Below are 57,145 nucleotides of genomic sequence, written 5' to 3'. Positions count from 1 at the left end.
ACGACCAGCCGTCGTCGGCGTCGACCAGCAGCGACGCCCGCGGATCGCGGCGCAGGTTGCGGGTCTTGGCCCGCGGCTCGGTGATCGACACCCGCAACACCACTTCCCGCGGATCGAAGTGATACTGCACGTTGGACAGCTGGGGGCGTCCGTCCCGTTTGATCGTGGCCAGCACCCCGATGGAGTTCCCACCGATCACGGCCAGCAATTTGTCGTCGAAGACCTGACGTCCCATGACGAAAGACTACGTCGCGGGCACGCGGTGCTGGTTGTATGGGGCCGTGCCCCGCTACGCGGCCTTCCTGCGCGGCGTCAACGTCGGCGGCGTCAACCTCACGATGGCCGAGGTGGCCGCCGCGTTGACCGACGCCGGATTCACCGGCGTACGCACCCTCCTGGCCAGCGGCAACGTGCTGCTGGACGCGCCGGACGACGCGGCCGTCGTGCGGCGCAAGGCCGAGGCCGCCCTGCGCGCGAGGTTCGGCTACGACGCCTGGGTGCTGGCCTACGACGTCGCCGCGGTGCGCGCCGTCGTCGACGCCTACCCCTTCGAGCGCGAGGCCGACGGGTGTCAGTCCTACGTCACGTTCGTCGCCGACGAGGCGGTGCTCGACGAGCTGGCGGCGCTGGGCGAACGCGCCGGCCCGGGCGAGAAGATCGCCCGAGGTATCGGTGTCATCTACTGGCAGGTCCCCAAGGGCTCCACCCTGGACAGCGCCATCGGCAAGACGATGGGCAAGACGCGGTACAAGTCGTCGACCACCACCCGCAACCTGCGCACGCTGACGAAAGTGGTGCGGTAGCTAGCGTGCTTCGCGGTCCTCGGGCACGGCCTCGATGTAGCGCAGCGCCTCGGCCTTGCCCAGACCCAGCCCCCGGGCGACTTGGACGTACTCCCGCGCCGCGGCCGCCATCGCCGCGTCCGTCGGGTCGTAGCGGGCGATGAAAGTGCCGAGGCGGCCGCGGGTTTCGACGACCGCCGCGCTCTCCAGCTCGCGGTAGGCGCGGGCCACCGTGTTGACCGCCACGCCGAGTTGGCCGGCCAGCTCGCGGACGGTCGGCAGGCGGGTACCCGGCGGCAGCGCACCTTCCCGGACGCCGTCGATCACCTGCGTCCTGAGCTGGTCGAACAGGGGCTTGCGCCCCTTGGCGGCGTCGACCCGCAACCAGTCAGCCAGCTCCACGCGCCCAGTATCCACCCCCGCCGACTATCTTGGTGGCATGCGCGTAACGGTGCTCAGCGGCGCGGGGATCTCCGCGGAGAGCGGCGTGCCCACCTTCCGCGACGACAAGAACGGCCTGTGGGCCCGCTTCGACCCCTACGAGCTGTCCAGCACCCAGGGTTGGCGCGACCACCCCGAGCGGGTCTGGGGCTGGTATTTGTGGCGCCACCATCTGGTGGCCAACGTCGCGCCCAACGCCGGACACCGCGCCATCGCCGCGTGGCAGGACTGCGCCGAGGTCAGTGTCGTCACCCAGAACGTCGACGACCTGCACGAGCGGGCCGGCAGCACCGCGGTGCACCATCTGCACGGAAGCCTCTTCGAATTCCGCTGTGCCCATTGCGGAATCGCCTATACCGGCGCAGTGCCGGAAATGACCGAACCGGCGCTGGAGGTCGAACCTCCGGTGTGCCACTGCGGCGGTCTGATCAGACCGGACATCGTGTGGTTCGGTGAGCAGCTGCCCGACGCGCCCTGGCGGCGCGCCGTCGAGGCCACCGAGACCGCCGACGTGCTGGTGGTGGTGGGGACCTCCGCCGTCGTCTACCCGGCGGCCGGGCTGGCCGACTTGGCGCTGGCGCGCGGCGCCGCCGTCGTCGAGGTCAATCCCGAGGTCACCCCGCTGTCCGGCAGCGCGACGATCAGCATCCGCGAAACCGCGAGCCAGGCGCTGCCCGAACTGCTGCAGCGACTGCCCGCCCTGCTGGGTTAGCCACCCCGCCCGCTTCTTCTCGGGCGCCGGCGCGGCGGCCCAGTGTAGCCGTCATGGACGAGCCGTTCATCGGCAGCGAAGCGGTCAACGCCGTAATCCTGCGACCGCACCAGCTGCGGTCGCGTTTCCGCGCGGTGTTTCCCGACGTCTACGTGCCCCGCGATCGTCAGCAGTTCACGCTGCGGCAACGGGCGGTGGCGGCCTGGCTGTGGTCGCACCGACGGGGCGTGCTCGCCGGCACCACCGCGGCGGCGTGGCACGGATCGAAGTGGGCGGACGACCGCCTGCCCATCGCGTTGATCTGGCCGAACGCCCGGGCGCCACGCGGCATCAAGACCCACGACATACGCCTTGCCGCAGGGGAATTCGACGTCGTCGCGGGCCTTCCGGTAACCACGCCGCAACGGACCGCGTTCGACATCGGGCGCGCCAGACCGATGGGGACGGCGATCGCACGTCTGGATGCGCTCCTGCGGGCCACCGACGTCACGGTTCCCAAGGTCTCCGAGCAGCATCGACTCGACCGGCGGCAATACGCCTGGGACATCCGCCGCGCTGGAATTCCGGGCAGCGAGCCTGCGCTGACCGCACCGAGCCTGCGCACCGAACGCAATTCGGCCACCAAAGCCGCGCTGAGCGCAGGCTCGGCGACAAGAAATAGGGTGTCAGGGCCGGCGTGCCCTGCCCAACGCCAGCTCCGACACCGGCAACGGCGCCCAGGCCGGCAACGTGTCCTCCCGCCGGGAGGTGTCCACCTCGAATCCGGCCGCGACGATCTCGCGCTCGGTATCGCGATGGGTGTGGCAGTTGCCGAACAGCCGCGGCCACACCGTCGCGTCGGCGAGGCGCTGCAGCCGCCCCCGCATGCCGCCGCTGGCCACGTGCTCGAGGTAGCGCAGCTCGCCACCCGGCCGCAGCAGCGAGTACAGGCGTCCCAGCACGTCGGCGGGGTCTGCCACCGAGCACAACACGAGCGAGCACACGACCGCGTCGAACGCCTCACCGTCGCCGAAGGCCTCCACGGTGTCGCCGTGCACCACGACCCGAACCGGTACCACGTCGGCCGCGGCGCGGGCCTGGACGGTCAGCCGCTGCTCGGGCTCCACGGCGACCACCTCGTCGACCGACGCCGGGTAGTGCGGAAAGTTCGTCCCGATGCCCGCGCCGACTTCCAACACCCGGCCTCTCAGGCCCGCCAGGTTCTCCCGGCGGAGCGCCTTTATCGCCTCGACCTCGTGGGCGGCGATGTAGGGCCAGATCCGCGCGAAGAACGGGTTGTCGACCGCTGACCCCGCTGCTGCCCCCATGCGCGTCATCCTTTCGCACCACGAATACCGACGATCGCCACGCTAACCGATACGGGTCACCGGCTGCGTGATCGGGCCGCGTCGCACGGCTTCGTCGGTTGGCCCCGCGCCGGCCCCTTCGCTGATCCCGAAGCGCTCGTGCAGGCGGGCCAGCGGCCCGGGCGCCCACCAGTTCCACCGCCCCATCACATGCATGAACGCCGGCACGAGGACCATCCGCACCAGCGTGGCGTCCGCGAACACGGCCAGGGTCAGGCCGAGCCCGAACATCCGCATGAACGACACGTGGGCCGCGATCAGGGCCGCGAACGACATCGACATCACCAGCGCGGCGGCGGTGATCACCCGCCCGGTGCGGGCCACCCCGAGCGCCACGCTTTCGTCGTTGGCCTCGTGGGCCTCGGCCGGGCTCATCGCCTCGGCCGGCCGGGCGGCCCCGGACGCCACCCAGTACTCGCGGATCCGGGCCATCAGGAACACCTCGTAATCCATGGACAGGCCGAACGCGATGCAGAAGAGCAACACCGGCATGTTCGCCACCAGCGTCCCGCTCGGCGTGGTTCCCAGGGCACCCAGATGGCCGTCCTGGAAGATCCAGACCAGCGCGCCGAAGGCCGCGCTCAACGACAGCACGTTGCACATCAGCGCCTTGACGGGCAGCACCACGCTGCCGGTGAGCAGGAACAGCAGCACGAAGGTGACGGCGGCCATCAACCCCAGCACCAGCGGAAGCCGGTTCGTCACCGCGTCGACGCTATCGCGGTTGATCTGGGCGGCCCCGGCCATCTCGACGGGTCGGCCGGCGGGACCGCTGACCTGATGCAAACGCCGGAGTTGGGTGTCGGAGGCCTGGGTGAACAGCGGGACGCTGCTGTTCACGGTCAAAAGGGCGCTGCCGTCGGCCACCCCGGTCGCCGGGCCGGGCGGGCCCACCCGGTTGCCCGCCACGAACGTCCCGCCCGGCGCCGACACCCCCGAGACGTCGGGAACCCGCGACAGGGCGGCGGCGTACTCGTCGAGAGCCACGGGGCTCAGCCCACGGGTGTCCGGGACGACCACGGGCACCGAAGTCGCCGAGTCGTGGGCGAAATCGTGGCGCAACCGGTCCCCGACCTGATGCGCCGACGCCGAGCGCGGCAGCACCCGGTCGTCCGGGAAGCCCCATTTCACGCCGACGAACGGCAGGCCGAGCAGCACCAGCACCGCGATGACGGCCAGTCCGATCGGCGCCCAGTACCGCATCACGAACTTGCTGGACCGGTACCAGAACAGCTGCTCGACCGGCTTGTGCGCCGGGGCGGCGCCCCCCTTTCCCGTGGGCGGGATCCGCCGTAGCAGCGCGCGCACGTCCAGCGCGTCCAGGCGCGGACCCAGCAGCGCGATCGCGGCCGGGGTGATCAGGATCGACGACGTGGCCACGAACGCCACGGTCGCCACCCCGGCGTAGGCGAACGACTTCAGGAAGTACATCGGAAATGCCACCGTCGCCGACATCGACAACGCGACGGTGACCGCGGAGAACAGCACCGTGCGGCCGGACGTGGCCATGGTCCGGATCAGCGCCTCGTCCCGGTCGCTGCCCTCGGCCAGCTCGTCGCGGTACCGGCTGACGATCAGCAGCGTGTAGTCGATGGCCAGCGCCAGGCCCAGCGCCGTGCTCAGGTTGAGCGCGAAGATGGACACCTCCGTGGTGAAGGTGACGAGCCGCAACACCGACATGGAGCCGACGACGGCCAGCGCGCCCAGGGCCATCGGCAACGCCGCGGCCAGCAACCCGCCGAACACCCAGACCAGCACCAGGAAACTCAGCGGGAGTGCGATCATCTCCATCACCAGGAGGTCGTCCTGGTTCTGCTTGTTGATCTCGGCGTACTCCATCGCCGACCCGCCGGCTCGGACCGTGACGCCGTCGCGGTCATGGACGAACTCGTCGGCCAGCTTCTGGGCGTTCGTCTGAACGTAGTTTTCGCCGCCTTTGAGGTTCACCACGATCAACCCGGACCTGCCGTCGGTGCTGATCATGTCGGCGGCGGACTGCGGGGGCGCGGTCCAGGCCGAGGACACGTTGTACACCAGAGGTGAGCGTTGCAGATCCCCGACGAGGCCCGTGGCGACCCGGCGCGCCTGCTCGCTGCGTGCGCCCGCGGGGGCCGTCACCAGGATCAGCATCTTCTGACCGCTCTGCCCGAACTTGGCGGTCAGGACCTTGATCGCGCGTGCCGACTCCGCGCCCGGGTCCTGGAAGCCCCCGGGCGACAGGCTCTTGGCGACGGGGATGCCGAAGACGGCCGCGGCCACGAAAACCAATAGCGCCGCCCCGAGGATCCGGCGCGGCGCGGCAATGGACAGTCGTGCGATTCGTTGCAGCATTCGGCGTTCTCCCCCAGCCGGTCGCGTGCGCCCACCCCGATGAGCGTTAGTTGCTTCCGCCCAAGTTACAGGTGTCGAACAACGCTGTTCGCAAAATGAACGGATCGGGGGAACGGATGAGGGGAACGGATGAGGGGGGAACGGATGAGGGCCGGGCAGGGTTCAACGCCGTTTCACACCGGGGCGGCGCTAAGAGTCCGGCCAGAAAACCGGGCGGCGACCAAGCCGCTCAGCGGCACCATCGCGTGTGCGACGCGGGGCTAACCTACCCGCCGGTAAATTGCCACCAATTTCCGAATCGCAACTCAAAGAATCCTTAAGGGTGGGCCATACGCTCAGTGTCATGTGGATCGACGACTCGAGGGCCGACGTCATCAAAGCTGACTTCGAAGCTCTCTACCATGGCGACATGCTGGTGGAAGGCGAGACCTCGGAGCAGTTCGAGGACTGGCAACCCCTCCCTACGGCAAGCTGACCGCGATGAGTGTGCTCGCACGGCTCCTGATGGCCGAACCTGCAATCACCCGGTGGTTCCGTAGATAGACCTGGAGTCCGTTTCCGGGTCGGCCCCCCGCGCTGCGGGGGGCTTTCGTTTTCCCGGCGACCCGAGGTTTCGCGGCGCGCGTCAGCGCGGCGCCATGCGGATGGCGCCGTCCAACCGGATGACCTCGCCGTTCAGCATCGGGTTCTCGATGATGTGCACCGCCAGCGCGCCGTACTCGTCGGGGTGCCCCAGGCGCGACGGGTGCGGCACCTGCTTGCCCAGCGACTCGCGGGCCGCTTCCGGCAGGCCCGCCAGCAGCGGCGTGTCGAACAGACCGGGGGCGATGGTGACCACCCGGATGAGGTGGCCGGCCAGATCGCGCGCGATCGGCAACGTCATGCCCACCACGCCGCCCTTGGACGCCGAGTAGGCGGCCTGGCCGATCTGCCCGTCGAACGCCGCCACCGATGCGGTGTTCACGATGACCCCGCGCTCCTGGGTGTCCGGGGGGCCGACGGGCTCGGTCTTGGCGATCCGCTCGGCGGCCAGCCGCAGCACGTTGAAGCTCCCGACCAGGTTGATGTCGACGATCTTGCGGAACGCGTCCAGCGGGAAGACGCCGTCCTTGCCCAGCACCCGAAGGGCGTTGCCGGTGCCGGCGCAGTTGACCACGATGCGCAGCGGGCCCATCGCCTCGGCGATGTCCAGCGCGCTGGCGACGGCGGCCTCGTCGGTGACGTCGGCCGGCGCGAAACGCGCCCGCTCGCCGAGTTCGCGCACCACGTCCTCGCCCCGCAGGTCCAGCACCACCACCTGCGCTCCGGCGTCCAGCAGGCGTCGGGTGGTGGCCAGGCCCAGGCCCGAGGCCCCGCCGGTGACGACGGCGACGGCGTCCTTGATCTCCATGCGAATCCTTCCGTGTATCCCGGCGGTATCCCGGCGGTTGGCCCACCAACTTGTTGGTCGGGGACTATACCCAGTCCTTCAGAACGGCCTCCGCGTCGGCCACCGGCGCGGCCGCGCGCGGCGTCTCGGGCGCGGTGCGCGAGAACCGCGGCGCCGGTAGGGGCTGCAGGCCCCCGTTGACCTCGTAGAACGTGTCGCGCTCGGTGATGTGCGGTTCGGTCTGTACCTCGCCGAACGCCAGCACCGGCGTCACGCAGGCGTCGGACTCGGCGAACACCTTCGCCCAGTGGTCGCGGTCGTGGGCGGCGAACGTCTGGGTCAGCACCGCCCGCAGCTCCGGCCAGCGGCTGACGTCGTTCTGCCCGGGCAGATCCGCACCCTCGAGACCCAGCCCCGTCAGCAGGGCGGCGTAGAACTGGGGCTCGATGGCCCCGACGGCGACGTAGCGTCCGTCGGCGCACTCGTAGGTGTCGTAGTAGGGCGCGCCGCCGTCGAGCAGGTTGGTGCCGCGCGCGTCCGACCACATCCCGGAGGCACGCATCTGCCACATCATCTGGACGAGCACGCTCGAGCCGTCGACCATCGCGGCGTCGATCACCTGGCCCTTGCCGGAGCTCTGCCGCTCCCACAACGCCGACAGGATGCCAACCAGCAGAAACATCGAGCCGCCGCCGAAGTCGCCGACCAGGTTCAGCGGCGGCACCGGCCGCTCGCCGGTCCGGCCGATGGCGTGCAGGATGCCGTTGAGCGAGATGTAGTTGATGTCGTGTCCGGCCCGTTGGCTGCGCGGGCCGGTTTGCCCCCACCCCGTCATCCGGGCGTAGATGAGCCGGTCGTTGACCTCGGCGCACCGCTCGGGCCCCAGCCCGAGGCGCTCGGTCACGCCGGGGCGGTAGCCCTCGATGAGGACGTCGGCCTTCGCGACGAGCCTGAGCACGAGGTCGCGTCCCGCGTCGGACTTCAGGTCCGCGGTCACCACGCGCCGGTTGCGCATCATGGCGTCCTTTGCGACACCGCCGGGACCGGACCCGTCCCTTGGGGGGCGGTCGATGCGCACCACGTCGGCCCCCAGGTCCCCCAGGATCATCGCCGCGTGGGGGCCGGGCCCGATGCCGGCCAACTCGACGACACGCAATCCACTCAGCGGTCCAGCCACGATGCACCGACCCTTCGTCCGCTCCGACGCCCGGCGACCGGCGGTGAGGTCGAACTACCGGCCGTTGGCATCTTTGCAGCCGCAGTCGGGGGCCGCGCGCCCCGGTCACCTAGGGTGGCCCCATGGAACCCGGCATCGACACACTGGCGCCCGTCGCAGGCCTTGCCGTCGCGCTGTCCGACGGCGTGCTGTCGGTCACCATCGACCGGCCCGAGAGCCTCAACTCGCTGACCACCCCGGTGCTGGCCGGGATCGCCGATGCGATGGAACGCGCGGCCGCCGATCCCCGGGTCAGGGTGGTGCGCCTGGGCGGTTCGGGCCGCGGCTTCTGCTCGGGCGCCGGCATGAGCGCCGACGACCTGGCGGGCGCCGGCCCGGGAACCGAGGTTCTCGCGCAGGCGAACCGCGCCGTGCGGGCGATCGTCGCGCTGCCGCGGCCGGTGGTCGCCGTGGTGCACGGGCCGGCGGCGGGTGTGGGGGTGTCGCTGGCGCTGGCATGCGATGTCGTATTGGCTTCGGAGAAGGCGTTTTTCCTGCTTGCCTTCACGCGGATCGGCCTGATGCCCGACGGCGGCGCGTCGGCGTTGGTCGCCGCGGCGATCGGCCGGATCCGCGCGCTGCGCATGGCGCTGCTGGCCGAGCGGTTGCCGGCCGCCGACGCGTTGGCCTGGGGCCTGGTCTCCGCGGTGTACCCGGCGCAAGACTTCGACGCCGAGGTCGACAAGGTGGTTTCGAGGCTGCTGGCCGGTCCGGCCGTGGCCTACGCCAGGACCAAGGATGCCATCAACGCCGCCACGCTGACCGAACTGGAGCCGACCCTGCAGCGTGAATTCGACGGGCAGGCCGTCCTGCTGCGGGCGCACGATTTCATCGAGGGCGCGACGGCGTTCCAGGAGCGCCGCACCCCACAGTTCAGCGACCATTGACCGCTTAGGACTCGCCGGAAGCGGCAATCCCTGCCTGCGTCAGCTCCGAATGACCGGCGAAGAACGGAGAACCGATGGCGCAACGAGTTCGGTGCCTGGTGACCGGCGCGACCGGCTACATCGGCGCCCGGTTGGTGCCGCGACTGCTGGACGAAGGCCATCAGGTGCGGGCGCTGGCCCGCAACCCGGACAAGCTGGCCGACGTGCCCTGGCGGGAACAGGCCCCGGAAAAGGCCGAGGTGGTTCGCGGCGACCTGGGCGACGTCGAGTCGCTGATCGCGGCGTTCGACGGGATGGACGTCGTCTACTACCTGGTGCATTCGATGGGCATCTCGAAGAATTTCGCCACCGAGGAATCCCGGGCCGTCGGCAACGTCGTGACGGCCGCCCGCCGCACCGGGGTGCGGCGGGTGGTGTACCTGAGCGGTTTGCACCCGGAGGGCCGCAAGCTTTCGCCGCATCTCGAGTCGCGAAAAGCCGTGGGCGAGGCGCTGATCGGCTCCGGCATCGAGACCGTGGTACTTCAGGCCGGGGTGGTCGTGGGGTCGGGGTCGGCGTCCTTCGAGATGATCCGGCACCTCACCGACCGGCTGCCGGTGATGACCACGCCGAAGTGGGTGCACAACAAGATTCAGCCCATCGCGGTGAGCGATGTGCTGCACTACCTGGCGGCCGCGGCAACGGCCCCGGTGCCGATGAAGGACAGGGCGCGCACCTGGGACATCGGCGGACCCGATGTCCTGGAATACGGCGACATGATGCGGGTCTACGCGGAGGTGGCCGGCCTGTGGCCGCGCCGGTTGATCGTGCTGCCGTTCCTGACACCCACGATCGCCAGCCTGTGGGTGGGGACCGTGACGCCGATCCCGCCCGGGCTGGCGCGGCCGCTGATCGAGTCGCTGGAATGCGACGCGGTGATGCGCAACCACGACATCGACGGCATCATCGCGCCGCCACAGGACGGACTCACCGACTACCGTCGCGCCGTCGCGCTGGCACTCGACCGCGCAAAGCGGGGCCTTACCGACGCCACCTGGGCCTCGCTGCGGTCCGCGCCGGCCGAGGCCCTGCCCAGCGACCCGGACTGGGCCGGCGAGGTCGTCTACGCGGACGTGCGGGCCGCCGTGACCGACGCCGCGCCCGACGACCTCTGGCGGGCGGCCGAGAACGTCGTGGGCGGCCGCGGACATTGGGCGGTGGCCGAGCGCGAACCCGGCCGGCTGCTGCGGCTGCGCGGGACCCGGCGCCGGCCGGGGCGGGAGTGGCTCGAGATCTCGGTGACGCCGCGCGACGGCGGCGGCAGCAGGTATTCGCAACGGGCGGCCTTCTTGCCGAGCGGCATCGTCGGCCGGCTGTACTGGTTGCTGGCGCGGCCCGTGCACGCGGCCGCGCTCGCCCGCCTGGCCCGCCGGGTCCTCGCCGCGGCGCGGTAGTCGGGCGAACGGAGTTCTCGGGTGGGCGAGATCGACCTTTTGCAGCGCGCTCCTCGAACTTTTCCTGCGAAACGCCGATCTCGACGGCGCCTCGACGATCGTTCTAGCTAGACGCCGAACATCGGCGGCAGTGCCAGCACCATGATCAGTCCCCAGACGACGTGGGTCAGCACCGGCGCGAGGACACCGCCGGTGGCCCGGCGCTCCGCGGCGCACACGGTCCCCAGGATGATCGCGGCGAACCCCAGCATCGGGTTGCCGCTGGCCATCGTGGCAACGGTGTAGAGCAGGGTCGAGATCACCACCGGGTGGTGCCGGCCCAGCGCGGTGTAGAGCGCGCCGCGAAAGAAGATCTCCTCGGCCACCGCGTTGATGGCGATGATCACGACGATGAACAGATAAGACCCGTGGGCGAAGAGCAGCACCCGGGTGATCAACTCGGCGACCGCCGGAATCTTCCTGGCGACCAGCCCGCCCACCACGAACACGGCGCCGATCAGCAGGCCGATGGTCAGCCCGGAGATGACCGGCCGCTGGTTGCGCCCGCGCCAGCACACGCCCCCCAGGTGCAGCGAACCCGAGGCGAACGCGCCCGCTATCCATACGGCGGCCAGCGCCAGGGTGAGCCAGTAGAAACTCGACTCGCCGGGGTGGCGCCGCAGCGAGAATCCCAGCACCGCGGCGCCGACGACGAGCGTGACGCTGACGACGACGCGGCGGCGCCGCACGAGGCCGGGCGGTTCGTTCCGGGGCGCGGCGACATTGGTCATCGCGCGGCGCAGCTCGGAGGCGGCGCTGGCGCGCCCGGGAGCGGTCGGCCCGCTCATGCGGGGTGCGCCTTCGGGGTGACGGCGACGAGGACTTCCAGGCCGGTCCGCAGCAGCCCGGCCAGCGGGCCGGGGACGCGGTTCACCAGCCGCAGCGTGGGACGGGCGAAGGGCGGTGTGACCGCCCGCGCGATCCGGCGGATCCACAGCGCGTCGCCACCGGCCCAGGCGGGATCGCTGTCGGCGAGATGGTGCGGATCGGCGAGGGCGTTGACGGGCTGCGGCCTGCGGTTGGCCGTCACCGCACGTGCGACGGCGTCCTCGACGCCGAGCAGGCCGCCGGGCGGGTCGGGCACCCGCTCGCGCAGTCCGCTGTCCGACGCCACCATCGGATGATCCAGCGACGCGACGAGGTCGGAGGCCAATCCGTGGGGAACCGGCAGCGCGACCCCGGTGATCAGTGACGCCAGCGCGATGTCGACCGGGCCGACCGGCACGGCGGCATGCCAGCGGCCCGACACGCGCGCGTAGGTCTCGAGCAACTCCCGGTAGGTGGTGGTGTCGGGGCCGGCGATGTCGTGGGCCCCCGCGGGCACCCGGTCGGGGTCCGCCGCGGCGACGAGGTAGTGCAGCACGTCGCGGATGGAGATCGGGTCGATCGGGTTGTCCATCCAGGTGGGAATCGGGATCAACGGGAACCGGTCTCCGACGTAACGCATCATCTCGAACGACGTGGAACCGGCGCCGATGATGATCGCCGCGCCCAGCCAGACGAGTTCCGGGCCGTCCTCGAGCGTCAGCGCCGCGGCCACCTCGGCCCGGCTGGCCAGGTGCTCCGACAGGGCCTCGCCGGCGGGGACGAACCCGCCCAGGTAGACGATGCGGCGCACACCGGCGTCCCTGGCCGCCGCCGCGACGTTGGCCGCCGCGGCCCGGTCGGCGTCGCGGAACCCGCGCTGACCGATCGCGTGTATCAGGTAATACACCACCTCGACGGGGCCCCCCGCGGCCATCCCGGATCGCACCGACTCGGGATCCGACGCGTCCAGGGTGACCGCCGTCACGTCCGCGTGCCACCCGAGACGCCTCAGGCGCGCCGGGTTCCGGGAGGCCGCCACGACCTGATGCTGGTTGGCCAGCAGCGCCGTGACCAGCCGCGATCCCACGTAGCCAGTGGCACCGGTGACCAGGATCCGCATACTTGCCCACCCTAGCGGCCGCGCGGGCGCGCGCGGCGCCGCTGAACCGATCCCGCGGCGGCATCGTGAGCCCAGATGTGTCAGCAGCCGCCGCCCATTGGCCCCCCGGGTCCGGTCACGGGATAGTGGTCCCATGTATTACCTGCTGATCCTGGCGGTCGGGCTGGAACGCCTGGTGGAACTGGTGGTGTCGAAGCGGAACGCCGAGTGGTCTCTCGCCCGGGGTGCCAGGGAGTTCGGCCGGCCGCACTACGTGGTGATGGTGGTCATCCACGCGGCGCTGCTGGTGGGCTGCGTCGTCGAACCGTGGGCTCTGCATCGGCCGTTCATCGCGTGGCTGGGCTGGCCGATGCTGGCCGTGGTGGCGCTCGGCCAGGGGCTGCGCTGGTGGTGCATCGCGACACTGGGCCACCGGTGGAACACCCGGGTCATCGTGTTGCCGGACGCTCCGCTGGTGCGCGAGGGGCCGTACCGGTGGCTGCATCATCCGAACTATGTTGCCGTGGTGGCCGAGGGAATCGCGTTGCCGCTGGTGCACACCGCGTGGGTGACCGCGGCCCTGTTCACCGTGGCCAACGCGGCCCTGCTGCGGGTGCGGGTGCGCGTGGAAAACTCCGCGCTGGGCTACACATGACGAGCTACGACGCCGACCTGCTGGTCGTCGGCGGCGGACCGGGGGGCCTCGCCACGGCGTTACACGCGCGCCGGCGCGGGCTTTCGGTGGTGGTGGTCGAGCCGCGGGACGGCCCCGTCGACAAGGCGTGCGGTGAGGGGTTGATGCCCGGCGGGCTCTCCGAGCTGACTGCGCTCGGTGTCGACCCGGCCGGTATGCCGTTCCGCGGGATCGCCTACGTGAGCGATCGCCGTCGGGCGCAGGCGCGATTTCGCAACGGCCCCGGGCGGGGCGTACGACGGACCACCCTGCACGCGGCACTGGAAGCGCGGGCGAAACAACAAGACACGGAATGGATTCGGGCGCGGGTGACGGCCGTCGAGCAGGACGCGGGTGGCGTGACGGCGGCCGGTGTGCGCGCGAAGTGGTTGGTGGCGGCCGACGGGCTGCATTCGACGGTCCGCCGCGCGGTGGGGATCACCGCGAGGGCCGGAACACCCCGTCGCTACGGCGTCCGCCGGCATTTCCGCGTGCCGGCGTGGTCGGAGTTCGTCGAAGTGCACTGGTCGCGGTGGGGCGAGGCATACGTGACGCCGGTCGAACCGGACCTGGTGGGCGTGGCGATCCTGTCCCGCGGGCGGCCCGACCTGGCCTGGTTCCCGGAGCTGGAACGGCGCCTGGCGGGTGCCGATCGCGGGCCCGCGCGCGGCTGCGGTCCGCTGCGCCAGGTGGTTTCGCGCCGGGTCGCCGGGCGCGTGCTGTTGGTCGGCGACGCGGCCGGCTACGAGGACGCACTGACCGGCGAGGGCATCAGCCTCGCGGTCAAGCAGGCGGCGGCGGTCATCGACGCCATCGCCGCCGACGCACCCGCGTCGTACGAGGCCGCCTGGCACCGGGTCACCCGCGACTACCGGTGGCTCACCCGCGCACTGGTGCTGGCCAGCGCGCCACCTTTGACCCGCCGGGCCGTCGTCCCGGTGTCCACCCTGCTGCCCCCCGCCTTCCGGTGGGGAGTGAACATCCTGGGGAGCTAGCGCGAGCAGACGCAAAATCCCCGAAAAGCAAGGCTTTTTGCGGGATTTTGCGTCTGCTCGCGGTGTCTAACGGGCCTTCCAGACCGGCTCGCGCTTCTCGGCGAACGCCAGCGGTCCCTCCCTGGCGTCCTCGGATTTCAGCAGCGTGCGCATCTCGCGGACGGTGCGCTCCCAGCCGGGCTCCTCGTCGGCGACGACGCCGTCGTCGACCCCGTAGGCGATGCGCTTGCTGGCCTGTACGGACAGCGGCGCATTGACGGTGATCCGTGCGGCGAGCGCCAGCGCGGCGTCGAGCACGGAGCCTTTTTCGGGACCCTCCCCGACGACCTGGTTGATCAGGCCCCACCGGCACGCGTCGGAGGCCGTGATCGGCTCGCCGGTCATCAGCAGTTCCATGGCCACCTTGCGGGGCAGGTGGTTCATGATCCGAAAGACGCCACCGGCCGCGGCGATGAGCCCCCGCTTGACCTCCGGCAGCCCGAACGTGGCGCCCTCGGTGGCCACCACCAGGTCGCTGGCCATCGCGATCTCGGTGCCGCCGCCCAGTGCGGTGCCGTTGACCGCGGCGATGGTGGGCTTGTCGATGAAGTGGTGCACGTAGCCGGCGAAGCCCCATTCCCCGTGCTCGGGGTGATACAGGTTCTCGCGGCGCGCGAGCGCCTTGAGGTCGGCACCGGCGCAGAACGACTTGTCGCCCGCGCCGGTGACGACGACGGCCCGCACCTCGGGGTCGTGCCCGGCCTCTTCGAGCGCGTCGCCGACCCCGATGCTGACCGCGCCGTTGATCGCGTTGCGGGCCTCCGGCCGGTTGATGGTGATGACTGCCACGTTGCCGCGACGTTCGACCAGCACCGCGGGCCGGCCGGTGTCGCCTTCCGTCACAGCAGCTCCAGGATGGTGGCGTTGGCCTGGCCGCCGCCCTCGCACATCGTCTGCAGGCCGTAGCGAATTCCCTTGTCCCGCATGTGGTAGAGCAGCGTGGTCATCAGCCGCGCCCCCGAGCCACCGAGCGGGTGGCCGAGCGCGATCGCGCCGCCGTTGGGGTTGAGCTTCTTCTCGTCGGCGCCGATGTCCTTGCGCCAGGCCATGGGGACCGGGGCGAAGGCCTCGTTGACCTCGTAGGCGCCGATCTCGCCGATGCTCAACCCGGAGCGCTTCAGCACCTTCTGGGTGGCCGGGATCGGCGCGGTCAGCATGATCACCGGGTTGGCTCCGGCCAGCGTCGCCGTGTGCACCCTTGCGATCGGCTTGAGCCCCAACGACTTCGCCTTCTCTGCGGACATGAACAGCAGGGCGGCCGAACCGTCGGAGATCTGCGAGGAGTTGCCGGCGTGGATCACGCCGTCCTCCTTGAACGCCGGCTTCAGCGACGCCATCTTCTCCATCGGCGTGCCGCGGCGGATGCCCTCGTCCTTGAGCACCATGTTGCCGTCCTGGTCCTTGATGCCCACGATCTGGTCGTCGAAGGCGCCGGAATCCTGTGCTGCAGCGGATTTTTCGTGCGAAGCCAGCGAGAACTCGTCGAGTGCGGTGCGGCTCAGGCCCCACTGCTCGGCGATCATCTCGGCGCCGATGCCCTGGTTGGGCACCTGGCGGTCGTAGCGGTTCATGAACGCGTCCGGGTACGGCCGCCCGCCGTTGGCCAGCGACGACCCCATCGGCGTGCGCGACATCGACTCCACCCCGCCGGCGACGACCACGTCGTAGTGGCCGGCGACCACACCGGCCGCGGCGAAGTGCACCGACTGCTGGCTCGACCCGCACTGGCGGTCGACGGTCACACCCGGAACCGTCTCCGGCCAGCCGGCGGTCAGCGGCGCGGTGCGGCCGATGTCGAGGGCCTGCTCACCGGCCTGCATGACGCAACCCCAGATGACGTCGTCGACGATTCCCGGGTCGATGCCGGCCCTGTCGACCAAACCGTTGAGGACCTGTGCGGACAGATCCGCGGGGTGCACGCCGGACAGCCCGCCGTTGCGCTTGCCGACGGGTGAGCGGACTGCCTCGACGATGACGGCTTCAGCCATTGATGTGTCTCCTTTGACGCGTGTCTGCAAACGAAGTGTTGTCGCTCGATTGTCAACCAACGCGTTGGGAGATCGGGCGGCGGGGTGGTCCGGCGCCGGTCCCGGCCCCGGCGGGGCCCGGCGCGTGATCACCGACTTGTCGCCAAGCGACTTACGACCCGTCGAGGAGGGTCGTAATGCCCTGGTCCCCCGCGGTGTCCGGAGAGACAATTCGCGCAGGTCCGCACCAGGTCGAGGGCCGGACCCGAGGAAATCAACCTCGCGCTAAGGGAGTGCACTGATGCAAAACGGCGTAGCGGTCCACAACAACGCGGCCCCTCAGCGGCACGCCCGGGATGCCGAACTCCTGAAGGAATCGGGTGTGCACAAGCTCGTCGTCGCAGACCGCGACGGCAACTGCCTGGCGTTCGTGCTGGCGTGGGACAGCTTCGACTATGACGCCGAGACCGACACCTATGTCTGCGTGGTCGACAGTGATGGCAGAGAACTCATGACCGTGTACGCCGCCGGTGAGATCAGGCCGGGAGCCGACGCGAACATGTATGTCCTGACTGCGCCCGACCAGCGCAGCTGACGGGTTGGCCCGGCCCGTAGCCGCACCGGGCGCCGAGAACGTGTGCCGTCGCGGATCCTCAACGCGCGACAGCTATGATAGACCGTTCGTACGGTTAGTTCACGCCCACAAAAGGGTTGATGGTCAATGCCCAGATCGCCTGGCAGGCGCAGCGAGATCCTGGATGCCTTTGTCCGCTATGTCGCTGAACGTGGTTACGATAGAACAAATATCGGCGACATCGCCGGCGAGCTCGGCATGTCCAAGGGCACCATCGTCCATCACTTCGGGACCAAGGTGCAGATGCTGCGGGAGCTCGAGGAAAACCAGCTGGCCCGCCAACTCGAGGTACTGGGGATGGTGTGGGGTCGCCTGGGGGCACCGCACGAGCGCATCGCCGCGATCATCTACACGTCCGCGCTGCTCCACGCGCTCGACCGCAACGCGACGGTGGCGAGTCAGCGCGAGGTGGTCCAGTTGTCCGACGATCCGGCGATGCGGCAAGCGCGTAAGTTGCGTCGTCAGTTGCAAAGGCTCGCGGTTGACGAGATCCGCAACGGCGTGGAGGTCGGGGTTTTCCGAAGCGTGGACGTCGAACTGGCGGCACTGCAGCTGTGGGGATCACTGGAGTGGATGTGGGTGTGGTTCGCTCCCAACGATTCCCGGACACCCGAACAGGTCGGGGCCGCGTTCGTCGACGTGTTCCTCGGCGGACTGCTGCTCGACCGCCTGGGGCTCAGCAAGTGGGCGGACCCTGCCTCGGACGTCGTCGCGGTGGTGCGCGAATCCCTGGCCGCGGTCGCGGGCACCGCGGGTTGACCGCATAGCCACGGAATGCCGTGCGCGGGCGCGTCGTCGGCCGTAACCGGCCGGCCTCAGGACCGCGCGGAGCGCCACGGCCGCGAAACCTTTCAACCGTACGCTCGGTCCGCGTAGCCGGCAGGCAATGCCGCCGAATCCCCACCTAACGCACCGGGCAAGCACGAAAGCCCCAGGGGCCAAAAAGGCTCAGGACCAAAAAGACCCTGGACAGAAAGCCCCAGGACCAAAAGCCTAGGGACCAAAAGTTTAGGGACCAAAAGTTTAGGGACCAAAAGTTTAGGGACCAAAAAGGCTCAGGGACAGAAGGACTGCGGAGGGCGGACCGGGCATTTCCGCGACGGGTCCACACCGATCCAGGTGCGGCCATGCTCGTTATTGACTGACCGTACGGTCTAATGCAATAGTGGCTCGTGGGGCAAACGAGAGCGACATGGATCCCGGGCGCAGCGGTCCGGGCCGCCGGCCGGGCAGGCTCCAGCCGACGAAGCCGGACACCGTCGCAGTCGCCGCAACCTCCTAGCAGCTCTGTCGCGGAACACTTTTCGCGACGACGATGCCCGGCCCGTGCGCTGCCTCGGGGACGGCGCCGATGACGACCTCGAGCGCGATCGCCGGAAGACTCGGGCGCCGCCTCCGGCCGGGGACCGAAGTGGCCGGCGGGTTCTTCCGGATGTGCGTGCTGACGGGCAAAGCCCTGAAAAAACCCTTCGAATGGCGTGAGTTCATCTGGGTTGGCTGGTTCCTGATGCGGGTCTCGCTGTTGCCCACCATCGCGGTGTCCATCCCGGAAACCGTGTTGCTCATCTTCACGCTCAACGTCCTGCTGGCCGAGTTCGGCGCCGCCGACGTCTCCGGCGCCGGTGCCGGGATCGCGGCGGTCACCCAGCTCGGTCCGATCGTGACGGTGCTGGTGGTCGCCGGCGCCGGGGGCACCGCCATCTGCGCCGACCTCGGCTCGCGCACCATCCGCGAGGAGATCGATGCGCTCGAGGTGCTCGGCATCGACCCGATCCACCGGCTGGTGGTGCCGCGCGTCGTCGCCTCGATGCTCGTCGCGGTGCTGCTCAACGGCCTCGTGGTCGCCGTCGGCCTGGGGGGCGGCTACCTCTTCAGCGTGTACCTGCAGAACGTCTCGAGCGGCGCCTACCTCTCGACGCTGACGGCGCTCACCGGCCTACCGGAGGTGGTGATCGCGTTTATCAAGGCCGCGACGTTCGGGCTGATCGCCGGCCTGGTCGGCTGTTACCGCGGGCTGATCGTCCGCGGCGGATCCAAGGGCCTGGGCACCGCCGTCAACGAGACGGTGGTGCTGTGCTTCATCGCGCTGTTCGCGGTCAACGCGGCGCTGACCACCATCGGTGTCCGGTTCGGAACGGGGCACTGACATGACCGTGACGGCGGGAACTGCCGAGGACACAACGGCCGCCCCGGTGCGCGGCCGCTTCCCCTGGGCGCGATACGGCGAGGCCCCGGTGCGGCTCCTGGTCGAGATCGGCCAGATGATCTGGTTCGCGCTGTCGACGGTGGGCCAGATCCCCTTCGCCGTGCGCCGCTACCCGAAAGAGTTGCTGCGGTTGATCGCCCAGATGGGGATGGGTACCGGGGCGATGGCCGTCGTCGGTGGCACCGCCGCCATCGTCGGATTCATCACCCTGTCCGCGGGCTCACTGGTCGCCATCCAGGGCTTCGCGTCTCTGGGAAACATCGGTGTCGAAGCGTTCACCGGCTTCTTGGCCGCAATGGTCAATGTGCGGTTCGTGGCGCCGGTGGCCGCGGGGCAGGCGCTGGCCGCCACGGTTGGCGCCGGAGCCACCGCCGAACTGGGCGCGATGCGCATCAGCGAGGAGATCGACGCGCTGGATGTGATGAGCATCCGGTCGGTCGCCTACCTGGCGTCGACCCGGGTGGTGGCGGGCCTGGTCGTCATCATCCCGCTCTACGGGTTGGCGATTACCCTCGCCTTCCTGTCCGCGCAGGTCACCACGGTCGTGCTGTACGGGCAGTCCACCGGCACGTACAACCACTACTTCCATACCTTCCTGCGCCTCAACGATGTGGGCTGGTCGTTCGCCGAGGTGATCCTCGTCGCGGTGGTCGTGATGACCACGCACTGCTACTACGGCTACACCGCCAGCGGCGGGCCGGTCGGCGTCGGTGAGGCGGTCGGCCGTTCGATGCGGCTGTCATTGGTGACCATCGTTATGGTGGTCGTTCTGACCGCGATGGCGGTCTACGGCAAAAACCCGAACTTCAACCTCACCGGCTAGCCATCATGACGATCCCGGTGCAGCAGAACCCGCCACGCATCCCGCCGTACAAGACGACGGCCGTGGCGTTCCTGGTGGTCGCCGCGGCGGTGCTGGCGTTGGTGTGGTTGCAGTTCCGGGGCGAATTCACCCCGACCACGGCCTTGACGATGCTGGCTCCCCGGTCGGGTCTGGTGATGGACCCGGGCTCCAAGGTCACCTACAACGGCGTGGAAATCGGCCGCGTGGCCAGCATTTCGGAGATCGAGCGGGACGGCATCCCGGCGGCCAAGTTCGTCCTGGACGTGAATCCGAAGTACATCGGGCTGATTCCTGCCAATGTCGACGCCAACATCAAGGCAACCACGGTGTTCGGCAACAAATACGTATCGTTGACCTCGCCGAAACACCCTACGCCGCAGCGCATCACGCCGCAGCAGGTGATCGATGCGAGGTCGGTCACGACGGAGTTCAATACGTTGTTCGAGACCCTCACCTCGATCGTGCAGAAGGTGGACCCGGTCAAGGTGAACCTGACGCTGGCGGCGGCCGCGCAGGCGCTGGCCGGCTTGGGCGACAAGTTCGGGCAGTCGATCGTCAACGGCAACGCCATCCTCGACGACGTCAATCCGCGAATGCCGCAGCTCCGGCACGACATCGCGCGGCTGGCGGCCCTGGGCGACACCTACTCCAAGGCCGCGCCGGATCTGCTGGACGCGCTCAACAATGCGGTCATCACGGCGCGCACCCTGCACCGGCAGGAAGCCGACCTGGACTCCGCGTTGCTGGCCGCGACCGGGTTGGGCAACACCGGGGAAGACATCTTCCGGCGCGGCGGGCCCTACCTGCAGCGAGGTGCCGCCGATCTGGTGCCCACCGCCGGACTGCTCGACACCTACAGCCCCGAGATCTTCTGCACCATCCGCAATTACTACGACGAAGAACCCGCGGCCTACGCGACGACGGGCGGCGGCAACGGCTACGCGCTGAGAACCATGACCGAGCTGACGTCCGGGCTGGGAGGCATCCTGACGCTGCCCGGGCTGGCCGGCACGGTGGCCACCGGGGGCCTGCTGGGGCTGGCCGGGCTGGTCGGCGGGGCGCCGAATCCGTATGTCTACCCGGACAATCTGCCCCGGGTGAATGCCCGCGGCGGTCCGGGCGGCGCGCCGGGTTGCTGGCAGCAGGTCACCCACGACCTTTGGCCCGCTCCCGAATTGGTGCTGGACACCGGCGCCAGCCTCGCGCCGTACAACCACCTGGATACCGGCTCGCCGTACGCCATCGAATACGTGTGGGGCCGCCAAGTCGGAGACAACACGATCAACCCATGACAGTGATGAACCCATGAAAGTAAACGGCTCCGCCATCAAGCTCGGCATCGTCTCGTTGGTGCTGGCGCTCATCACCGTCTCGATCGTCGTGGTGTTCGCTCAGATCCGCTTCAACAGCACCAACAGCTATATCGCGGAGTTCAGCAATGGCAGCGGCCTGAAAGACGGCCAGTTCGTCCGCGCTTCCGGGGTCGAGGTCGGCAAGGTCAACAAGGTGCGGCTGACCGACGGCGGCACGAAGGTACAGGTGGACTTCGTCGTCGACCGCTCGATACCGCTCTACCAGTCGACGACCGCCCAGATCCGCTATCTCAATCTGTTCGCCGACCGCTACCTGGAACTCAAGCGCGGCGAGGGTGAGGGCGCCGACCGGGTCCTGCCGCCGGGCGGATTCATCCCGCTGTCCCGGACTTCACCGGCGCTCGACCTCGACGCCCTGATCGGTGGTTTCAAGCCGCTGTTCCGGGCACTGGACCCGGAAAAGGTCAACACCATCGCCTCGGCCATCATCACCGTGTTTCAGGGTCAGGGCGGCACGATCAACGACATTCTCGACCAGACCGCGCAGCTGACCGCGCACATCGCCGAGCGCGACCAGGCGATCGGCGAGGTGGTCAAGAACCTGAACGTCGTGCTGGACACCACAGTTCGGCATCGCAAGGAGTTCGACCAGACCGTCGACAACTTCGAAAGACTGATCACCGGCCTGCAAAACCACGCCGACCCGCTGGCCGCCGGCGTCGCGAACATCAGCACCGCCGCCGGGACCGTCGCCGACCTCCTGGCGGAGAACCGGGCCTTGCTGCACAAGGAGATCAACTACCTGCAGGCGCTCCAGCAACCGCTTGTCGACCAGCGTGACCAGCTCAGCGATCTCATCCACAAGACGCCGACGGCGCTCAACCTCATCGGTCGCAGCATCGGCCTGTACGGGGACTGGGTGAACTTCTACCTCTGCGACCTCTCGATCAGATGGAACGGGCTGCAGCCCGGCGGGCCCGTGCGTACGGTGCGGATCTGGCAGCAGCCCACGGGCAGGTGCACGCCGCAATGAGAACACTGACGGAATTCAACCGCGTCCGCGTCGGGCTGATGGGCATCACCGTGCTGGGACTCGTCGTCGCCGTCGGCCAGAGCTTCACCAGCGTCCCGATGATGTTCGCCAGTCCAAGCTACTACGGGCAGTTCACCGACACCGGCCAATTGAACAAAGGTGACAAAGTGCGCATCTCCGGCGTGAATGTCGGCACGGTGCAAGCGTTCGACATCGACGGCGACCACGTCCAGATCAAGTTCACCATCGGCCCCAACACCATCGGCACCGAGAGCCGGCTCGCGATCAAGACCGACACCATCCTGGGCAAGAAGGTGCTCGAGATCGAGCCGAAGGGGGCCAGGACATTGCCGGCCGGGGGCGTGTTGCCGCTCGGCCAGAGCACCACCCCCTATCAGCTCTACGACGCGAACTACGACATCACCAAGGCGGCCGCCGGCTGGGACGTCGACACCGTCAAGCGGTCGCTGAACGTCTTGTCGCAGACCATCGACCAGACCTACCCGCACCTGAGTGCCACACTCGACGGTTTGGCGAAATTCTCCGACACCATCGGCAAGCGCGACGAGCAGGTCAAGCACCTGCTCGCCCAGGCCAAGCAGGTAGCCGGCGTGCTCGGCGACCGCAGCGAACAAGTCAACCGGCTGCTGGTCAACGCGAAGACGCTGCTGGCCGCGTTCAACGAACGTGGAAAGGCCATTGACGCCCTGCTGCAGAACGTTTCCGCCTTCTCGGTACAGGTGCAGGGGTTCATCAACGACAACCCAAACCTCAATCCGGTACTGGAGCAGTTGCACGCCCTCAGCGACATGCTGGTGGCACGCAAAGACGACCTCGCTCAAACCCTCACGTACGTAAGTCAATTCGCCGCATCGCTCGGGGAATCCGTCGCGTCGGGACCGTACTTCAAGATCGTCCTGTCCAACCTGCTGCCCTACTGGATCTTGCAGCCGTTCGTCGACGCCGCCTTCAAGAAGCGCGGCATCGACCCGGAGGATTTCTGGCGCAGCGCCGGCCTGCCCGAGTTCCGCTGGCCCGACCCCAACGGCACCCGCTTCCCCAACGGCGCGCCGCCACCCGCACCTCCGGTAACCGAAGGCACCCCGGACCATCCGGGACCGGCCGTGCCACCGGGCACCGCATGTTCGTATACCCCACCAAGCGACGCGCTGCCGCGGCCGTGGAATCCGTTGCCATGCGCGGGTGTCGACGCCGGACCGTTCGGCGGCAGCTTCCCCGCACCGATCGACGTGCAGGCGTCGCCGCCGAACCCCAACGGCCTGCCGCCGGCACCGGGGATCGGAATCGCCGGGCGGCCGGGCGAGCCGCCCCCGGACGTCCCGGGCACACCGGTGCCGCTGCCGGCCAATGCGCCGCCGGGGGCGCGCACCGAGAACCTGCAACCCGCCGGCCCCGTACCGCCACCGTCGACCTTCGCGCCCGGCCTGCCGCCGGGGCCACCCGCGCCGCCCGGACCCGGGCCGCAGCTGCCGGCGCCGTACATCAACCCCGGCGGCACCGGGGGTAGCGGCGCAACGGGAGGTAGCCAGAATTGAGCACCATCTTCGATGTCCGTAAGTGGCGGTACCACAAGGTGATCGGGGCGCTGATAGTGGCGCTGGCCCTGCTCGCCGGGTTCGTCGGATGGCGGCTGTACGACAAGCTGACCACCAACACCGTGGTCGCTTACTTCCCGGAGGCGAACGCGCTCTATCCGGGCGACAAAGTCCAGATCATGGGCGTTCGCGTGGGCTCGGTCGACAAGATCGAGCCGGCCGGGGACAAGATGAAAGTGACGTTTAGCTACAAGAACAAATACAAGGTGCCGGCCGACGCGTCCGCCGTGATCCTGAACCCCACCCTGGTCGCCTCGCGAAACATTCAGTTGGAGCCACCCTACAAAGGTGGTCCGGTGATGGCCGATCATGCGGTGATACCCATCGAGCGCACGCAGGTGCCGACCGAGTGGGACCAATTGAGCCAGAGCGTCGCCAAGGTCATCTCCAAGCTCGGCCCGACACCCGAGCAGCCCAAAGGTCCTTTCGGTGACGTCATCGAGGCCTTCGCCGACGGCTTGGCCGGCAAGGGCAAGCAGATCAACACCACGCTGGACAGTCTGTCGCGGGCGTTGACCGCGTTGAACGAGGGCCGTGGGGACTTTTTCGCGGTGGTGCACAGCCTCGCGCTGTTCGTCAACGCCCTGCACAAAGACGACCGGCAGTTCGTGGCGCTGAACCAGAACCTGGCCCAGTTCACCGACAAGTTGACCGGGTCCGACCACGACCTCAGCGATGCGATCGTGCAGTTCGACAGGCTGCTTTCCACCCTGCGGCCGTTCCTGGACAAGAACCGCGGGGTGCTGACCCACGACATCGACAACCTCGCCGATCTGACGACCACGCTGGTCCAACCCGATCCGCTGAACGGCTTGGAGACCGCCCTGCACGTCCTGCCGACGCTGGAAACGAACCTCAGCCAGATCTACCACCCGTCGCACGGCGCGGTCATGTCCATCCCGGCGATACCGAACTTCGCGAACCCGATGCAGTTCCTGTGCAGCATGATTCAGGCGGGCAGCCGGCTGGGCTATCAGGATTCGGCCGAACTGTGCGCGCAGTACCTGGCGCCCGTTCTCGATGCGATCAAGTTCAACTACCTGCCCTTCGGCCTGAACCTGTTCAGCACCGCCGAGACGCTACCCAAGGAAGTCGCGTACTCGGAGCCCCGGCTGCAGCCGCCGAACGGGTACAAGGACACCACGGTGCCCGGGATCTGGGTGCCCGACACCCCGTTGTCCCACCGCAACACCCAGCCCGGCTGGGTTGCCGCGCCGGGCATGCAGGGCACCGCGGTCGGGCCGATCACGGCGGGTCTGATGGCCCCCGATTCGCTGGCCGAACTGATGGGCGGGTCGGACGCCGCTCCGCCGCCGTCGGGTCTGCAGACCCCACCGGGACCGCCGAACGCGTACGACGAGCACCCGGTGGTTTCGCCCGTGGGCGTCAATGCTCCCCAGGTGCCGATCCCGCCCCCGCCGCCGGGACCCGGCGTCGTCCCGGGACCCGTTGCGCCGACGCCCGCGTCGGCCGCAGCCGGAGGACCGGGATCGTGAAGCGCACGACGACCGTAAAGAGTTTGCGCTCCTTCGGTATTCGGCTCCGACACCGGACCTGGCAGGGGGTGGCGCTACTGGGCGCCGCCGTGGCACTGACCTCCTGCGCGAGTTGGCGCGGCATCGCCAACGTGCCGATGCCCGGTGGCCCCGGCAGCGGGCCCGGCTCCTACATCATCTACGTGCAGATGCCCGACACGCTGGCCCTCAACGACAACAGCCGGGTGCGGGTGGCCGACGTCTTCGTCGGCACGGTGCGTGCGATCAGCCTGAAGAACTGGGTCGCCACGCTGACGCTGCGGGTGGACAAGAACGTCAAGTTACCCAGGAACGCCACCGCCAAGATCGGGCAGACGAGCCTCCTGGGTTCCCAGCACATAGAGCTGGCGGCGCCACCCGACCCGTCCCCGGAGCCGCTCAAGGACGGCGACACCATCCCGCTGAAGAACGCGTCCACCTACCCCACGACCGAGCAGACCCTGGCCGCCCTCGCCATGGTCATCCGCGGAGGCGGCATCCCGAACCTCGAAGTGCTGCAGAACGAGGTGTACAACATCGTGAACGGGCGGGGCGATCAGATCCGCGCCTTCCTCGGCAAGCTGGACACCTTCACCGCGCGGCTCAACGAGCAACGCGAGGACATCACCCGCGCCATCGACTCCACGAACCGGCTGCTGGCGTACGTGGGTCCCCGCTCGGACGTCCTGGATCGCGTCCTCACCGAATTCCCGCCCCTGATCAAGCATTTCGCCGACAAGCAAAATCTTTTGATCAATGCCGTCGACGCCACCGGGCGGCTCAGCGGGGTTGCCGACCAATACCTGTCCGCCTCCCGGGGCGATCTGCACCAGGACCTGTTGGCGCTGCAGTGCCCGCTGCGTGAACTCGGCCGCGGCTCGCCGTATCTGATCCGCGCGCTCAAGCTGATGCTCGTCCGGCCGTTCGATATCGACGCCGTGCCGAAGGCCTTCCGGGGCGACTACTTCAACCTGTCGCTGACGCTCGACCTCACCATGAGCGCCGTGGACAACGCCGTCCTCACCGGGACGGGATTCTCCGGAGCGCTGCGCGCGCTCGAGCAGTCGTGGGGCCGCGACCCCGAAACGATGATCCCCGACGTCCGGTACACACCGAACCCGAACGATGCCCCGGGCGGGCCGCTGGTGGAACGGGCGGACAGACAGTGCTGACCCCCTTAATCAAGCGCCAGCTGATCCTGTTCGGCATTCTGACCTCGATCACCGCGGTCGTGCTGGGCGGGTACTACCTGCGCCTTCCCGCCGCTGCGGGGATCGGCCAGTACACGCTGCACGCAAACCTGCCCGCGTCGGGCGGTCTGTACCGGACGGCCAACGTCACTTATCGCGGTCAGACCATCGGCACGGTCACCGCCGTCGAGCCGACCGAAACGGGCGCGCGGGTGACCATGAGCATCTCCGACCGCTACCACATCCCGCTTGACGCGTCGGCGAACGTGCATTCGGTGTCGGCGGTGGGCGAGCAGTATCTGGACCTGGTGTCCGCGGGCAAGCCGGGCAAGTACTTCGCGGCGGGGCAAACCATCAACAGGGGCACCGTGCCCACCGATATCGGGCCGGCGCTGGACGCCGCGAACCGCGGGCTGGCGGCCCTGCCCAAGGAGAAGATCGCCGCGTTGCTGGACGAGACGGCCCAGGCTGTCGGCGGATTGGGCCCCGCGCTGCAACGACTGGTCGATGCGACGCAGGCGATCGCCGGCGACTTCAAGACCAACATCGCCGATGTCAACGACATCATCGAAAACTCCGGTCCGATCATCGACAGCCAGGTCAACTCGGGTGACTCGATCGAGCGCTGGTCGCACAACCTGGACATCCTGGCCGCGCAGAGCGCCCAAAGCGACCAGCACGTGCAAAGCATCCTGACGCAAGCGGCGCCGACGGCCGATCAGGTCAACGCGGTGTTCAACGACATCCGAGACGCGCTGCCGCAGACACTGGCGAACCTCGAGATCGTGCTGGACATGCTCAAGCGCTACCACAAGGGCGTCGAGCAATTGCTGGTCGCCTATCCGCAGGGCGCCGCGGAGGGCCAGACGGTGACGACGGCTTTCCCGGGCTATGCATCTTTGGGCACGCATTTGACGATCAACCAGCCCCCGCCGTGTCTCACGGGCTTTCTACCGGCACCTCAGTGGCGGTCCCCCGCGGACACCAGCCTGGCCCCGATGCCGTCCGGAACTTATTGCAGGATCCCGCAGGACACTCCGGCCAACGACGTGCGCGGGGCACGCAACCTGCCGTGCGTCGACGTCCCCGGCAAGCGCGCGGCGACGCCGCGGGATTGCCGCGATCCCAAGCCCTACGTTCCGCTGGGCACCAACCCGTGGTACGGCGACCCCAACCAGATCCTCACCTGCCCCGCGCCGGCGGCACGCTGTGATCAGCCGGTGAAGCCGGGTCAGGTGATTCAGGCACCCTCGGTCGACAACGGCCTCAACCCGGCGCCGTCGGACAGGGTGGCGGGGACGCCGCCCCCGGTCAGCGACGCGCTGCAGCGGCCGGGGGCGGGGACCGTCGAATGCAACGGGCAGCAGCCAAATCCCTGCGTCTACACCCCCGGTGCGCCGCCCGCGGCGATCTACAGCCCGCAGAGCGGCGAACTGGTGGGGCCCGACGGTGTCAGGTACGCGGTGGAGAACTCGGTGAAGACGGCAGACGACGGATGGAAGGACATGCTGGCGCCGGCCGGCTGAGCCGCACCGGCTCCATCGCCGGCGGTGGTGGCACCAACGCCCTTGCCTTACAGTGCTGTTCGCGTCGGTGCGCCGAGCGGCGGCGACTGAGGCCGTTCGTGCCCGCCGACCTGGTCGTGTGGCTTTCCCGGCTCGCGGTCAGGTCGCGGCGCAACCATTGACACTGACCGCACGTACAGTCATATACTGGCCCCGGGCGGCCGGGCCCGGTCCGCCCGGCACAGGCGGCCGCTTCAACTCCTCACCGCCGGCCGAGGAACACAGGAATCGGGGCGCAATGCGCGAAGTGATCGGCCTGGGCCAACTCCGGAACGCCGCGTGTGCGTACCTCGGGCGGGTCGCCGCCGGGGAGACGATCGACGTAGTCCGTCGCGGCAAGCTGGTGGCACGGATCGTGCCGGTCGGCGCCTGGAGGGTGGCTCCGATCCCGGCGCGGTCGGTCACCGACGGGGTGCCGGACGCCACGGGATGGGTCGGCCTCGAGGACCTGCGCAAGCGTGCCGGGCAGTGCTTCGATCGCGTCGCGGCCGGGGAGACGATCTATGTCGTCCGGGGCGGCAGGTTGCTGGCGCGGATCGTGTCGGCCGGTGAGTCGAGCACGGCCCTCGTCGTGCCGGACTCCGGTCGGCGAATCGGACTCGACGAGTTGCGCAAGCGCGCGGGGCGCTACTTCGACACGGTTGCCGCGGGCCAGCCCATCGAGGTCACCCGTGGCGGCAAGCTCGTCGCTCGCATCGTGTCCGCCGCCGCCGGGGACGCCGTGTGCGACGACCTATCGGTGGCGGTACGTCGTTAGCGAGCGGGGTAATCACCGGCCACGCTCACACGGGCGTCTTACCGCGGCGGCCCCGCGTTACCGGCGCCGAGAGGAATGCGAGGCGAGGTCACATGAAGGTCTATCAGACCGTGGTCGTCGGCACCGACGGGTCCGAGTCGTCGCTGCGTGCGGTCGACCGGGCCGCCGCGATCGCCTCCGAGTCGAACGCGAAACTGATCATCGCGACCGGGTTCTTCCCCCGCAAGGACGACGCGCGCGCGGCCGATGTCCTCGGGGAAGAGGGCTACAAGGTGCACGGCAACGCGCCGATCTACGCGATCTTGCGCGACGCCCGCGACCGGGCCAAGGCGGCCGGCGCCGAGAACATCGAGGAACGGCCGATCGAGGAGGCTCCGGTGCATGCGTTGGTGGATCTCGCCGAGACGGTCGGCGCCGACTTGCTGGTGGTCGGCAATGTGGGGTTGGACGCCCGCTCCGCGCTCATCGCTCGGGTATTCTCCGTCCCGGGAAGTATTGCCACCAAGGCCACGATCGACGTGCTGATCGTCCATACCACGGGCTGAGCCGACGGCTTATCGGGCGGTCACGCTCATCGCGTGAACGGGATCGGCTCGCGGGGCTCGTTGCCGTACCGGTCCCACCATTGGAACAGGCTATTCATATCGGGACCGTCGTGGACGTTGAGGAGCAGCAACTCGCGATCGCGTGTCCATTCGATGTCGGGGGCGCCTTGGTAGGTGCCACAAAAGATCTGGCCCGCGACCAACCACGGCGTCGCGGTGTAGTGCCAGGTGCTCGGCGAGTCGCCCATACCCGGGCACGGGGCCGGCTCGTAGTCGGGCCCACGACCGGTCAGGTCGTCCTGGAAGGCGCGGTTCAGCGAATCCGGATCGGCGAACAACATGAAACGACCGCCCACGGGACTGCTCAGCCCGGCATTCTGGCCGCACTTGAGGCCGGCAAGCGAGCCGGCGGGCCGGTTGCGGGCGGTCTCGCAGGAGGGCCCGCCGAACCCGTAGGGCAACTCCTCGATGATGCGCTGCTCGTCGGGACTGAACCGGGTTGCCGCCGCCGGTTCGGTGCCGGCGTGCGTCAGCACGCCGAACCCGGCCACCACGGTCAGCGCGCCCAGAACGCTTTTGTGCCGCCGACCGCGGGATCGTGGGGTGGTGGGACCACGGTGACTGCTTCGCATCACTGACTCCTCTGACGGGCGGTCGGAATGCCCGCCGACTCTGCCGCCGCCGACGCCGGCGAAAAGGACACTGTAGGGGATATACGACCCTTTGCCAGTCCCGCACGAGGGCCTAAAGTCGCGCCGTCCCAGGACGTTGGTCATCGTCGCATATGGTCCGCCAGTTCGGCTCGGGACACACTTGCGCCGCGGTGCGGGCACGGCGCGTCGGTCACCGCGTTCTCCGCGCGCGTGAACGGCGTCAGCCGAAGGCGTCACCCGGCGGGATACGCCACGGCCTTGATCTCGGTGTACTGGTCGAAGCCGGCCACACCGTTCTGGCGTCCCACCCCGCTGTACTTGTAACCGCCGAACGGTGTGTCGGCGCCGTACGGAGCGCCGCCGTTGACGCCCATGAAGCCGGCCCGGATCCGGCGGGCCACGGCCAGCGAGCGCTCCAGCGAGCCCGACATCACGTTGCCGGCCAGCCCGTACTTGCTGTCGTTGGCGATGCGGATCGCGTCCTCCTCGTCGTCGAAGGGGATGACCGCCAGCACGGGGCCGAAGATCTCCTCCCGGGCGATCGTCATGGAGTTGTCGACGTCGACGAAAAGCGTTGGGCGGACGAAGAATCCCTTGTCAAACCCAGTCGGCGCATCCGGGCCGCCGACCAGCGCCGTGGCGCCCTCCTCGACGCCCTTGCGGATGTAGCCCATCACACGGTCGCGCTGTAACTCCGAGATCACCGGACCGCACAGGGTTCCCGGGTCCTGCGGGTCACCGCACGTGACGTTCTCGTAGATGCTCTGGAGAATCGCCACGCCCTCGTCATAGCGGGACCGCGGCAACAGCATCCGGGTCGGGTTCGCACAGCCCTGCCCGGCGTGCATGCACGGCGCGATGCCGATGGCGCAGGCCATCCCGAAATCGGCGTCCTCCAGGACGATGGTGGCCGACTTGCCGCCGAGCTCCAGAAACAGCCGCTTCATGGTCGCCGCGCCTTTTTCCATGATCCGCTGGCCGACCACGGTCGAGCCCGTGAACGAGATCAGGTCGACCTTCGGCGACAGCGTGAGTTCTTCGCCGACAAGGTGATCCGACGCGGTGACGACGTTGACGACGCCCGGCGGGATGTCGGTCTTCTCGGCGATGAGCCGGCCGAGCCGGGTCGCGTTGAACGGGGTGTTCGGGGCCGGCTTGAGCACCACGGTGTTGCCGGTGCCCAGCGCCTGGCCCAGCTTGTTGAGGGTGACCTCGAACGGGAAGTTCCACGGCACGATCGCGCCGACCACACCGACCGGTTCGCGCCAGACCTTGCGGGTGGTCAGCGTGCCGGTCAGGCTGATCACCTTGTCCCCGAGGTCGGTTTCCCAGGCGTACTCGTCGATGAGCCTGGCGGGGTATTTCAGACCGTCCTCCAGCGGGGCATCCAGCTGGGGCCCGAACGTGATGGCCCGGGGCGAGCCGACTTCGAGGATGAGCTCCTCGCGCAGCTCCTCCTTCTCCGATTCGATCGCCTCGTGCAGCTGCAGCAGGCAACGCTTGCGCAGCTCGCGGTTGGTCGACCAGTCCGTCTCGTCGAAGGCGCGCCGCGCGGCGTCGATGGCGCGGTGCATGTCCTCCTTCGACGCGTCGGCGACCTCGCCGAGGCTCTCCTCGGTGGCCGGGTTGATGTTGGTGAAGGTGCCGGCCCGGCCCTCGACGAGCTTGCCGTCGATCATCATCTTGGGCTCGAAGCGGACCTTTACAGCCTCGGTCATATCTGTCACTCTCTGCTGGGTCGTTGAGGGGCTACGGAGAGCCTTACCGGAAACTAGCCGATTGGCAAGGTGCAGCCTGCGCGAGGTGGGCTATCGGGGGTCGAACCGCACCGGCAGCGACGTCGGCGACCGGAAGACCTGCCCGCGGATATGCGGATCGTCGCCGTCGGGGTCCAGGCGCAGATTCGGCAGCCGGTCGAGCAAAAGGTTGACCGCGGTGCGCATCTCGAGCCGCGCCAGGTGCATGCCGAGACAGACGTGCACGCCGTGGCCCCACCCGAGGTGCGCCCTGGGCGCGCGGAAGATGTCGAAGGTGTCCGGGTCCGGGTAGCGATCCTCCTGACGGTTGGCGGCCCCGAGCATCGGCATCACCGTCGAGCCCGCCGGTATCGGCACCCCGCCGAGTTCGGTGTCGCGGGTGGCGACCCGGGTGATGGTCAGCAGCGGCGGCTCCCAGCGCACCGCCTCCTCGATGGCCTGCGGCAGCAGCGACCGGTCGGCGCGGACGGCGTTCAACTGCGCGGGGTCCGACAGCAGCGCGAACAGCAGGTTGCCCAGCGAACGGTACGTCGTCTCCACCCCGGCGGGCAGCAGCAATCGCAGAAACGAGTAGATCTCCTCGTCCTCGAGCTTCTCTCCATCGATCTCGGCCTGGGCCAGCCCGCTGATCAGGTCGTCCTTCGGCTCGGCGCGGCGGGATGTGAGGATCGGTGCGAAGTAGTCGCACAGCGCGGCCGACGCCGCAAGGCCGCGTTCGGGGTTCAGGATCCAGCTGAGCAACGAGATGGACCAGCGCTGGAACTGTGGGTAATCCTGCTGCGGCAGGCCCAGTAGGCCCGCGATGATCTGGCTCGGATAGTCGAAGGTGAACTCCTTGACCAGGTCGGCCTTGCCGTTGGCCGCGAACTTGTCGATCAGGCTGTTGCCGACGCGCCCGACCAGCTCGTCCTCCCAACGCGCCAAAGCCTTCTGCGAGAAAGCCTTTGACACCAGTGACCGCAGCCGGCCGTGCACAGGTTCGTCCATGCCCAGCATCACGCGTTCCCCCAGTACCGGGCCGAATGCCGCGATCACGGCCGCCGACGAGAACGTCTCGTTGTCGCGCAGCATCTGCTGGGCTTCCTCGTAGCGGTAGACGATGAAGACCGGCTTGGACTCCTCATGCGGCATCCCGGAGACATCCAGGCGCTGGATCGGCTCCTCGCGGCGCAGCCGCGCCAACTCCGTGTAGGGGTCGCGCACGTCGCCGGAGACCGCGTCATCGAAGGCGCCGAAGTCATCCAGGTCGTCGAAAAGCCGTTCCATTAATGCTCCTCAGTTTCCTTCGGCACCGCGCCGCCCCGCAGCGAACCTTGTCTGGGTATGCCGAGCATGATCCGCGACACGTGGTGCATTCCCGAAGCCGGGAGAAGCCTGTTGAGCACCAACAGTATCGAGGCGTCGGGGCCCACGCCGCGGCGGCGGAACGGCTTCTGGTCACCCAGGGCTTTGAGCAGGCCGTCGGTGAACCGCTCGGGTGGCCGCGCCAGTTTCATCGCGGCCCTCCCCCGGGTGTTCATGGTGTTGTGCAGCCGGGCATACGGGCCGGCGAAGTCGCGGTTATCCGTGGTGCCCGCGTCGGTGATGATGTCGGTGTCGTAGGTGCCCGCCACCAGAACGGTGACGCCGAGGCCGAACGGCGCGATCTCGCAGGCCATCGACTCGCCCCACCGCTCCAGCGCCCCCTTGGCCGCCGAGTACGGCGCGGTGGCAGGCTGGCCCCGCACCCCGGCCGCGCTGGACACCAGCACGATGCGGCCCTCCCCCACCGCGCGCATGGACGGCAGCAACGCCTTGGTGAGTTCGACCGGGCCCGTAACGCTGGTGGCGAACATGTTCTGCCACAACACTGTATCGGTCTCCTCCACCATCCCGGCCGCGGATATGCCCGCGTTGTGGACGATGGCGTACGGCACTCCGACGGCGTCCTGTATCGCCTTGGCCGCCCGGGCTACCGAGGCGGCATCCACCAGGTCGAGCTGGACGCCGATCAGGCGATCGTCGTCTGCCCGGTCCCCGGTGGCCGCGCGCAGCAGCGGCATCCCGTTGTCCGGGTTCCGCATCGCCGCAACGACCCGCCACCCCCCGCGGTGCAGGCGTACCGCCGACGCGAAGCCGAGGCCGCGCGACGCACCGGTGATCACCACCGTGCGCGGCTCAGCCATTCGCGCCCGGTGACGAAGAAGCCGCGCAGGGGCCTCGACCCGGCGGCGGGGGGTCGACGTGCGGCCTCCCGTTCGGCTCCCCACTGGCCCAGGTCGACCAGATACCGACCGAGTAGGGTCCTGGCGCGCCGGCCTTCTCGTAATATCCTTGCGGGTCATAGGCTTTGGCTTCCGGATACGGCCACGGGCACGCCACGGAGGTGGCGGCGTGGGTGATCTTGATGACGGCGAACCAGGCCCCGTAGGCGAAGTAGGACACGTTGATGATGGCGAACATCACCAGGAACGTGCCCAGCACCGGGCGGGCCGGGAAGAGCTTGGCTTTCGCGGCGAGCTTCTCGGCAACCGATTTACCGGTGTCGTCGCGGTAGCACAGGATCGCAGCCGGGACCATCACGAAGGTCACCGAGAACGACTCCCAGATCAGCGGGAATTGGAATGTTGTGCCGGTGAACAGCGAGCCCCACGGGATGACCTGCGAATAGATGTACATGCCGGTGTGGACGAGCTGGATCTCCAGCCACGCATCGAAAACAAAGCCGATGACACAGGTCAGCGCGCCCAGGCTGAGCAATGGGTGTCGCGACACGAAACCCTCGGGCCCGTGGCGCGCCTGCAGCTTGCGCAGGATCCAGATCGCCGGGAAGTAGGGGCCGAAATAGAAAGTGACGTAGCCGAAGACGACGAACGGTTCGACGGTCGGCGACAAAGACACCAGCGGCCACGACTCCGGCCAGTGGATGAGATCGGGGTTGTAGACCGCGAACGGCGCCCAGTTCATGATCGGGTCCTGCCACACGATCAGCGTCGTGCACAAAAACATCAGCATCACCGGGCTGCCCGGATTGCGGCGCCAGCCGACGATGAAGACCACCAACAGCACGATCAGCATGATCACGGTGGAGATCTGCAGGAACGCGATGTAATCCAAGCCGAAGAGGAACTTGACCGGCCGGGGCCGGCCCTGCACGTTCGGGTTGGCGACGCGCGGGTCGAGGGCGACGCGGCAGTTCGCGATGAAGAACAGCGCGAACGCCGCCAAGGCGGCGCCGGCGACCCATCCGCCCCAGCCGCGTTTTCGGTCTCCGTGCGGCCCGGCGCGCTTCTCGGCTGCTTCCAGCGGCAAGGATTGCTCCGTGGACACGAGTCAGCCGTCCTCTCCGAAGCGGTCGACCAGATGGGAGTTGACGCCGTCGGCGTCGAGGGTCCGGGCTACCAGATAGCCGGCGCCCATCCAGGCCCGCCGCGTCCATTTGCCGAACGACACCCGGGTGCCGGGGGCGCCCGCGGCGGCGGGCATCATCTTCACCCGCTCCAGCGCCTCCTTGACGCCACGCGGGCTGAGCGGGTGGGCGCCGGTGAAGGCGCGCACCAGCGTGGCGGCGACGTCACGGTTGACCACGGGCACGCAATACTCGGGGCGCCGACCGCCGTATTTTGCGGCGTAGCGGTCGAGGAAGTCCTGGCCGAGCCGGTTCTCCTCGTCGTACTGGTCGACGCCGATCCAGCCCATGAACGCGTTCCACATGATCGGGTTCACCCACGCGTTCTGGAAGGCCGTTGTCGTGAACCGCGGCGGGTCCCAATCGACGGCCTGCAGCGCGGGATTGATGAACACGATCCCGAAGCCGAAGCCCAGGTGCACGATAGCTTCCGCCTTCGCGTCGTGCAGGGTGCGCACGGCGTCGTTGATGTCCTGCGCGGTCTGCGCGATGGCCGCTTCGGCGACGATGCGAATTCCCTTGCGCCGGCACGCGTCACGGAGATTCTTCAGGTAGCTTTCGCCGATCAGGTTCTGCTCGACGAGAACGCCGATTTCGGTGAGCCCGCGCTTGGCCGCCAGGTCCGCGATGAAGATCGGTTCGTCGGTCATCGAGCCCTGCGGGAACGCGAACGTCCACTCGCCCAACCAGTCGTCGGTGCCGGTGACGCTGACCGCGGGGACCTTGAACCGTTCCTCGATCGCTTCGCGGGTGGGCACGCAGTTGTCGGTGATGTGCGGTCCGAACACCACCAGGCAGCCTTCGTCGACGAGTTCCCCGAAAGCATCGATCACCGCCTTGACCGATCCCTTGGGCAGGCCCTCCACCTCCCGGTAGACCATCTGTACGGGTCGGTCCAGCGACGCCGATTCGACGGCTTCGTCGAATATGAGGTCGAAGCACCGCGTGAAGTCGGCCTTCATCTCCTCGGGAAACTGCGGCGGGAGCGTGAAGTCCATCAAGTAGCCGACCTTGATCGGTTCTGCGCTGCTTTCGTAGGACATCTGACCTCCCGGCGGCAACCGCCCGCGCGACTGCAAACCTAATATTTGTTCAGACCTTAGCCGCGGCGTTATGCAGCGTCAATCGTCTGACGCACGCGCCGCACCCAGGTAGATATCGATCATCTCGCCCAGAGCCCTACCCACGGCCACGTCGTCGGTGAGCGGCCCGGCGATGGCCGCCCGGGCCGCCTCTCGCATCGTGATGCCCTCCGCGACGAGCCGCCCCGCCGCGATCAGGACGCGGGTCGACGCGACCTCACGCAACCCGCCGGTTTCCAGCCGGCGGATGGCCTGGCCGAAACGGACCAGTTCGGCGGCGGTGCCATTGTCCACACCCGCCTCGTGGGCGACGATACCCTCTTCGATTTCGGCTGCGGGAAAATCGAATTCGACGGCCACCATCCGCTGACGCGTGGAATCCTTGAGGTCCTTGAGCACGCTTTGATAGCCGGGGTTGTAGGACACCACGAGGCCGAATCCCGGCGCCGCGTCCAGCGTGACGCCGAGACGCTCGATGGGCAGTTGCCGCCGGTGATCCGCAAGCGGGTGCAGCACCACGGTGGTGTCCTGCCTGGCTTCCACCACTTCGTCGAGGTAACAGATCGCCCCTTCCCGCACCGCCCGGGTCAGCGGGCCGTCCACCCACACCGTCTCGTCGCCCTGCAGCAGATACCGACCGACAAGGTCCGCGGTGGTGAGGTCGTCGTGACAGGCCACGGTGATCAGCGGCCGGCCGAGATCGTAGGCCATCGCCTCGACGAACCTGGTCTTCCCGCAACCCGTCGGCCCCTTCAGGAGGAGCGTCAGACCCTGGCGGTACGCCGCCTTGAAGATGGCCTCTTCGTGGCCGAGCGCCTTGTAGTAGGGCCGCGCCCCCTCCGCCTCGGGGATCACGCCGTTGCGGTATGCAAGCCCGCGCTCGTCGACCATAGCTTCCCTTCTGCCGCCCACGGTGACTGCAGCCTAACCGGAACAGATTTTTGTTTCAAGGCCGTTGCGCCCGCTCTGACCCGGAGTCGGAGCGTCAAGTGCATTGCGGGACAGTGCAAACAGGCCGTCAAGACACCCGCCGCCGGACCTCGGCCGAGCGTAGCGCGGAACGGAACAGCGGTCCGATCACATTGCCGAGCCGATCCGGGTGCGCGATCGTCGCATGTGCGGTGCTTCCAAAGGCTCTGCGCAGCGACGCCACGTCGGTTCCCGCGCCGATCGTCAGGCATACGCAGCCGGTGCCGCGCCGGCGGGCCTCGATCAAGGCGCGACGCGCGTCCGCGGCACCATAGGCCCGCTCGTACCCGTGGTCGTACGCAAGTCCGTCGGACAGCACCACCAGCAGCCGCCGTGACGTACCGCCGCGCGCCTCCACGACCGCCGCGCCGTGGCGGATGGCCGCACCGAGGCGGGAGTACGCGCCGGGTTCCAAACTGTTGAGCCGCTTCATGACCCGGGAGTCGAGATGGTCGTCGAATCGTTTCACGGGCACCATGCTCACGGCGCGGCGGCCCTGCGAGTAATAGGCGTACAGCGCGACGCGGTCACCGAGGTCGTGCAGCGCGACCATGAGGTTGGCGACCGCCACACGCTGTTGTTCGTGCACCGTCCGCCCAGATGTTCCGGGCTCCGCCGCCGACCCCGATACGTCGAGAAGCAGCAGTACCGACAGGTCACGGCGGCGCCGCATGCTGTCCAGGTACACCGCCTCGTCGGGAACCGACCCGGCCAGCGCCTCGACGCGGGCCTCGACTGCGGCGTCGATGTCGATGTCATCGCCCTGCGACTGGCGGCGGCGTCGTTGCAGACCCATCCCGAGCCGTGACAGCGGGCGCCGCACCCCGACGGCGTCGTCGATCGCGTGCGTCGCCGATACCTCGACCTTCGGCTCGCCCTCACGCACGGTGCACCATGCGCGCCGGTAGCTTTTGCGCGTGACGTCCCATTCCGGATATGTCGCTGCATCCGCGGCGATCAGGGCGCGCTCGTCCTTGATGTCCTCGCTCGACGTCGAGGCCAGCGAAGACACGGCGTGCAGTCCGCGAATCGCGGAGTTCGTCCGGTGCGTGGGGGCGTCGGCGCCGGGCGGTCCGCCGCCACTGCCGGTCTTACGCGCCGACGACAACATCTTCTTCAGCCACTTGCCCAGGAAGCCGCCTCCGCCGACGGGGCTGGTGAACATGTCCGGGTCGTCCGAAGCGTCTATCCGACCGTCGTCCAACTCTTCTCGCTCCTTCCCGGCACCGCGGCGCGGGACATGCCGGGTGTCTGGCTCGTCGTGTCGGGCCGCCCTGGAGCATGCGGCCAGCACCTTCGCCGCCCGGATCACGCCGAACTCCGGTGCGGGGTCGTCGATGCCGGACCGGCCTTCGGCGAGCCTCAGCGAGTCGGCGGGCGAGTCGCTGCGACTCGCGATGTCGTGGTTGCCCAACGATGCCAAAAAGGCGGGCAATACATCGCTATTGGCGACGAGTGCGCGGTGGCCCTCGATCGCCAGGTAGCGCCTGGCCAGCCGGGGATGTCGGTGCAGACACCGCATGACGTCGGGGTCCAGGCTGGCGGCGGCGATCATCGAGGCCTGTACGGCAACGGACTCGAAGGCTCGCGTGTGAGCGTCGAGGAAAATGGTCTGGCCGTCGGTCCACGGGGCTTCGCCCGGTTTGGTTTCGGCCACCGCCACGGTTCGCCCCGCAAGGACGGACGCGAGCATGCCGAGGACATGCAGGTGGTCGCCACGGACCTCGCTCGGCACACTCGACCCCCGGGAACGCGTTGACCAAATATCTGTTCCACCGTAGAGTCCGGTTCCATCGCAGTCAATCTCATCGGGGTGCCGACCGTGGGCGATCTGGAGCGAACAATGATCGACTTCACCGACCGCGTGGCAGTGGTCACCGGCGCCGGCCGCGGGCTCGGTCGGCTCTACGCGCTGGACTTGGCACGCCGGGGCGCCGCGGTGGTGGTCAACGATCTCGGCGGCTCGATGCGTGGGGACGGCGCCGACTCTGCTGTGGCCGACGAGGTGGTCGACGAGATCACCAAGGCCGGCGGCACCGCGATCGCCTCCTACGATTCGGTCGACAGCCCCGCGGGCGGCCAGGCGATCGTCGAGTCGGCCGTTCGTGCGTTCGGTCGACTCGACGCGGTCATCAGCAACGCGGGGATCTTCGGCAGCGTGCCGTTCGAAGACCTCTCGCCGGAAGACTGGACGCGAATGCTGCGGGTGCATCTCGACGGCGGCTTCTACCTATCCCAGCCCGCCTACCGCGTCATGCGGAACAACGGCGGCGGACGTTTCGTGTTCATCTCGTCCTCGGCCGGAATCTTCGGTCAGCCGATGGAGGCACACTACGCCGCGGCCAAGGCCGGCCTGGTCGGGTTGACTAACGTGATCGCAATCGAAGGCGAACCACACGGAATCTTCGCCAATTCCGTCATGCCCACTGGATTCTCGCGAATCGTCAACGAAACCGTCGGCGACGAGAAGTTCCTCGCCGAATCCGGCTTCATGGGGGCCATCCGGCCCGAACTCGTCGTTCCGCTGGTGACCTTCCTGGCGAGCAGCGCCTGCACGTTCACCCACCGTAACTATTCGGCCTCCGCCGGCCGCTATGCGCGGGTGTTCGTCGGCCTGACCGAGGGCTGGCTGGCCGACGCGGACACCGAACCGACGGCGGAAGACATCGAGGCACATCTCGAGCAGATGTCATGCACGGACAGATTTTTCGTACCCACATCGATCGTCGATGAGGTGCTGGAAGTGTGTGAGCGACGCGGCATCGACGCGATGCCGGCCAACGCCGAGATCCGATTCCCCGAGTCCCAAACAGACAGGAGCTGATCGTGGACGAGGACCTGCGAAGCCGGGTCGACCGCCTCGCCGACCGCGCGGAGATCTACGACTGCATGCAGCGGTACGCGCGCGGGATCGACCGGCAAGATCGTGCGCTCCTGCGATCCGCCTACCACGACGGCGCCATCGACGACCACGTCGGATTCGTCGGCGATGTAAACGATTTCATCGACTGGGCACTCGCCTATCACAGCAACCAGACGCGATACCAGCACTATCTGCTGAACCATTCCGTCGACATCGACGGCGACGAAGCCCATGCCGAGACCTACTACCTGTTCACCGGCACCGACCGCGACCCGGCGAATCACATGACGATCTCCGGTGGTCGTTACGTCGATCGTCTGGAGCGGCGTGACGGCCGTTGGGCGATCGTCGATCGAGTCTGTCTCGTGGAATTCATGAACGAATCGCAATCGCTGCTCACCGAGGAAGCCATCGCAATGGTCCCGGGGACGCGGACTCCCCGCCACGACACGAGGGACGCCTCATACGACCGGCCGCTCGCGGCGTGACGAGCGCAGCCGGGGGTGACCACCTAATGGATATCGACTACCTCCTCACCGCCACCCGCTCGGCTCGCAAATCGCTCGACCTGGACGCGCCGGTCGACATGGGTGACATCCGCGAGTGCCTGCGCATCGGTCTGCAGGCGGCCAACGGCTCCAACCAGCAGTCGTGGCGCTGGCTGGTGGTCAGCGACCCGGCGTTGCGGGACGAGATCGCCGAGCTGTACCGGCAGTCCTATCTACTGAGGGTCGGCGGGCAACTGCTCGCCGACCTGATGCCGCCCGGCACGCCGGAGAGTCGCATCATGTCGTCGACGGAGTGGCTGGTCGAGCACCTGGCCCAGGTGCCCTTGCTGGTAATCCCTTGCTACCAGCCGTATCTGCCGCGCATCGACGGCGACGAGTCGTTTCACCAGGCCACGCTGTACGGCTCGATTTTCCCGGCGGTGTGGAACTTTCAGCTCGCCCTGCACACCCGGGGATACGGGACATGCATCACGACCCTGCACCTGCACCGCGAGCCGGAGGTCGGGCAGCTGCTCGGGATTCCGCCAGCGTATGTCCAGGGGTGCCTGCTTCCGGTGGGCCGCCTGCGGGCCGGGCATACGTTCCGGCCGGCCCGCAGGCGGCCTGTCGACGAGGTGGTCGCGCGCGACCGCTGGGACGGCCCCGCGCTCTAGGATGGGCTCGTGGACGTTGCGTGCGGGGCATTCGGTGCGCCGATTCTGATAGCCTCTTAACAAAGATTTGGTTCGGCAGGAGGACGAATGCGTAGGTTTGCACATCCGCAGTCGTCCGGATTCACGCACCGCTAGCCATGGCGAAGGTCGAGTCACTGCGGGCCAGTGCCACAGCCGATTTCGGGACGCGGCGTGCCGAAATCCTGGCCACAGCGGCCTCACTGATCGCATCGTCGGGATTGCGGACATCGTTGCAGGAGATCGCCGACGCGGCGGGAATTCTCCCCGGCAGCCTGTATCACCACTTCGAGTCCAAAGAGGCGATCCTCGTCGAGTTGATCCGCCGCTACCAGGACGATCTGGATCGTGTCGGGCAAGCCGCGCAAGCGAACTTGGACCAAGCCGACCCGCGCCCCGTTCCCGAGCAGATCGTCGGGCTGGGCTCGGCGATCGCCAACTGCGCCGTGCAGCACCGGGCCGCGCTGCAGATGTCGTTCTATGAGGGGCCCAGCACGGACCCGGAGCTGATGAAGCTGACGCAGCAGCGGCCCCTGGCGATTCAAGAGGCGATGCTGCAAACGCTGCGCGCGGGCAGGTGGAGCGGCTATATCAAACCCGACATCGATCTGCCCACGTTGGCCGACCGCATCTGCCAGACCATGCTGCAAGTGGGCCTTGACGTCATGCGCCACAGCTCATCGGCCGACCAGGTGGCCGAGTTGCTGTGCCGAATCATATTGCAGGGGCTGGCGACCCGGCCGCTGACCGACTCCGCGCTGGACAGGTCCAATGCCTTCGCCGCCGCCAGGGACGTCATCGAGACCTGGTCGGACGACAGCGACGCCGATCCCAGCGACAAAGCGGCGCTGGTCCGCGCGGTGGCACGAACGGAATTCGGCCGCAAGGGCTACGAGGTCACCACCATCAGGGACATCGCCTCGGCGGCCGGCCTGGGAACCGGGACCGTCTATCGGGTCATCGGATCAAAGGACGAACTCCTCGACTCGATCATGCGTTCCTTCGGCAAGAAGGTGGAGGCGGGATGGGTCAGCGTGCTGCGCTCTGCCGCCACACCGATTGAAAAGTTGGATGCACTGAGCTGGGTCAACGTCAACGCGCTCGATCGGTTTTCCGACGAGTTCAGGATTCAGCTCGCCTGGATGCGGCTGTCACCACCGACAGCAAACCCGGGCTGGTCCTACACAACGCGTCTTCGGCAGATGAAATCACTGCTCTCCGAAGGAGTCCGGTCGGGGGAGATCAGTATCGACGCCCCGTCCACCGCGATGCTGGCGCGCTGCGTCATCGGCCTGCAGTGGATACCCGAGAACATCCTCGCCGACATCGGCAAACGCGCGGCGCTGCTGCACGCCCGGGACACGGTGTTGCGGGGTGTCGCGGTCCGCGGCAGGTAGGTGTTGAACCAAACAACTGTGACCCATACAGTTGGGCGATTAGAACTGGGTTGGCAGTTGACGAGAAGGGGATTTCCATGACCATTGTCGATCGGTTGCGCTATGACGGTAAGCGGGCGCTCGTCGTCGGCGGTGCGACCGGCATGGGTGCCGCGGCCGCCAAGTCGGCCGGAGAACTCGGCGCCGAGGTCATCGTCATGGATTACGCGCCGGTGACCTATGACGTCGCGCGGGCGATCCAGCTGGACCTGCGCGACCCCGCCTCGATCGACGCCGCGCTCGGGCAGATCGACGGGCCGATCCACGCGCTGTTCTCGGCCGCCGGCATCGCCGACGGGACCACCGACCTGATGGCGATCAACTTCCTCGGCCACCGGCATCTGATCGAGCGCCTGCTCGAGAAGAACCAGCTCCCCTCGGGTTCGGCGATCTGCTTCATCTCCTCGGTCGCCGGCATGGGCTGGGAGAACGACCTGGAACTGCTGACGGAGTTCCTCGCCACACCGGACTTCGCCGCGGCGCAGGAGTGGGTCAAGGCGCACGAGTCCGAAGGCATCATCCACTACGGCTTCTCGAAGAAGGTCGTCAACGCCTACGTGGCGACCCAGGGCTACCCGCTGCTGAAGAAGGGCATCCGGATCAACGCGATCTGCCCGGGTCCCACCGACACCCCGCTGGCCCAATCCAACGCCGACCTCTGGCTGACGTTCGCGCAGGACTACCGCGACGAGACCGGCTCCAAGGTGCACACCCCGGAGCAGATGGGCGACGTGATGGCGTTCCTCAACAGCGCCGCCGCCTTCGGCATCAACGGCATCACGCTGCTGGTCGACTACGGGCATACGATGGCCTCGCTCACCAACGCCTACCCGCCGGGCAAGCCGATCATCGACATCATCATGGGCCGGGTGAAGCTCTAGCGGGTCGGCGCCATCCAACCCCGCGGCGCTACCGTCGGGGATATGGTAAAAATCGTCCTCATCGGCGGCCACGGCAAGGTGGCGTTGCAGCTGGCCCGCATCCTGACCGAACGCGGCGACGAGGTCAGTTCCGTGTTCCGCAACCCCGCTCACTGCGACGACGTCGCGGCCACCGGAGCCACACCCGTGGTGGCCGATATCGAACGGCTCGACACCGACGCGCTGACCGATGTGCTCGCCGGGCACGACGCCGTCGTCTTCTCCGCCGGGGCCGGCGGCGGCGACCCGGCGCGGACCTACGCCGTCGATCGTGACGCCGCGATCCGGGTGATCGATGCCTCCGCTCGGGCCGGTGCGCGGCGGTTCGTCATGGTGTCGTATTTCGGCGCCGGACCCGATCACGGTGTACCGCAAGACGACCCGTTCTTCGCCTATGCCGAGTCCAAGGCGGCCGCGGACGCCCACCTGCGCGCCAGCCCCCTGGACTGGACGGTGCTGGGGCCCGGGCGGCTGACCCTCGAGCCGCCCACCGGCCGCATCGCCGTCGGCGCCGGGCAGCAGGTGTCACGCGGCGACGTCGCGCTCGTCGCCGCCGCCGCGCTGGCGGACGACTCGACGATCGGCCGCACGATCGACTTCAACAACGGCGAAGTGCCGATCGCGCAGGCGCTGGCCGGCTGAGCCGCAGCGATCGCCGACACCCCGGCCCGCCGCATGCACCGGAGTAAGCTGCGTTACGCAGCTGGTCTGCCGTCGCCGCCGCACACGCGGCGCCGGCATCGAGCGGGGCATGTTAGACATGCCACGCGAGAGGGAACCCGGTGAGAGTCCGGGACTGTCCCGCAGCGGTATGCAGGAACGACCGCCGTCACCCGCACTGGTCGCAAGACTGGGAAGCGACGGCCATTAGGAGCACCGAACGGTGCGCGCCTGCGAGTCCGAAGACCTGCCGGCTGTGCCGGGCGCGCCGCGTCCGGCGGCTCGTCGCCTCGTGGAATGGGCGTTCGGCTGGAGGCGTTGCGGTGGGGCACACGGTGCACACCGCGACCGGTCGGCCGCACGTCCTCGGGCGGTGAGCGCCTCGCTGATCGAGAGGACGATATCGTGACCGCTCCCCCCTTCACCGCCACCGTCGCCGGCTCCCCGCGGATCGGTCCGAAACGCGAACTCAAACGCGCGACCGAGGGGTACTGGGCCGGGCGCACCAGCCGCGCGGAGCTGGAGGCCGTCGGCGCCACCCTGCGGCGCGACATGTGGTCGGGGCTGGCCGGTGCGGGTCTGGACTCCGTGCCGGTGAACACGTTCTCCTACTACGACCAGATGCTCGACGCGGCGTTCCTGCTCGGCGCGCTGCCACAACGGGTGACCAACATCGGCGACGAGCTGGACCGCTACTTCGCACTGGCCCGCGGCAACGACGACGTCGCGCCGCTGGAGATGACCAAGTGGTTCGACACCAACTACCACTACCTGGTCCCCGAGATCGAACCCGCAACCCGCTTCGCGCTGAACCCCCGCAAGGTGCTGTCCGAGCTGGGCGAGGCACTCCGGCAAGGAATTCCGGCGCGTCCCGTCGTCATCGGCCCGATCACCTTCCTGTTGCTCAGCAAGGGCGTCGAGGGCGCGGGCCCGCCGATCGGCCGCCTCGACGAGCTGGTGCCGGTCTACTCCGAGCTGCTGGGGTTGCTCGCCGACGCCGGCGCGCAGTGGGTGCAGCTCGACGAGCCGGCGCTGGTCACCGACATCTGCCCCGACGCGCCCGCCCTGGCCGGGCGCGTCTACGACGCGCTGGGCTCGCTGAGCACGCGTCCCGCCATCCACGTCGCCACCTACTTCGGCGACCCCGGCCCGTCCCTGGCGGCGCTGGCCCGCACGCCCGTGGAAGCGATCGGCGTCGACCTGGTGGCCGGCGCCGACGCGGCGGTCGCATCCATAGTCGAGGTACCCGAACTGGCCGGCAAAATCCTGGTGGCCGGCGTCGTCGACGGGCGCAACGTCTGGCGCACCGACCTTGCGGCGGCGCTGGACACGCTCGTCCCCTTGCTGAATTCGGCCGCCACGGTGGCGGTTTCGACCTCCTGCTCCACCATGCACGTGCCGTACTCGCTCGAACCCGAGACCGGGCTGGACGAGAAGCTGCGCAGCTGGCTGGCGTTCGGGCAGGAGAAGGTCACCGAGGTGGTGACCCTGGCGCGCGCGCTGCGCGACGGGCGTGACGCGGTCGCCGGGCAGATCGCGGCGTCGGATGCGGCCGCCGCCTCCCGCCGCGAGGATCCGCGACTGCACAACGACCGGGTGCGGGCCCGCATCGCCGACATCCTCGACTCGGGTGTGCACCGCGGCGAGCCGGCCCGGCGCCGCGCCGCGCAGGACGCGCGGCTGCACCTGCCGCCGCTGCCGACCACCACGATCGGCTCCTACCCGCAGACCCCCGCGATCCGCAAGGCGCGCGCCGCTTTTCGCTCCGGTGAGATCACCGAGGACGAGTACGTCGGCCGGATGAAGCAGGAGATCGCCGATGTCATCGAGCTGCAGGAACAACTCGGGCTCGACGTGCTGGTGCACGGCGAGCCGGAACGCAACGACATGGTCCAGTACTTCGCCGAACAACTGGCGGGGTTTGCGGCCACCCGGAACGGGTGGGTGCAGTCCTACGGGAGCCGCTGTGTGCGTCCGCCGATCCTCTACGGCGACGTGTCGCGGACCCACCCGATGACGGTCGAATGGATCACCTACGCGCAGTCGCTGACCGACAAACCGGTCAAGGGCATGCTGACCGGGCCGGTCACGATCCTGGCGTGGTCGTTCGTGCGTGACGACCAGCCGCTGGCCGAGACGGCCAACCAGGTGGCGCTGGCGATCCGCGACGAAATCCTCGACCTGGAGGCCGCCGGCATCTCGATCATCCAGGTCGACGAGCCCGCGCTGCGGGAACTGCTGCCGCTGCGCCGCGCCGCCCAGGGCGAGTACTTGCGTTGGGCCATCGGGGCTTTCCGCTTGGCCACCTCCGCTGTCGCCGACTCGACGCAGATCCACACGCACCTGTGCTATTCGGAGTTCGGCGAGGTGATCGGGGCGATTGCGGACCTGGACGCCGACGTCACGTCGATCGAGGCGGCGCGCTCGCACATGGAGGTGCTCGGCGATCTCAACTCGGTCGGCTTCGCCAACAGCGTGGGGCCCGGCGTCTACGACATCCACTCCCCGCGGGTGCCCGGCACCGGCGAGATGGCCGAGTCGCTGCGGGCCGCGCTCAAAGCGCTTCCGGCACAGCGGCTCTGGGTCAACCCCGACTGCGGGCTGAAGACGCGTTCGGTCGACGAGGTGACCGCGTCGCTGCGCAACATGGTGGCCGCGGCCCACGAGGTGCGGGCCGCCGCAGCACGCTCACCGCGGTGATCAGCCGCCGGCCGGTGAACGGGGCAGAATCTTTGCCGGCACCTTGCCGGCGAAACTGCCCAGCCCGCGCCCGCTGAGGGCGCCCATCAGCGCCTGGCCGAACGGGCTGTTCGGCATGGCCGAGGCCTGCGCCATGGCCGGGCTGGCGACGCTGGTGGGCGGCAGCACCGGCGCGGCACGGATCCCCCCGTCCGCGGCCGCGGACCAGCCCGACGGGATCGACAGCCCACCCAGCTTCGAGGCGGACGCCAACTGGGCCGAAATCGAACCACCCCAGCTCTTGAGCTGATTGGAGATCCCGCCGACCACCACCTGCATCTTGCTGCTGACGAACTGGCCGATGCTGTCGAACAGCGCCTGACTGCCGGTAAGCCCCATTCCCGAGGATCCGGCCGAGTTGCCCATGCTCATGAACATGCGCGCCGGGATGCTGCCCATCATCGCCGCGTAGTAGCCGCCCTCGATGGGATAGATCGATGCCTGGGTCAGACCGCCCCCGCTCGCCAACGAACCCAGACCGGTGGCGTTGACAAACCCGGCCACGGGGGCCGACGTCGTCAGCGACCCCAGCGTCGCCTGCAGCTCGACGCTCAGCGTGGTCAGCGCGGACAGCGCGCCGGCTCCGGAACTGGTCAGCAGTGGCGTCAGCGTGGCCGCCGGGTTGGTCATCGCCGGCGGCGCGCTGAACGGCGGCGTCTGCAGCGCACCGGCGGCCGAGGCGGCATATCCGTTCATCGCGCCCACATCCTGGGCCCACATCTCCAGATAGTCGGCCTCGGTCGCCGCGATGGCCGGGGTGTTCTGGCCGAAGATGTTCGAGGCGATCAACGCGGCGAGCAGCGCCCGGTTGGTGGCGATCACCGGCGGGGGCACCGTCGTCGCGAACGCCGTCTCGAACGCGCCGACCGCCGCGCCAGCCTGCGCGCCGGCCTCGGCCGCTGCCGCGGCCGTGGCGCCCATCCACGACACGTACGGCACGGCTGCCGCGGTCATCGCCATCGCCGACGGGCCCGTCCATCCGCTGGTGAGGGTCGCGATCACCGACTCATAGGAAGCCGCCGTCGCGTACAGGTCGCTTGCCAGCCCATCCCACGCGGTCGCCGACGCCGCCAGGGGCCCCGAGCCGGGTCCCGAGTACATCATCCCGGAGATGATTTCGGGGGGGAAAAAGGAGAAGAACACCGTGGCCGCCTTGCCCTAGCCGGCCGCCGCCACGTTGGCCGCCTCGGTGATCGTGTACGACGTGGCGCCGGTGGACAGGGCGTTGACGAACGCCTCGTGGATCTGGTTGGCCATCAACGCAATGGTCTGGTAGGCCAACCCGTGCGCGGCGAAGTGGGTGCCCACCAGTTGGGACACCTGGTCGGCCGCCGGCGGCGCCACCCCGGTGGTCGGCCCTTCCGCCGCCGCATTGTTGGACGCCATCGCCGATCCGATCCTCGACAAGCTTCCCGCCGCGGCGGTCAGCATTTCCGGTCGAGCCGTTACGAAGGACACGACCTCCACCTCCTGTCACCATGTCCGCCGGCCATCCCGGCAACGGGGACCAAATTTTCTTGTGGCCGAGGCGATTACGCCCGGCACCTGCCGGCGGGCAACTGATCTGGCTTGCATCCCAGCAGTTCCCGCCATCGTAGCCCGGCCACTGCGCCAACGGTGCGGTTTTCACCGAATTCGGCTACGCGGCAACGGATTCGGCAAAGCCGAGCGACCAGTCTTCCCGCGGGTGGCGCCCGCGGGAAGACTGGCCACACCGACGGTGACTCAGAGCAGCGACGAGAGCAGATCCAGCGCGATGGTGCTCAGGTTGGGCGCCAGGTCGGCGGCCAGCATCGAGCCGATGTCCGTGACGGCAGCGGGATCGAACGCCATCGACAACGCGGCCGGGTCGAACGCGGCGCTGAACGCGGCGGGATCGAACGCCGCCGCCGCGCTCGGCAGGGCGGAGCTCAGGCTGTTGGTGATCAGCGCCCACAGTTGGCTCAGCGCCTCCGGCAGCGTGGTCGCCGTGCCGCTGGGGGCCAGACCCGTCGCGAAAGCCTGCGGGATCGTGTTGACCAGGCTGTTGATCAGGCCGGCGCCGCCGAACAAGGAGCCGCCCGATTGAAGCAACCCGGCATCGAAGAGCCCGGTCGACCCGTTGAGGTAACCTCCGAGGGTGAGAGCGGGAACGTTCAGCAGGTCGACCAACGCGGTGCCCGTCTGCCCGGCGTTGTAGGCGTCCAGCGCCGCCTGCAGCCCGTTCGCGGCCCCCTGCTCCTCCGCATACAGCAACCCGTTGAGGGGGACCAGCAAGTCGAACGTTAAGACATTCGAGAGGTTATCACTGACCGTGTGGGCCAGGTTGGTCAACATCTCGCCGGGGATCGCCAGAATGTTGTCCAGCGGCGTGAGGAGCGGAAGCAGGTCCAACGTGAAGTTCTCGTTGAAGGTGCTCACCGAGGAACTGATGGCCCCGGACTGGATGCCGTCGATCAGCGTGTTGATCTGCGGCGGCAGCGTCTGGGTCACCAACGTGTTCAGGTCGGTGGCCAGGGCCGACAGATTGCTGCCCGTGACGTCGGCGTAGCCGACCTGGTTGCTGAGCACCTGCCCCAGCACCGGGAACGGGTCGGCGAACCAATTCTGGGCGATGGCTTGCAGGTTGCTGCCCGCCGTCTCGAACACGTTCAGCCACTCCACGATCGGGTTGACCGCCGGGGGAATCGAGGCCGCCGCACTGGCGAAGCCGCTCATGTCCAGCGAGCCCGGCAGCGCGGTGCCCACGTTGGCGGCGAAGTCGCCGACATCGGCGACCACCGAGTCGGTGAGCCGCACGGCGCGCTCCTGGATGTCGTTGGCGATGGTGGGGGCGACCGGGTTGACCGCGATGAGGCTGGCCCCCATCATCGCGACGCCGGCGGCCAGATACGGCCGCATGCGGGTCGACGAGCCCGCCGGCGACGAGGCTGCCACGCCCTGCCGACCGGCAATTGAGGTTGTTGCCATGGCTACTCCTTTGCTGGGTGTGGAGTATGACGCGCGTCACCGCGCTGTGACAGATGTTACCTGAGAGTATTGTTACGGGCAAGTCACATGTGGAATAACGATTCGGTGGCGCGTCGAGCTGCGAGAACGCCCCGAATCAGCGGCCGAGGTCGGTTCGAGGCGAGTGGCCGGATCGCAGATGTCACCGGATAGCAAACTACCGAAGTCGGCTACGTCACAGCGCGTTCAGGATCGGGCAGCCTGCTGTCCGTTTGCCGTGGTATCGCATTTGGCTCGGTATCAGCGCGACTCAGGCCGTCGTGACGTTTGCCATCTGCGAGTGCCCGGCGGGGCGGGCGACCGCCCACGGCGCCGCGTGGGCCAAAGCGCGCGTTGCGGGCAAATGCCGGTGCCCGGGCCGTCGGGTACCCACTCGGGAACAACCCAGCGCCGTCACGTCCCGTGAGTGTCAGCGCTCACCCGGCCGCGTGCACGTGGACCGGCACGTCGTCGGCCCAGGGCTGCCGGGTCACCATGTCGGCGACGTTGACGAACCCGCGCTCGAACTCGCCGGTCGCGGCGTCGACCAGCCGATACTGCTGGGTCTGCCTGTGGATCGGCTGCGCGTCGAGCAGGACGACGCGCACCTCCCCCGGCTCGAAGTGGCAACGTTGCTGCAGGGCGGCGATCAGCTGCTCGTTGTGCATGTGGCCGTCGCCGAAGTTCCAGCCGATCGCCGTGCTGCAGATCCGCTCACCGTCGGTGATGACATAGTCGTCCTCGTTCTGGCCCGCCATCGCGCGATGGGCCAGGGTGAACAACGCCCGGCCGTGCGTGTTGAAGCCGCGGAACGCATACCCCATGTAGATCGGGATCTGCGCCGCCTCCGGGCTGCCGTAGAAACGCTCCAGCTGGGCCTGCGGCATGCTGGCGATCGCCACGATGCCCCGGCTGATCTTGTCGTTCGCCGATCCCTTGATGCACCACAGTGTGGTGTCCCAGTTGCCGGCGTAGTAGCGCATGCCCGGCAGAAACGAGATCTTGCGGGGAAACATGTTGCCCAGCACGACGATACCGGCGACCACGGCGAACAGCAGCGCCACCGGCACCGGGTGGACGACGTCGCCCAGCCCGATGCGCGCGTGCGCGACGAACAACGACAACACCCCGAAGATCATGAAGACGTTCCACTCCAGCGGCACCCCCATCGGGATCGACACCAGGATGCCCAGATGGAAGCACACCATCACGACCGCGGCCACGATGGTCGGCTTGCCGCCGTGGGAGAAGAACAGCATCAGCGGCACCAGCATCTCGATGGCGGTGCTCAGGTGCGCGAGCCACCGCGACAGCCGTCCGGGCCGCAGGTCGTCCGGGAACTTCTCGAAGAAGCGCCGTTTGAGCCAGCGTGGCCGCATCAGCGGGTTGTTGGACATCATCGTGGAGATCACGAACGGGAAGTGCTTGTTGAGCTTGGATGTCGCCGCACCCATCCAGATCACCAGGAACACCAGCTTGGCGGCGACGATCATGTCGACCGCGCCGAACAGGAAGGTCACCGCCAGGCTGGCGTAGACCTCGCCGCGGGCGGCCAGGAAGATCACCTTGTCGCGCAGGCCGAGGACGCCGAGCAGCAGCAGGATCAGCACGATCTCCCACGTCGGCAGCAGGCCGACCGCGGTGCCCAGTTCGGGCACCGGGCCGGTGCCGTCGGAGAGCAGCGCCCCGAGCGTCGCCACCAGCAGGAGCCCATAGAGCGCCACGTCGAACGGGGTGCGCTTGGTGCCCCTGGTCCCCGGCACCCGGTCCGGCCACGGGGGCAGCCGGATGGTGCCGAAACGCATCCAGTACAGGATCGAGCCCATCGGCGGGAAGAACCTGTTGTTGAGCGGACCGAAGCCGCAGCCCAGGCCGATCACCTCGAACAGCATCGTGTAGAGCACGACCTTCTCGAACACGATCGGCTCCGACCACCACGACCCGACACCGGTGAACCCGTGGATACCGTTGGTGGTCAACGCGAAAAGCCAGCCGAAGAGGATGTAGAGCAGGATTTTGACCACGTAGAACAGATGCAGGACGACGGGCGTCCCGAAGCCCACCTCCGCCCAGTGCCGGGCCATCGGACGGATCTTCTCGCTGCGGGTGCCCTTGCTCCACTCGGCCATGTCGATCTGCGGCAGGTCGGGCTTGAGGAATCCCATGGTTTCACAGACTAGAACGTGTTCTAGGCGAATGCGCTCACCTTCGGGCAAAGAATCTTCCGTCGCGTGTGAGCTCGCGGCTCCGGGTGTGAGCGGCCGGTCATCCGAAGATCCCCGGCGGGATCACCGGCGCGGCGTCCAGCACCCGGGGGTCGATCAGCACGTTGAGCGCGTCGAGCTGTGCGGCCCGCAGGCCCGGCAACGACTCCACCGCGGACAGGAACCGTTGCCGCTCAGCGGCTTTTACGACGCCGGCGGTGAGCTCGCCGAACTTCCGTACATAATCGCGGCGGCGGAACGGCCGGGCGCCCAGCGGATGCGCGTCGGCCACCCCCAGCTCGTCGACGATCACCTCGCCGTTCGCGAGGTGCACCTCGGCCCGCGCGCCGAAGGCCCTTTCGGCCGGATCGATCGCGTGGTAGCGACGGGTCCACTCCGGGTCCTCGACGGTGGAGATCTTGCGCCAGAGGGCGACGGTGTCGGGCCGGTGGGCGCGTTCGGGAGCATACGAGCGTTCGTGGTGCCAGCCGCCGTCCTGCAGCGCGACGGCGAAGATGTAGGGCAGCGAGTGGTCGAGCGTTTCCCGCGACGCGTCCGGGTCGAACTTCTGCGGGTCCCCGGACCCGGTCCCGATGACGACGTGGGTGTGGTGGCTGGTGTGCAGCACGATCGACTCGATCCGGTCCAGGTCGCCGAGCCGCCCGCGCAGCCGCCGGGCCAGGTCGATCGGCGCCTGGCCCTGGTACTCCGCCGAATACTCCTTGGGGTAGCTGTCCAGGATGGCGCGCTTGGGCTCGCCCGGAGCCGGCAGCGGCACCCGGTATTCGCGGTCCGGGCCGCCGAGCAGCCAGGCGATGACGCCGTCCTCACCCTCCCAGATCGGCGCCGGCGATCCCTCCCCGCGCATCGCCCGGTCGACCGCCTCGATGGCGACTTTTCCGGCGTGCGCCGGCGCGAACGCCTTCCAGCTCGAGATCAGGCCTTTGCGCGACTGGCGGGTGCTGGTGGTCAGGTGCACGGCCTGCCCGATCGCCTGATAGATGGTCTCGGCGTCCAGGCGCAGCATGGTCCCGAGCCCCGCAGCAACCGCGGGGCCCAGGTGGGCGACGTGGTCGATCTTGTGCTCGTGCAGGCAGATTCCGCGTGCCAGGTCGATGTGGATCTCATACGCGGTGGCCAGCCCGCGGATCAGGTCGGCCCCGCTCACCCCGAGTTGCTGCGCGACGGCCACCAGCGGGGGGATGCTGTCGCCCGGATGGGCATACTCGGCGGCCAGGAAGGTGTCGTGGAAGTCCAACTCGCGCACCGCAACCCCGTTGGCCCAGGCCGCCCATTCGGCCGAATAGGTGCCGCCCACCCCGAACACGCGCGCGCCGTGCGCGGCGCCATGGGCCAGCGCCTGCCGGCGGGCCACGGTCACCGGCCGGCGCAGCACCGCCGCGGCGCTGACCGCGGCGTTGTCGATGATCCGGTTCGCCAGCATCTCCGCGACGTCCGGCTCGACGGGAACCGGGTCGGTGGCGACGTCGGCGATCTTGGCGGCCAGGTGCTCACGGCGCGGGAAGTCGTCGGCGCTGCGCCGCGTCCGGACGGTATGCATCAACACAATTCGCACCCTAGCCAGCCCACCGCCCGGCAGCGTTGTGGTTGCGGATCCCTGACCCGCTAGCCGTCTGGTCCCGCGGACCCGCTCGCGCGCTCGGCACGTGATTCGGCCCACCTCGTCGCCGATTGTTCGCGCAGCGCGCGACCCTCTCGTGCACTACGGATCGTTGCGGGGTTTAGGCCTGTCCGCGTCTTGCGCCACACTGCGGCCGCCAAAATCTCACATGCTCGCGGAAGACGGCGAACCCGGTCAGCCCGCCTGTTTGGCCGGCGGGCGGTAGAAGATCAGCAGTTGGCCGAACGCCCCGACCAGGCCGAGCCCCGCGGAGATCAGCAGACCCGCCCAGCCGTCATACCAGTTGTGCCCGAAGATCACCCAGTCCAGGCTCAGCCTGCCCGCCCCGAGCGTGGCCACCGCGACCGCGCTCACCGCCAGAACCAGGTTGTACTCCCAGCCCTCCTTGACGATGAAGAAGCCGTTGGCGCGGTGCACGGTCCAGGCCGCGACCAGCATCAGCGAGACGAAACCCGCCGCGGGAACCGGCGTCAGCAGCCCGGCGGCCAGGCCCAACCCGGCGGCCATCTCGGTGCTGGCGGCCACGGTGGCGTGGAACGTGCCGGGCTTCATGCCGATGCTGTCGAACCACCGCGCGGTGCCGGGGATGCGGCCGCCGCCGAAGAACTTGTTGTAGCCGTGCGCGGCCAGAGTCACGCCCAACACCAGCCGCAGGATCAGCAAGCCGACGTCCTGACTCATCACTGCGTCGTGATTCATACGTGCAAACCTAGATCATCCACCGGATCGGTAGGACCCGGATCGGTAGGACAGCGCCGCGTCGAGCAGTTGCACATATCCGTCGATGTCCTCGACGGCCGATTCCGCCGCGTGCACGCTGATCGCGACGGTGTCGCCGATTCCATGCACCCCGTGAGTCAGGCCCATCACGGGCGACAGTGCCGGATACCCGGCCGTCAACACCACGCGGGCGCCCCCGAAACTGAGGTCGGCAGCCCCGCGGTGCACGCTGGACACCACCGTGTTGCCGGCCACCTGCGCCGGCCGCACGCCGGGGTCGAACCGCGCCACGCCGCACCGCAGCAGCGCCGCAGGCACTGCGGCGAACGCCCGGTCGGCGCTGCGGGTAGCCGGATGCGCGAAGCGACGCCGGCCGTTGGCCAGCTCGGTCGCGATCCGCTCGGCGCGGGCCGCGCGGCCCAGGTTCGGATACAGACCCACGACGACGTTGCCGAAGTGGTTGTGCGCCTGGGGTGCAACGGGTTTGGCCATCGGCACTTCGGCCCCCAGCGCATCGGCCGTCCCGCCGAGCAGCTCGGACAGCGCCGTGGACACCGCCCCCAGCACGCCGACGGTGACCGTGGGGCCGGGCAGCTGCGCGCGGTGCCGCACCAACGTGCGCACCGCGCGTGTGCCGCCCGGACGGGAATTGGTGCGCTGCAACGGGCGCGAGCCGGCCCCGGGTGCCAGCACCCCGGCGCGGATATCGCCGACCAGCCGGCGATGGGTGCGGGCCGCATCGACGACCCGCCACGGAAACCACGCCGGCGCGGGCCGTCCCAATCCGGGCACCGGGGCGTCCCGGCCGAACAGCCACGCCGCCGCGGCCGCCGCGCGGACGCCGTCGGCCAGCGCGTGCGCCACCTGCAGCACCGCGACGGTGCCCGGCCCGGCGACACCCGGGATACCGGAGACCGGGGTGAACACATGCAGAAGCCAGGGCATCAGCCCGGCGTCGAGCTGGGCAGCGGCGAGTCCGGCAACGGCAGTCAGGCAACCGCCCCAGCCGCCGTCGGCCACGTCGTGGTGGACCACCCGTCGTGCGTCCACGGGCGCCGGCACCCACCGCGGATAGGTCAGCGGATTCCGGTCCTGAACTCGCGTCAACAAGTCCGGGCAGGCGCGCGCCCGCCGACACACCTGTTCGACGGCGTGCGCCAAATCCGCGGGCTCGCCGTCGAACGCATACAGCAAAAACTGGTCGTTCGGGATCTTGGCCGACATCCAGTAGAACTGCGCATCCACGGCCCTCATCCGCTGGGCGGGCACCGGCTCAACCGGCAGAGCCGATGAACCCGAGCACCAGGTCGGCCACCTCGTCCGGCTGTTCGAGTTGCAGGAAATGCCCGGCGTGTTCGACGACGGCGACTCCGCTTTCCGGGGGCAGCACCTTTTCCACCCAGTGGGTGAAAGCCGACGTCATGCAACCGTCGTCGCGGCCGTGCAGGTACAGGCAGGGCAGCGCGGGCGCCTCGGTCCAGCGCCGGTGCAACGCGACGTAGCGTTGCGGCGGCGCGGTGTTACGGACCAGGGCCCGGTACGTTCCCAGCGCCGCGCGCCAGCTCTCCGGTGCACCGATCGCGGCGTCGACGTGACGCAGGTCCTCGTGCGGGTTGTAGCCGGGCGACCATCGCCTCCACAACAACGGCAACACCCACGAGGCGGAACGCTCCGGCAGCCAAGGCAACTGAAAGTAGAAGATGTACCAGCTGCGCAACAACTGATGCGGCAGCTGGCGGGCCAGCCGGGCCCACTCGGCCGCGCCGCCCCGCCGGCGCAGCGCCGCCGAGGGCGGTACCGACATGATCGCGGCCTTGGTGAACGGGCTGTCGGGCATCGCGGCCAGTCCCGTGGCGGCGATGGCCCCCCAGTCGTGGCCGATCACCACGTCGCGGTCGGTGCCGCCCGCCGCCGAGCGGACGCGCAACGCATCGTCCATCAGCGCACCGATGTGGAAGCTGCCGTCGGCCGGTATCGAGGATGGGGCGTATCCCCGCATGAACGGCGCGACGACCCGCCAACCCGACTCGGCCAGCCGGGGCGCGATCTTGCGCCAGCCGTAGGGGGTGTCGGGGAAGCCATGCAGGCACAGCGCGATCGGCGCGTCGGGCGGGCCCCAGGTCAGCGCCTTGAGGTCGGCACCGGCGCCCGGCACGTCGATCCAGCGCGGTTCAGTCATCGCGGGCCGCCCCGTCGGCTCCGGACGCTGTCCGGGTCTCGCCGGCAGTTCGCCGGGACCGCTCGCCCACTCCCTCAGCATCGTCCGCCATGTTCACTCCCTGTTCCGCGTATCCGCAGGCACCAACCTAGCCCGTGTGCGTCCGCAGCGCACCGGCCTCCACCCCGGCCGTGCCAAAGGCCAACCGCGGCAGAGACTGTCGTGGGTCAGGATGCGCCGGCTCAGGCCGAAGCGGTATTCGCTCCCTGCGGCCGAGCCCCGTCCGGCGCGGGTGGAGCCCCCTATGCGGCATGGCTTTCCAACGCCCGCATCGGTTGCTGCCGTGGCCCCTGCTCAGACTGCTTAAGCCGCCTAGGCCTTCAGTAAGCGTGTCGGCGGGTGAGAATTAGGCAAAGGCCTTATCCTGGTTGGGTTTGCGGTCTCAACGCAGCCC

The 57,145-nt window shown here is 68.7% G+C and carries 51 protein-coding genes, 1 pseudogene and 1 riboswitch (1 of these 53 cut by a window edge); of the genes and pseudogenes, 26 read left to right on the top strand and 26 right to left on the bottom strand.

What is annotated here, in order from left to right:
• A protein-coding gene (locus FPZ47_RS06065) for a PPOX class F420-dependent oxidoreductase (RefSeq protein WP_144949559.1) crosses the window boundary here: on the bottom strand, positions 1-235 show its 5' portion. Its footprint begins 209 nt before the window's first position; the window shows 235 of its 444 coding nt (coding positions 1-235); it begins with the start codon at positions 233-235; its stop codon lies beyond the left edge, outside the window.
• A gap of 46 nt (positions 236-281) precedes the next feature.
• Here FPZ47_RS06065 and FPZ47_RS06060 point away from each other — a divergent pair, with 46 nt between their 5' ends.
• Positions 282-803 carry a DUF1697 domain-containing protein gene (locus FPZ47_RS06060; RefSeq protein WP_144949667.1) on the top strand — a complete coding sequence of 174 codons (522 nt, stop codon included), beginning with the start codon at positions 282-284 and terminating at the stop codon, positions 801-803.
• On the opposite strand, the gene FPZ47_RS06055 is transcribed toward FPZ47_RS06060, so the two are convergent.
• Positions 804-1,184, bottom strand: coding sequence for an Rv1152 family transcriptional regulator (locus FPZ47_RS06055; RefSeq protein WP_144949562.1), 381 nt, complete (start codon positions 1,182-1,184; stop codon positions 804-806).
• 37 nt (positions 1,185-1,221) lie between these two features.
• Between FPZ47_RS06055 and FPZ47_RS06050 the strand changes: the two genes are divergently transcribed.
• Complete coding sequence (locus FPZ47_RS06050; RefSeq protein ID WP_144949565.1) at positions 1,222-1,935, top strand: NAD-dependent deacylase; 714 nt, start codon at positions 1,222-1,224, stop codon at positions 1,933-1,935.
• 665 nt (positions 1,936-2,600) lie between these two features.
• On the opposite strand, the gene FPZ47_RS06045 is transcribed toward FPZ47_RS06050, so the two are convergent.
• Together FPZ47_RS06045 and FPZ47_RS06040 are read right to left on the bottom strand one after the other, a co-directional pair.
• Positions 2,601-3,251 carry a class I SAM-dependent methyltransferase gene (locus tag FPZ47_RS06045; RefSeq protein ID WP_144949568.1) on the bottom strand — a complete coding sequence of 217 codons (651 nt, stop codon included), beginning with the start codon at positions 3,249-3,251 and terminating at the stop codon, positions 2,601-2,603.
• Positions 3,252-3,284: 33 nt separating this feature from the next.
• Positions 3,285-5,612: an MMPL family transporter gene (locus FPZ47_RS06040; protein ID WP_144949571.1), complete on the bottom strand. Its 2,328-nt coding sequence runs from the start codon at positions 5,610-5,612 to the stop codon at positions 3,285-3,287.
• 343 nt (positions 5,613-5,955) lie between these two features.
• Between FPZ47_RS06040 and FPZ47_RS30185 the strand changes: the two genes are divergently transcribed.
• On the top strand, positions 5,956-6,087 hold the full coding sequence (locus tag FPZ47_RS30185) for a hypothetical protein (RefSeq protein WP_144949574.1): 132 nt from the start codon (positions 5,956-5,958) through the stop codon (positions 6,085-6,087).
• Between the two features lie 150 nt (positions 6,088-6,237).
• Here FPZ47_RS30185 and FPZ47_RS06030 read toward each other — a convergent pair whose 3' ends face one another.
• A complete protein-coding gene (locus FPZ47_RS06030) occupies positions 6,238-7,002 on the bottom strand; it encodes a 3-hydroxyacyl-CoA dehydrogenase (RefSeq protein WP_144949577.1) in 765 nt (254 codons plus the stop codon).
• 64 nt (positions 7,003-7,066) lie between these two features.
• Entirely contained in the window at positions 7,067-8,158 is a 1,092-nt protein-coding gene (locus FPZ47_RS06025) for a CaiB/BaiF CoA transferase family protein (protein WP_144949580.1), read from the bottom strand.
• A 122-nt stretch (positions 8,159-8,280) separates the two neighbouring features.
• Between FPZ47_RS06025 and FPZ47_RS06020 the strand changes: the two genes are divergently transcribed.
• Positions 8,281-9,084 carry an enoyl-CoA hydratase gene (locus FPZ47_RS06020; protein WP_144949583.1) on the top strand — a complete coding sequence of 268 codons (804 nt, stop codon included), beginning with the start codon at positions 8,281-8,283 and terminating at the stop codon, positions 9,082-9,084.
• Between the two features lie 74 nt (positions 9,085-9,158).
• Positions 9,159-10,517, top strand: a complete 1,359-nt coding sequence (locus tag FPZ47_RS06015) for a DUF2867 domain-containing protein (RefSeq protein ID WP_144949586.1) — start codon at positions 9,159-9,161, stop codon at positions 10,515-10,517.
• 107 nt (positions 10,518-10,624) lie between these two features.
• On the opposite strand, the gene FPZ47_RS06010 is transcribed toward FPZ47_RS06015, so the two are convergent.
• Together FPZ47_RS06010 and FPZ47_RS06005 are read right to left on the bottom strand one after the other, a co-directional pair.
• Complete coding sequence (locus FPZ47_RS06010; RefSeq protein ID WP_144949589.1) at positions 10,625-11,344, bottom strand: CPBP family intramembrane glutamic endopeptidase; 720 nt, start codon at positions 11,342-11,344, stop codon at positions 10,625-10,627.
• Complete coding sequence (locus FPZ47_RS06005) at positions 11,341-12,483, bottom strand: NAD(P)H-binding protein (protein WP_144949592.1); 1,143 nt, start codon at positions 12,481-12,483, stop codon at positions 11,341-11,343. Before FPZ47_RS06005 ends, FPZ47_RS06010 begins: the two co-directional genes overlap by 4 nt.
• 133 nt (positions 12,484-12,616) lie before the next feature.
• Here FPZ47_RS06005 and FPZ47_RS06000 point away from each other — a divergent pair, with 133 nt between their 5' ends.
• Both FPZ47_RS06000 and FPZ47_RS05995 read left to right on the top strand, forming a co-directional pair.
• Positions 12,617-13,117 (top strand): isoprenylcysteine carboxyl methyltransferase family protein, encoded by a 501-nt coding sequence (locus tag FPZ47_RS06000; protein ID WP_144949595.1) that lies wholly within the window; start codon positions 12,617-12,619, stop codon positions 13,115-13,117.
• On the top strand, positions 13,114-14,130 hold the full coding sequence (locus FPZ47_RS05995; RefSeq protein ID WP_144949597.1) for an NAD(P)/FAD-dependent oxidoreductase: 1,017 nt from the start codon (positions 13,114-13,116) through the stop codon (positions 14,128-14,130). The genes FPZ47_RS06000 and FPZ47_RS05995 overlap by 4 nt, the downstream gene beginning before the upstream one ends.
• Before the next feature lie 66 nt (positions 14,131-14,196).
• On the opposite strand, the gene FPZ47_RS05990 is transcribed toward FPZ47_RS05995, so the two are convergent.
• Entirely contained in the window at positions 14,197-15,012 is an 816-nt protein-coding gene (locus FPZ47_RS05990; RefSeq protein WP_144949600.1) for a crotonase/enoyl-CoA hydratase family protein, read from the bottom strand.
• Positions 15,009-16,157: a thiolase family protein gene (locus FPZ47_RS05985; RefSeq protein ID WP_144949603.1), complete on the bottom strand. Its 1,149-nt coding sequence runs from the start codon at positions 16,155-16,157 to the stop codon at positions 15,009-15,011. The genes FPZ47_RS05990 and FPZ47_RS05985 overlap by 4 nt, the downstream gene beginning before the upstream one ends.
• Positions 16,158-16,437: 280 nt before the next feature.
• Between FPZ47_RS05985 and FPZ47_RS05980 the strand changes: the two genes are divergently transcribed.
• The 12 genes from FPZ47_RS05980 to FPZ47_RS05925 all read left to right on the top strand — a co-directional run bounded on the left by FPZ47_RS05980 (position 16,438) and on the right by FPZ47_RS05925 (position 29,353).
• Positions 16,438-16,731, top strand: a complete 294-nt coding sequence (locus FPZ47_RS05980; protein WP_144949605.1) for a hypothetical protein — start codon at positions 16,438-16,440, stop codon at positions 16,729-16,731.
• A 126-nt stretch (positions 16,732-16,857) separates the two neighbouring features.
• Positions 16,858-17,529, top strand: coding sequence for a TetR/AcrR family transcriptional regulator (locus FPZ47_RS05975; protein WP_144949607.1), 672 nt, complete (start codon positions 16,858-16,860; stop codon positions 17,527-17,529).
• 673 nt (positions 17,530-18,202) lie between these two features.
• Entirely contained in the window at positions 18,203-18,916 is a 714-nt protein-coding gene (locus FPZ47_RS05970) for an MlaE family ABC transporter permease (RefSeq protein ID WP_425461749.1), read from the top strand.
• A gap of 1 nt (position 18,917) precedes the next feature.
• Positions 18,918-19,799 carry an MlaE family ABC transporter permease gene (locus FPZ47_RS05965; RefSeq protein ID WP_144949611.1) on the top strand — a complete coding sequence of 294 codons (882 nt, stop codon included), beginning with the start codon at positions 18,918-18,920 and terminating at the stop codon, positions 19,797-19,799.
• Positions 19,800-19,804: 5 nt separating this feature from the next.
• A complete protein-coding gene (locus FPZ47_RS05960) occupies positions 19,805-21,112 on the top strand; it encodes an MCE family protein (protein ID WP_144949613.1) in 1,308 nt (435 codons plus the stop codon).
• A gap of 13 nt (positions 21,113-21,125) precedes the next feature.
• A complete protein-coding gene (locus tag FPZ47_RS05955) occupies positions 21,126-22,166 on the top strand; it encodes a virulence factor Mce family protein (RefSeq protein WP_144949615.1) in 1,041 nt (346 codons plus the stop codon).
• Positions 22,163-23,722 (top strand): virulence factor Mce family protein, encoded by a 1,560-nt coding sequence (locus tag FPZ47_RS05950; protein WP_144949618.1) that lies wholly within the window; start codon positions 22,163-22,165, stop codon positions 23,720-23,722. Before FPZ47_RS05955 ends, FPZ47_RS05950 begins: the two co-directional genes overlap by 4 nt.
• The gene (locus FPZ47_RS05945; RefSeq protein WP_144949620.1) at positions 23,719-25,278 is read left to right on the top strand and encodes a virulence factor Mce family protein; all 1,560 of its coding nucleotides are present in this window, start codon (positions 23,719-23,721) and stop codon (positions 25,276-25,278) included. Before FPZ47_RS05950 ends, FPZ47_RS05945 begins: the two co-directional genes overlap by 4 nt.
• Before the next feature lie 23 nt (positions 25,279-25,301).
• Positions 25,302-26,468: a virulence factor Mce family protein gene (locus tag FPZ47_RS05940; protein ID WP_246133301.1), complete on the top strand. Its 1,167-nt coding sequence runs from the start codon at positions 25,302-25,304 to the stop codon at positions 26,466-26,468.
• The gene (locus FPZ47_RS05935) at positions 26,462-28,012 is read left to right on the top strand and encodes an MCE family protein (RefSeq protein WP_144949622.1); all 1,551 of its coding nucleotides are present in this window, start codon (positions 26,462-26,464) and stop codon (positions 28,010-28,012) included. The genes FPZ47_RS05940 and FPZ47_RS05935 overlap by 7 nt, the downstream gene beginning before the upstream one ends.
• A 277-nt stretch (positions 28,013-28,289) precedes the next feature.
• Positions 28,290-28,808: a type II toxin-antitoxin system Phd/YefM family antitoxin gene (locus FPZ47_RS05930; RefSeq protein ID WP_144949624.1), complete on the top strand. Its 519-nt coding sequence runs from the start codon at positions 28,290-28,292 to the stop codon at positions 28,806-28,808.
• 92 nt (positions 28,809-28,900) lie between these two features.
• Positions 28,901-29,353: a universal stress protein gene (locus FPZ47_RS05925; protein ID WP_144949626.1), complete on the top strand. Its 453-nt coding sequence runs from the start codon at positions 28,901-28,903 to the stop codon at positions 29,351-29,353.
• Positions 29,354-29,379: 26 nt separating this feature from the next.
• Here the strand turns inward: FPZ47_RS05925 and FPZ47_RS05920 are convergent, their stop codons facing one another.
• The 8 genes and pseudogenes from FPZ47_RS05920 to FPZ47_RS05885 all read right to left on the bottom strand — a co-directional run bounded on the left by FPZ47_RS05920 (position 29,380) and on the right by FPZ47_RS05885 (position 38,895).
• Positions 29,380-29,985, bottom strand: coding sequence for a hypothetical protein (locus tag FPZ47_RS05920; protein WP_144949628.1), 606 nt, complete (start codon positions 29,983-29,985; stop codon positions 29,380-29,382).
• Between the two features lie 254 nt (positions 29,986-30,239).
• The gene (locus FPZ47_RS05915; protein WP_144949630.1) at positions 30,240-31,724 is read right to left on the bottom strand and encodes an aldehyde dehydrogenase family protein; all 1,485 of its coding nucleotides are present in this window, start codon (positions 31,722-31,724) and stop codon (positions 30,240-30,242) included.
• 90 nt (positions 31,725-31,814) lie between these two features.
• Entirely contained in the window at positions 31,815-33,029 is a 1,215-nt protein-coding gene (locus FPZ47_RS05910) for a cytochrome P450 (RefSeq protein ID WP_144949632.1), read from the bottom strand.
• Positions 33,030-33,049: 20 nt separating this feature from the next.
• A pseudogene (locus FPZ47_RS05905) lies at positions 33,050-33,928 on the bottom strand (SDR family NAD(P)-dependent oxidoreductase); the annotation flags it as partial.
• Entirely contained in the window at positions 33,921-35,072 is a 1,152-nt protein-coding gene (locus FPZ47_RS05900; protein ID WP_144949636.1) for a spirocyclase AveC family protein, read from the bottom strand. The gene FPZ47_RS05900 and the pseudogene FPZ47_RS05905, both read right to left, overlap by 8 nt.
• A 3-nt stretch (positions 35,073-35,075) precedes the next feature.
• On the bottom strand, positions 35,076-36,194 hold the full coding sequence (locus FPZ47_RS05895; RefSeq protein ID WP_144949638.1) for an ABC transporter substrate-binding protein: 1,119 nt from the start codon (positions 36,192-36,194) through the stop codon (positions 35,076-35,078).
• Positions 36,195-36,272: 78 nt separating this feature from the next.
• A complete protein-coding gene (locus FPZ47_RS05890) occupies positions 36,273-37,124 on the bottom strand; it encodes a CbbQ/NirQ/NorQ/GpvN family protein (protein ID WP_144949640.1) in 852 nt (283 codons plus the stop codon).
• Positions 37,125-37,251: 127 nt separating this feature from the next.
• Entirely contained in the window at positions 37,252-38,895 is a 1,644-nt protein-coding gene (locus tag FPZ47_RS05885) for a nitric oxide reductase activation protein NorD (RefSeq protein ID WP_210419840.1), read from the bottom strand.
• A gap of 150 nt (positions 38,896-39,045) precedes the next feature.
• Here FPZ47_RS05885 and FPZ47_RS05880 point away from each other — a divergent pair, with 150 nt between their 5' ends.
• The 7 genes from FPZ47_RS05880 (at position 39,046) to metE (ending at position 46,961) form a co-directional block, all read left to right on the top strand.
• The gene (locus FPZ47_RS05880; RefSeq protein ID WP_144949671.1) at positions 39,046-40,026 is read left to right on the top strand and encodes an SDR family NAD(P)-dependent oxidoreductase; all 981 of its coding nucleotides are present in this window, start codon (positions 39,046-39,048) and stop codon (positions 40,024-40,026) included.
• 2 nt (positions 40,027-40,028) lie between these two features.
• Positions 40,029-40,553, top strand: a complete 525-nt coding sequence (locus FPZ47_RS05875) for a nuclear transport factor 2 family protein (protein ID WP_144949644.1) — start codon at positions 40,029-40,031, stop codon at positions 40,551-40,553.
• 26 nt (positions 40,554-40,579) lie between these two features.
• Positions 40,580-41,227, top strand: coding sequence for a nitroreductase family protein (locus FPZ47_RS05870; RefSeq protein WP_144949646.1), 648 nt, complete (start codon positions 40,580-40,582; stop codon positions 41,225-41,227).
• A gap of 137 nt (positions 41,228-41,364) precedes the next feature.
• On the top strand, positions 41,365-42,642 hold the full coding sequence (locus tag FPZ47_RS05865) for a TetR/AcrR family transcriptional regulator (protein ID WP_144949648.1): 1,278 nt from the start codon (positions 41,365-41,367) through the stop codon (positions 42,640-42,642).
• A 77-nt stretch (positions 42,643-42,719) separates the two neighbouring features.
• Entirely contained in the window at positions 42,720-43,562 is an 843-nt protein-coding gene (locus FPZ47_RS05860; RefSeq protein WP_144949650.1) for an SDR family oxidoreductase, read from the top strand.
• A 42-nt stretch (positions 43,563-43,604) separates the two neighbouring features.
• Complete coding sequence (locus FPZ47_RS05855; RefSeq protein ID WP_144949652.1) at positions 43,605-44,243, top strand: SDR family oxidoreductase; 639 nt, start codon at positions 43,605-43,607, stop codon at positions 44,241-44,243.
• A gap of 106 nt (positions 44,244-44,349) precedes the next feature.
• Positions 44,350-44,513: riboswitch (cobalamin riboswitch) on the top strand.
• 153 nt (positions 44,514-44,666) lie between these two features.
• Entirely contained in the window at positions 44,667-46,961 is a 2,295-nt protein-coding gene (metE, locus tag FPZ47_RS05850) for a 5-methyltetrahydropteroyltriglutamate--homocysteine S-methyltransferase (protein WP_246133303.1), read from the top strand.
• Here the strand turns inward: metE and FPZ47_RS05845 are convergent, their stop codons facing one another.
• The 8 genes from FPZ47_RS05845 to FPZ47_RS05810 form a co-directional block, all read right to left on the bottom strand.
• The gene (locus tag FPZ47_RS05845; protein WP_425461750.1) at positions 46,962-48,104 is read right to left on the bottom strand and encodes a PPE family protein; all 1,143 of its coding nucleotides are present in this window, start codon (positions 48,102-48,104) and stop codon (positions 46,962-46,964) included.
• 54 nt (positions 48,105-48,158) lie between these two features.
• Positions 48,159-48,458 (bottom strand): PE family protein, encoded by a 300-nt coding sequence (locus tag FPZ47_RS05840; RefSeq protein WP_144949658.1) that lies wholly within the window; start codon positions 48,456-48,458, stop codon positions 48,159-48,161.
• A gap of 267 nt (positions 48,459-48,725) precedes the next feature.
• Positions 48,726-49,949 carry a hypothetical protein gene (locus FPZ47_RS05835; RefSeq protein ID WP_144949661.1) on the bottom strand — a complete coding sequence of 408 codons (1,224 nt, stop codon included), beginning with the start codon at positions 49,947-49,949 and terminating at the stop codon, positions 48,726-48,728.
• 455 nt (positions 49,950-50,404) lie between these two features.
• The gene (locus FPZ47_RS05830) at positions 50,405-52,132 is read right to left on the bottom strand and encodes a DUF3556 domain-containing protein (protein ID WP_144949663.1); all 1,728 of its coding nucleotides are present in this window, start codon (positions 52,130-52,132) and stop codon (positions 50,405-50,407) included.
• Positions 52,133-52,232: 100 nt separating this feature from the next.
• Positions 52,233-53,732: a 2-methylcitrate dehydratase PrpD gene (gene prpD / locus FPZ47_RS05825; protein WP_144949672.1), complete on the bottom strand. Its 1,500-nt coding sequence runs from the start codon at positions 53,730-53,732 to the stop codon at positions 52,233-52,235.
• A 255-nt stretch (positions 53,733-53,987) separates the two neighbouring features.
• On the bottom strand, positions 53,988-54,497 hold the full coding sequence (locus FPZ47_RS05820; RefSeq protein WP_144949674.1) for a DoxX family protein: 510 nt from the start codon (positions 54,495-54,497) through the stop codon (positions 53,988-53,990).
• 30 nt (positions 54,498-54,527) lie between these two features.
• Complete coding sequence (locus tag FPZ47_RS05815) at positions 54,528-55,787, bottom strand: WS/DGAT domain-containing protein (RefSeq protein WP_144949665.1); 1,260 nt, start codon at positions 55,785-55,787, stop codon at positions 54,528-54,530.
• A gap of 19 nt (positions 55,788-55,806) precedes the next feature.
• The gene (locus FPZ47_RS05810; protein ID WP_210419839.1) at positions 55,807-56,712 is read right to left on the bottom strand and encodes an alpha/beta fold hydrolase; all 906 of its coding nucleotides are present in this window, start codon (positions 56,710-56,712) and stop codon (positions 55,807-55,809) included.
• Between the last annotated feature and the right edge of the window lie 433 nt (positions 56,713-57,145).

The organism is Mycobacterium helveticum (genome assembly GCF_007714205.1).
Lineage (GTDB): Bacteria > Actinomycetota > Actinomycetes > Mycobacteriales > Mycobacteriaceae > Mycobacterium > Mycobacterium helveticum.
Note: the sequence above shows the minus strand (reverse complement) of the source record. Positions and strands in the feature narration are given on the sequence as shown.

Excerpts from the sequence above, each read along its gene's own strand:
- FPZ47_RS05975 (WP_144949607.1), top strand. The coding sequence starts at position 16,858 with ATGCCCAGATCGCCTGGCAGGCGCAGCGAGATCCTGGATGCCTTTGTC.
- FPZ47_RS06015 (WP_144949586.1), top strand. The coding sequence starts at position 9,159 with ATGGCGCAACGAGTTCGGTGCCTGGTGACCGGCGCGACCGGCTACATC.
- FPZ47_RS05910 (WP_144949632.1), bottom strand. The coding sequence starts at position 33,029 with ATGGAACGGCTTTTCGACGACCTGGATGACTTCGGCGCCTTCGATGAC.
- FPZ47_RS05965 (WP_144949611.1), top strand. The coding sequence starts at position 18,918 with ATGACCGTGACGGCGGGAACTGCCGAGGACACAACGGCCGCCCCGGTG.
- FPZ47_RS05870 (WP_144949646.1), top strand. The coding sequence starts at position 40,580 with ATGGATATCGACTACCTCCTCACCGCCACCCGCTCGGCTCGCAAATCG.
- FPZ47_RS05890 (WP_144949640.1), bottom strand. The coding sequence starts at position 37,124 with ATGGTCGACGAGCGCGGGCTTGCATACCGCAACGGCGTGATCCCCGAG.
- FPZ47_RS05830 (WP_144949663.1), bottom strand. The coding sequence starts at position 52,132 with ATGGGATTCCTCAAGCCCGACCTGCCGCAGATCGACATGGCCGAGTGG.
- FPZ47_RS06005 (WP_144949592.1), bottom strand. The coding sequence starts at position 12,483 with ATGCGGATCCTGGTCACCGGTGCCACTGGCTACGTGGGATCGCGGCTG.
- FPZ47_RS05845 (WP_425461750.1), bottom strand. The coding sequence starts at position 48,104 with ATGATGTACTCGGGACCCGGCTCGGGGCCCCTGGCGGCGTCGGCGACC.
- FPZ47_RS05980 (WP_144949605.1), top strand. The coding sequence starts at position 16,438 with ATGCAAAACGGCGTAGCGGTCCACAACAACGCGGCCCCTCAGCGGCAC.
- FPZ47_RS05985 (WP_144949603.1), bottom strand. The coding sequence starts at position 16,157 with ATGGCTGAAGCCGTCATCGTCGAGGCAGTCCGCTCACCCGTCGGCAAG.
- FPZ47_RS05815 (WP_144949665.1), bottom strand. The coding sequence starts at position 55,787 with ATGAGGGCCGTGGATGCGCAGTTCTACTGGATGTCGGCCAAGATCCCG.
- FPZ47_RS06000 (WP_144949595.1), top strand. The coding sequence starts at position 12,617 with ATGTATTACCTGCTGATCCTGGCGGTCGGGCTGGAACGCCTGGTGGAA.
- FPZ47_RS30185 (WP_144949574.1), top strand. The coding sequence starts at position 5,956 with ATGTGGATCGACGACTCGAGGGCCGACGTCATCAAAGCTGACTTCGAA.
- FPZ47_RS05915 (WP_144949630.1), bottom strand. The coding sequence starts at position 31,724 with ATGACCGAGGCTGTAAAGGTCCGCTTCGAGCCCAAGATGATGATCGAC.
- FPZ47_RS05930 (WP_144949624.1), top strand. The coding sequence starts at position 28,290 with ATGCGCGAAGTGATCGGCCTGGGCCAACTCCGGAACGCCGCGTGTGCG.
- FPZ47_RS06030 (WP_144949577.1), bottom strand. The coding sequence starts at position 7,002 with ATGGAGATCAAGGACGCCGTCGCCGTCGTCACCGGCGGGGCCTCGGGC.
- FPZ47_RS05810 (WP_210419839.1), bottom strand. The coding sequence starts at position 56,712 with ATGACTGAACCGCGCTGGATCGACGTGCCGGGCGCCGGTGCCGACCTC.
- FPZ47_RS06050 (WP_144949565.1), top strand. The coding sequence starts at position 1,222 with ATGCGCGTAACGGTGCTCAGCGGCGCGGGGATCTCCGCGGAGAGCGGC.
- FPZ47_RS05855 (WP_144949652.1), top strand. The coding sequence starts at position 43,605 with ATGGTAAAAATCGTCCTCATCGGCGGCCACGGCAAGGTGGCGTTGCAG.
- FPZ47_RS06045 (WP_144949568.1), bottom strand. The coding sequence starts at position 3,251 with ATGACGCGCATGGGGGCAGCAGCGGGGTCAGCGGTCGACAACCCGTTC.
- FPZ47_RS05925 (WP_144949626.1), top strand. The coding sequence starts at position 28,901 with ATGAAGGTCTATCAGACCGTGGTCGTCGGCACCGACGGGTCCGAGTCG.
- FPZ47_RS05880 (WP_144949671.1), top strand. The coding sequence starts at position 39,046 with ATGATCGACTTCACCGACCGCGTGGCAGTGGTCACCGGCGCCGGCCGC.
- FPZ47_RS06040 (WP_144949571.1), bottom strand. The coding sequence starts at position 5,612 with ATGCTGCAACGAATCGCACGACTGTCCATTGCCGCGCCGCGCCGGATC.
- FPZ47_RS06020 (WP_144949583.1), top strand. The coding sequence starts at position 8,281 with ATGGAACCCGGCATCGACACACTGGCGCCCGTCGCAGGCCTTGCCGTC.
- FPZ47_RS05835 (WP_144949661.1), bottom strand. The coding sequence starts at position 49,949 with ATGGCAACAACCTCAATTGCCGGTCGGCAGGGCGTGGCAGCCTCGTCG.
- prpD (WP_144949672.1), bottom strand. The coding sequence starts at position 53,732 with ATGCATACCGTCCGGACGCGGCGCAGCGCCGACGACTTCCCGCGCCGT.
- FPZ47_RS05995 (WP_144949597.1), top strand. The coding sequence starts at position 13,114 with ATGACGAGCTACGACGCCGACCTGCTGGTCGTCGGCGGCGGACCGGGG.
- FPZ47_RS05860 (WP_144949650.1), top strand. The coding sequence starts at position 42,720 with ATGACCATTGTCGATCGGTTGCGCTATGACGGTAAGCGGGCGCTCGTC.
- FPZ47_RS05885 (WP_210419840.1), bottom strand. The coding sequence starts at position 38,895 with ATGCTCGCGTCCGTCCTTGCGGGGCGAACCGTGGCGGTGGCCGAAACC.
- FPZ47_RS05895 (WP_144949638.1), bottom strand. The coding sequence starts at position 36,194 with ATGTCCTACGAAAGCAGCGCAGAACCGATCAAGGTCGGCTACTTGATG.
- FPZ47_RS06010 (WP_144949589.1), bottom strand. The coding sequence starts at position 11,344 with ATGAGCGGGCCGACCGCTCCCGGGCGCGCCAGCGCCGCCTCCGAGCTG.
- FPZ47_RS05950 (WP_144949618.1), top strand. The coding sequence starts at position 22,163 with ATGAGAACACTGACGGAATTCAACCGCGTCCGCGTCGGGCTGATGGGC.
- FPZ47_RS05970 (WP_425461749.1), top strand. The coding sequence starts at position 18,203 with ATGTGCGTGCTGACGGGCAAAGCCCTGAAAAAACCCTTCGAATGGCGT.
- FPZ47_RS05920 (WP_144949628.1), bottom strand. The coding sequence starts at position 29,985 with ATGCGAAGCAGTCACCGTGGTCCCACCACCCCACGATCCCGCGGTCGG.
- FPZ47_RS05865 (WP_144949648.1), top strand. The coding sequence starts at position 41,365 with ATGGCGAAGGTCGAGTCACTGCGGGCCAGTGCCACAGCCGATTTCGGG.
- FPZ47_RS05955 (WP_144949615.1), top strand. The coding sequence starts at position 21,126 with ATGAAAGTAAACGGCTCCGCCATCAAGCTCGGCATCGTCTCGTTGGTG.
- FPZ47_RS05960 (WP_144949613.1), top strand. The coding sequence starts at position 19,805 with ATGACGATCCCGGTGCAGCAGAACCCGCCACGCATCCCGCCGTACAAG.